This window comes from Rathayibacter sp. AY1C4 (assembly GCF_002932195.1).
Lineage (GTDB): Bacteria > Actinomycetota > Actinomycetes > Actinomycetales > Microbacteriaceae > Rathayibacter.
Window position 1 is genome coordinate 1 of record NZ_PSWE01000002.1, and the last position, 55776, is coordinate 55776.

A 55776-nucleotide genomic window follows, 5' to 3' on the forward strand; every position below is an offset into this window, starting at 1 on the left:
GATGTGCCGACGGCAGGTGCGCACGCTGAGGTCCAGCCGTGCCGCGAGCGCCTCGTCGGTGAGCCCGGCGGCGAGGCCCTGCAGGATCGACCGCTCCACCCGAGATCCGCCCGCTCCTGACGCGCCAGCAACGCGTCGCCAGCCCCCGTGCCGTCACCAGCCGCGCCAAGCAGCAGTCGCCCTCGCTCATCATGATCGTGCTCCTCTCCGGCGCCGGCGCTCTGCTCTACGGCGCCTTCCTGCTCAACCCGCGCAACATCGGCGACCCCCTCCCGTTCGCCATCGTCATCATCTGCGAGCTGGACCTGATCGGCCAGGCCGCGCTCACGATGTGGACCGCCCTGTCGAGCACCTACGACCCGCGCGACTCCGCCTTCCACTCCGCTCGAGCGACGCTCTACGGGAGCCCGGTCGACGGCATCCCGATCGGCGAGGACCTCTACCTCGGCCGCCGCCGCATCACCGTCGACGTCTTCATCACGACCTACAGGGAGGACCCCGCGATCATCGAGGAGACGGCCCGTGCGGCCCGCGACATGCGCGGCACCCACGTGACGTGGCTCCTCGACGACGGGGACGACCCGCAGGTCGCCGCGATCGCCGAGCGCCTGGGCGTCCGCTACGTGGTGCGCGAGGACCGCGCGGGTGCCAAGGCCGGCAACGTGAACCACGCGCTCCGTCTGACCGACTCGGACTTCGCCGTGATGATCGACGCCGACTTCGTGACCGTGCCGGAGTTCCTGGAGGAGACTCTCCCCTTCTTCGCCCACGACGACGTCGCCTTCGTGCAGGCCCCGCAGGTCTACGGGAACGCGCACAACTTCATCTCGCGCGGCTCCGCCTACATGCAGATCGTCTTCTACGCCCTCACCCAGCCGGGCAAGAACAAGTACAACTCCGCCTTCTGCGTGGGCACCAACGCCGTCTTCCGCCGCAAGGCCCTCGACGACATCGGCGGGATGTACGAGGGCTCGCAGTCCGAGGACATCTGGACGTCGATCTTCGTGCACGAGCGCGGCTGGCGCTCGATCTTCGTGCCGATGACCCTCGCGGTCGGGCGCACGCCCGAGACGATCGAGGCCTTCGTCCGCCAGCAGGTCCGCTGGGCCGTCGGCGGGTTCGAGATCCTGCTCAAGCACAACCCGTTCTCGCCGAAGCGCCGGCTCACGACCGACCAGCGCGTGCAGTACTTCATGACCGTCACGTTCTACTTCACCGGGATCGTGCCGCTGGGCCTGATCGTGCTGCCCCCGCTGCAGATCTACCTGAACATCACGCCGGTCAGCCTGGAGGTGCCGCTCGTCGAGTGGATCCTCTTCTACTGCGGGTTCTACGTGCTGCAGATCGGGCTCGCGCTGTTCATCATCGGCTCGTTCCGGTGGGAGACGCTGCTGCTGTCGACCGTCACCTTCCCGATGTACACGAAGGCGTTCTTCCTCGCTCTCGCGGGCCGGAAGCCGGCCTGGACCTCGACGGGCGCGACCGGGCAGGCCGCCTCGCCCTTCAACTTCATCAAGGTGCAGATGGTCTTCCTGGTGTTCCTGGCCGCGACCTCCGTCGTCGGCTTCCTCAAGGCGGAGTGGACCGCGGAGTACTCGGTGGCGCTCGCCTGGAACGTCCTGAACACCCTCACGCTCGGAGCGTTCGCGGTGATCGCGGCGCGCGAGCACGTCCTCCTGAAGCGCGCCGCCCGGGCCGAGGTGGTCGCTCCGAGCGGCCCCGCCGCCGCGGGACGCCACGGACTCGCCGTCGGTGCGGCATGACCGCGCTGCGCTGGCTCGGCTTCCTCGCCTCGTGCGCCCTCGCGCTCGGCGTCGCCGCCGCCGGCCTGGTCTACGCGAACAACTCCTCGCTCACCGTGCGGGCGGCGAGCGCTCAGCTCGTCACCGACGAGTACTCGCTGGGGACGCCCTACGCGGGCACGATCCAGGACCTCACGATCTCCCGCGGCGACGCGGTGGAGAAGGGCGACGTGCTCTTCAGCCTGCAGAGCACCGTCCTCGAGTCCGACATGCAGACGAAGACGTTCACCAGCGCCGATGTCGGCTACCGGATCGAGGAGGGCGGCCTGATGGTCTTCACGGCGGCGCTGGACGGCGTGGTCACATCGGTCGACGCCGAGATCGGCTCCTTCGTCGAGGAGGACCAGATGATCGCGGTCGTCGCGATCTCGGACTCGATCCACCTCGAGAGCGAGTTCGTGCTCGGCGCCCGGGACTACTCGCGGGTCCCGATCGGCGGCACCGTCGCCGTGGCGATGCCGGACGGGACGACCGTCGACGCCGAGATCTACGACGTCGAGGTGGAGCGGTTCCACGAGGGGCGGGCGACGACCGTCATCCGCGCGCGCACCGACGAGATCACGACGCAGGACTACACCGTGGTCGGAGCTCCCGTCGCGGCGGAGGTGCGGCTCCGCGACGACGGCGACGGCTTCGGCGGCTGGCTGGTCGCCCAGCTCGGCAGGCTCTTCACGCCGGGCGGATTCGCGCGGTGAGGCGCGGGGCGGGGGCGGCCCTCGCTCTCGCCCTCGCGATCGCAGGCCTCACCGGATGCACGTCCGACGGCTCCGCGTCCGACTGGGCCGTGGCAGCGTCCGTGCACGCGCGGGAGCTGCCGCAGGTCCCCGGCCCCTACGCGGGGACGGCGCGGCTCGCCGAAGGGGTGCGGCCGCCGACGAACTCGTGGGTGTCCGGACCGGTGTTCGGGGAGGATCTCCCGCTCTACTCAGGGATCCTCACCGTCACGCCGCGCGCCGACGGCTTCACCGTGGGCCTCCCGATCGTGGAGGCGGCTCCGCGGACCGTCTACGCCCTCGCCCGGGACGATCTCACCGTGACGGTCCCCTCGAGCGCGGTGGCGCTCTCCGCGTTCGACGACCTCGTCGCGCACTGGAGCCTCGCGGGTGCCGGTGAGCTCGTCGCAGCCGAGGGCTGGCCCTACGCCTCCTACCGGACCGAGAGCGCCCAGACTGTGCTGATCGGAGGCGCCACCGCTCCCGAGCGCGCGGCCGGCGGCCTGCTCCTGGTCACCGCGGGCGGACAGCGGTACGGGCTGGTGGCGCCCGCCGCCGCCCTCGATACGTTCCCCCGGATGACGCTGGACGGCACGCTGCTCCTCTTCGCGGTGCCTCCGGGAGCGAGCAGGGCGCGGATCGACGAGCTTCGGCGTCGTGCAGTGCCCCTCGAGGGCGCGAGCGTCTCCCACGACGTCACGGCGAGCACCACCACCACGACCTACGCGCTGCGGACCGAGGGCGGCGCCGAGACGTTCTTCGGCCTCGGGGCCGAGGGGGCGATCGGCTACGACACGCTCTACGGCCGGGTGGGGCTCCGTGCGGGAACGTCGTTCTCCCGCGCCGCCCCCACTATCGTCGAGTCGGGGGCGCTCGATCTCGGCTCCCTCACGGCCGAGGAGAAGACGACGCTCCGGACGCAGGTGCCACTCGACGCCGCGGCCACCCGCTTCGCCGCGCCCGACACCTACGGAGCCGGCAAGGAGCTCTACCGCGCCGCTGCTCTGCACCGTCTCGCCGTCGACCTCGGCCTGGAGGAGGTGGCGGCCGACCTGCACGACCGGATCGCCGCCGAGCTCGACCAGTGGCTCGACCCGCGCGGCTGCGCACCGGGTGCCGTGAAGTGCGTCGTCTACGACCCCGTGCTCGGAGGCGTCGTCGGCTCCGCGCCGTCGTTCGGGTCCGACGCGTTCAACGACCACCACTTCCACTACGGCTACCTGCTCTCCGCCGTCGGGATGCTGGCCGCCGAGGACCCGTCCCTCCTCGAGCGGTACCGGACCGTCGCGGACCTGCTCGCCCTGGATCTCGCCTCTCCCGTCGACACCGCCGAGTTCCCGCGGCTGCGCGTGTTCGACGCGTACCGCGGCCACTCCTGGGCCTCGGGGCTCGCGCCGGCCCGGGACGGCAACGACCAGGAGTCGGTGTCCGAGGCGGTCAACGCCTGGAACGGCCTCGCCCTCTGGGCCGCCGCCTCCGGGAACGCGCCGCTGCTCGAGGAGGCGCGCTGGCTGCTCTCCCTCGAGACGCAGGCGGCCGCAGACCTCTGGCTGAGCCCGGAGACGCCGGTCGGCTTCGAAGCGCCGTTCGTCGCGATCAACTGGGGCGGCAAGCGCGACTACGCCACCTTCTTCGACGCGACACCCTCGGCGCTGCTGGGGATCGAGCTGATCCCGATGCCGCCGTCGACCGCGTTCCTCCCCGACCCCTCGCGGGTCGACGAGCTCGTGGCCGGAGCCCCAGGCGCGCCGCTCACCGACTACGTGCTGATGCTGCAGGCGACCAGCGACCCGGCCGCGGCTCTCGCGCGGGCGGAGCGCCTGCCGGACTCCTCGATCGACAGCGCCGACTCGCGCAGCTACCTGGTGGCGTGGATCCTCACCCGCTGATCCCGCACAGCCCGCTCAGCCCGCTCAGCCCGCGTGCGCTCCGAGGAAGGCGAGCGCCCGCGGCCAGGCGTCGGTCGCCGCCTCGGCCTGGTAGGTCTGCTCGTTCGCGTCGTTGAAGAAGGCGTGGCCCGCTCCCGGGTAGACGACGACCTCGACGTCCTTGCCCTCGGTCGCCTCGCGGATGCGCGGCACCTGTTCGACGAGGGGAGCGTCCTGATCGCCCAGGAACGCCAGCACCGGCACCTGCAGCGCCCCGAGCTCCTCGGCGGACGCGGTGACGTGCCCGTAGAACGGCACGGCCGCCGCCAGCCGCGGCTCGGCCAGCGCGAGCGCCCACGAGAAGGTGCCGCCGTAGCAGAACCCGGTGACGGAGACGCTGGTCGCGCCCTCCTGGCGCAGGAGCCGCTCGACGAGGGCGCGGAGGATCGCGACGGTGCGCGTCGCGTGCTCCGGAGTGAAGACGGGGGCGAAGAAGGTGCGCAGCTCGACCTGGCGCGGCAGGCGCCGCACCGGGTGGTCGTAGTCGGCGCGCTGCTCCTCGTCGAGCTGCTCGAGCAGGCCGCTGTCGGCCAGGAGCTCGGGGGCGACGACGCTGTAGCCCTCGGCCGCGTAGCGGTCGGCGACCGAGCGGATGTGCCCGTCGACCCCCCAGACCTCGTGGATCAGGATCAGCGCGCGGCCGCCCTCACCGCTGCGGTACACCGGTACGTCGTGCTCGGCCAGGGTCCAGGTCTCATCGCTCGTGGGCATGCTCGCACCCTAGCCCCGGACCCCGGGAGCACGCGTCGTCAGAAGTCGTACTCGCAGTTGCGGAGGTTCGCCACGTCCTCGGTGAGCGTCGGCTCCCCGCCGAGCAGGAACGCGTAGTTCTTCGAGTTGGAGGCCAGGAAGCGCAGCGTCGAGTCGTGCACGCAGTCGCGCTCGGTCAGCAGCACGGACGAGCCCAGGGCCGCCGCCGTCGTCGCTCCCGAGAGGGCGTCGGCGAAGGAGGACCCCGCGGCGAGGAAGACGCTGTCCTGCAGCAGCGACTGGGGGTAGGCGCTGTTCAGCTCGACGCTGGTCTCGTAGCGGTCGCGGCCGGCGATCCTCGAGACCGAGGGGGCGAGGCCGCGACGCTCGAAGTCCGCCACGTACGCGTCCCGGATCGAGGGGTCGCCGCCGAGGAACTCCACGTGCTCCGGCGCCAGATCGCGCACCGCGGTCGCGGTCGCGGAGTCGGCGCCCGAGGTCGCACCGTCGACCAGCAGCACGGGCTGCGCACGCCAGCCGGCGATCGGCGCGGCCGACAGGGCGTCGGGGAAGTTCGTGCCGGTCGCGACGAACATGTTCGAGTAGGGGCCGCTGCCGAAGGCGTCTGCGACGATCCGGCGGGAGGTGTCGTAGCGGTCCGTCCCGCCGATCCGCTCGGTGCCGCCGACGATCGAGCGGATCTCGGACAGGACCCCGGGGCTCACGCTCAGCTCGCTGCCGACGACCACGACCCGCTCCGGGCGGAGGCGGCGGATCTCGTCGGAGACGACCCGAGGCAGGCGGTCGGGATCGGTGAGCAGGAGCGCGCCTCCGAGGGCGGCGGCGGCCGGGCCGGCGCTCAGCGCATCCGGCCAGTTCGCCCCGCTGGCCACGTAGAGCACCGGGATGCCCGGGGAGAAGTAGCCCGTCGCCTCCACCGAGGTCGCGTAGCGGTCCGATCCGGCGAGGCGGCCGGTGTACTGCTGGTAGTCGCTGCTCAGCGAGAGGTCGATCCCGGCGGCCGATCCGCCCACCGGGACGCGCACGTCGCCCGCGTCGCCCGAGCGGAGGACGTGGTCCCAGTAGCTGTCGTCGATCACGTCGTCGCGGCTCGACGCCCGGACGAGGTAGTCGCCGGGGACGACCTGCTGGAACGAGTACGGGTTGTCGCCGCCCGTGATCAGGTCGAGCTCGCCGGTGCGGAAGTAGCCGTCGGTTCCCGGGTCGCGGTACCAGATGTCGACGCGCTGGTCGCCCGCGACGCCGCTCAGGCGTCCCTCGAGCGACCCCAGCCGTGCGGTGCGCAGCTGCACGCCGGCCGCCGGGGCCTGAAGCGGCTCGGCGCTGCGGGCGACGGCGCTGCCGCCGGACCAGAGGTCGGCGTACAGGTCGGCGTCGTCCTTGATCAGCAGGTAGTAGGTCTGCCCGGCGGTGAGCCCGTCGATGCTGAAGGTGAGGTCGCCGGCGACGGAGTGGTTCCCGAGGAGCCCCGCCTCGCTCGACCAGACCTCGACGTTCAGGAGGGCGCCGCGGGGAGTGGTGGTCGCGATCGAGCCGTCGGCCTCCTCGACCACGACACGGCCGCTGATCGACGCCGCAGCGCTCGCACGGGCGGCGCTCGGCGCCTCGTCCGGCACGGCGGGCAGGGGGGACTCGGCGCTGGGCTGCCAGAGAGGCTGCCCCTCGGGGAGCACGATCGAGCGGGGCGCGTCGGAGGCGGCGCCGAATGCGGCGACGGGGGCGGCCGACGGCGCGGCCGCCGATGCGGCGGAGGCGAGCGGGCTGGAGGTGATCGCCAGGGCGGCGACGAGGACCGCGGAGGCGGCGGACCTCAGAACGAGCGGGGACACGGCGGAGTGCCTGCTTCCAGGAGGAGGTCGCCCTGCGGCCGACCCGGCGGAGGGGATCGCGCTCATGCTAGCGGCGGCCCGCGCCCCGTCGTCCTCCCCGATCAGGGGTCAGGAGACAGGCGGCGCGACGAGGATGTCGTCCCACTCCAGAGCACGCTCGAACAGGAAGCCGTGCCGCTCGTAGAGGCGGCGGGCGTCGCTGCGCTTCAGCACGTCGAGCCGGAAGGGCAGACCCGGCCGCGCCTCCTCCGCCATCACCCGACGCAGGACGGCGCCGCCGACTCCGCGTCCCTGTGCGTGCGGCGCCAGGTAGAAGTGCTCGATCCAGACCGCGTCCGGCTCGACCCGCGCGGCGATGCTCCCGGCGAAGGCGCCGTCGAGCTCGATCACCCGGGTGAGCTCGGGCCGGTAGCCGTCGAGGAAGCGGTGCCGCACGCGGTGCTCGTCGTAGCGGTCGAGCGTCTCGAGCGACGGGCGCATGACGACCGCGCGCAGCTCGGCGATCGCTGCGGCGTCCTCCGCGGTGGCGGGGCGGAGCGACCAGCCGGCGTCGTCGGCCACGGTCAGCGGCCGCGGGGCTTGCGGGTGCGCCGCACCGCCGGCGCGGACGCCTTGGCGCGGGCCGGCTTCTTCTTGCCGCCGCCGGCCCTCTCCGCCTTCTCGCGCGCCTCCCGCGCCTTCGCCTTGGCGGCCTTCGCCCGCGACTCGACCTTCGGCGTCGCGGCGGTTCCGCGCGTGGTGTTCGCGCTGCGGCCGCGGACGACTCCGATGAAGTCCTCGACGTCGTCGCCCTTGTCGTCCGTCACCCAGGCGAGGCGGACGGAGGAGGGAGCGACGCCGGTCACCGGCACCGCGGTGACGTCCTTGCGGCTGTGCACGCGCGCCACCGACTGCGGCACGATCAGCACGCCCACTCCGGCCGCGACCTGCTCGACCGCGTCGTCGAGGCCGGCCATGCGCGGCAGCGGGCGCCGCGAGCCGTCCGCGAGCTCCTCGGCGACCGCGGCCCACTCCGGCACGTCCTCCGGATCCTGGAGGAGATGCTCGCCGGCGAGCTCGGCGACGTCGAGCTCCTCCGCGGCGGCCAGGACGTGCTCGCGGCCGACGACGGCGACGGGCTGCTCGTCGTAGAGGTGGATGGAGCTGAGGGCGGAGGAGGAGACGTCGCCGCGGACGAACGACAGCTGCGCGCGGCCGTCGAGCAGCGCCTGCTCCTGATCGCGCTCGGCGACGACGGTGATGCGCAGCGGGAGATCGGAGCGGCGCTGGCCCCAGACGCGGGTCCACTTGGTGGGGGTGACGCCGGGCACGAGGGCGACGGCGAGCACGGGGCCGGCGGGGACGGCGTCCTCGGCGTCGGAGTCGGCGTCGTCGGAGTCGGCGGCGTCGTCGACATCGCTGTCCCCGGCGTCGCTGTCCTCGGCGTCGAGGTCGGCGGAGTCGAGGTGGTCGGAGTCGAGGTCGTCGGAGTCGCCGTCCTCGGAGGCGCCGTCCGTGTCGTCCGACTCGGCTCCGGCGCCGACTGCACCCGATCCGGCCGACGCGTCGTCCGCCGCCGCGTCCGCCTCGCCCTCCGGACGCCCCTCCGCCTCGGGAGCGGCCTGCGGGTCGACGGTCTCGGGCTGCTCGCTCATCCCCTCAGGGTAGGTGGTCCGCGCCGCGCCGGTAGGGTTGCCGCATGGCCAAGGCGACACAGACGATGAAGGCTGCGACCGCGGCGAAGAAGCTGCAGGTCTACCTGCCCGCGACCCCGGAGGAGTTCCAGGAGTCGGCGATCACGCGCGAGCAGTACGACGAGCTCGCCGCGAACCCGCCCGCCTGGCTCGTGCAGCTCCGTGAGGAGGGGCCGCACCCGCGCTCCGTCATCGCCTCCCGGCTGAACGTCTCCATCTCGGGGCTCGCCCGCGGCGGCGTCACCGAGGCGCTGACCACTCCCGAGATCCAGGCCCTGCTCGACGAGGTCCCCGAGTGGCTGCGCGTCGAGCAGAACCGCTACGCGGAGGTCCGCCGCGAGCAGGCCCGCATCAAGTCCGAGCGCGCCGCCAAGGCCGCCGACTGACCGCTCTCCCGCCTGCGGGACCCCGATCCGGCGCGGGCGACGTGGCCTGCGGACCGGAGCGGGATCCCGCCGAGGGGAGCCGCGCGGCTACTGGTTCGAGAACGCGGCGTCGAACGACGCGGTCGGGGTCCTCCAGAGCAGCGAGCGGATGAAGCCGACGGCCTCCTTCGCGCCGTGGAGGCGGTCCATCCCGGCGTCCTCCCACTCGATGGAGATCGGGCCGGAGTAGCCGATCGACTCCAGCGCGCGGAACGCGTCCTCCCACGGGACGTCGCCGTGCCCCGTCGAGACGAAGTCCCAGCCGCGGCGCGGGTCGCCCCAGGGCAGGTGCGACCCGAGCACGCCGGCGCGGCCGTTCTTCGGGCGCAGGCGGGTGTCCTTGCAGTCGACGTGGTAGATCCGGTCCTTGAAGTCGACGATGAAGCCGACCGGGTCGATGTCCTGCCACATCATGTGCGACGGGTCCCAGTTGAAGCCGAAGGCCGGGCGGTGCCCGATCGCCTCGAGGGTGCGCACGCTCGACCAGTAGTCGTAGGCGATCTCGGACGGGTGCACCTCGTGCGCGTAGACCACGCCGTTCGCGTCGAACTCGTCGAGGATCGGGTTCCAGCGGGTCGCGAAGTCCTCGTACCCTTCGTCGATCACGGAGGCCGGCACCGGCGGGAACTGCGCCACGTAGGGCCAGATCTTCGAGCCGGTGAAGCCGACGACCACGTCCACGCCGAGCTTGCGGGCGACCCGCGCCGAGCGCTTCATGTCCTCGGCGGCGCGCTGACGCACCCCCTCCGCGTCGCCGTCGCCCCAGGTGTAGTCGCGCACGAGTGCCTTGTGGCGGAAGTCGATCGGGTCGTCGCAGACGGCCTGGCCGGTGAGGTGGTTCGAGATGGCGAAGACCTCGAGGCCGTAGCGGTCGAGGATCTCCAGGCGCGAGGCGGCGTAGGCGTCGTCCTCGTCCGCGCGCTTGAGGTCGAGATGGTCGCCCGAGGCCGCGATCTCGAGTCCGTCGTAGCCCCACTCGGCGGCGAGTCGGGCGACCTCCTCGAAGGGCAGATCGGCCCACTGGCCGGTGAACAGCGTCACGGGGTGGGTGGCGGGGTAGGTCTTCTCGTCGCTCATGCGGCGATCTCCGTCCGGTCGTCGGCGGCGGGCACGGTCACCCAGGCGCCTGTCTCGGCCGCGTCGAGCACGGCCTCGGTGATGCGCGCCGCGCGGAGGCCGTCGGCGAAGGTCGGCAGACCCTCCACGTCGGCGCCCGCCACGGCGGCGTAGGTGTCGCGGGCGAACGCCGTGAAGGCGTCCTGGTAGCCCATCGGATGACCGCTCGGCACGATCGAGAGCCGGGCCGCATCGGGCGCGAGGATCGAGGCGTCGCGCGGCACCAGCAGGGCGCTGTCGCGCCGGCCGACCCACAGCGTCTCGGGGAGCTCCTGCTCGAAGCGCAGCGACTCCTCCAGCCCGGACACCTCGAGCACCAGCTCGTTGCGGTGGCCCGCGGTGACCTGCGAGACGAGGAGCGTGCCGACGGCGCCGCCCTCGAGCCGGACGATCAGGCCGGCCACGTCCTCGGTGCTCACCGGGCGGCCGCCGCGCTCGGCGTGGACGGTGCTCGTGATCGCGGCGAGTGAGTCGATCCGGTCGCCGGTGACGAACTCCAGCAGGTCGACCAGGTGCGAGCCGATGTCGCCGAAGGCGCGCGAGCGGCCGCCGGCGGCCGGGTCGACGCGCCAGTTGTCGTCGGAGGCGCCCAGCAGCCAGTCCTGGAGGTAGCTCCCGCGGACGGTGACCAGGCGGCCGGTCTCGCCGGAGGCGACGCGGGCACGGGCCTCGCGCACCATCGGGTGGAAGCGGTAGGCGAACGGGACGGTCGCCACCACGCCGGCGGAGGATGCGGCCGCAGCGAGCGACTCCGCCTCCCGCAGCGTCGCGGCGAGCGGCTTCTCGCACACCACGTGCTTGCCCGCCTCGATCGCCGCGAGCGCGAGTGCGGCGTGCGTGGCGTTCGGGGTGCAGACGTGCACGAGGTCGATGCTCTCGTCCTCGATCAGGGCCCGGGCGTCCGGGTAGGCACGCTCGACGCCGAGCTCGGCCGCCGCCCGCTCGCCCTTCTCCGGGGTGGAGGAGGCGACTCCGGCGAGCACCGCTCCGGCGCTGCGGGCCGCGCGGCTGTGCACGGCCGCCATGAAGCCGCCGCCGAGCACGCCGACGCGCAGGGGCGCGGGCATCAGGAGAGGGTCGCTTCGGTCGGGTCCCAGCTCTCGGGCAGTGCGGGGCGGGGCGTCACGGAGCTCGTGACGAGGACCTTCTCGCCGGTCTCGGCGGCCTCGAGGAGCGAGAGCATCACGTCGGTGACGTGGTACGCGAGGTCTCCGGAGGCGGCCTCGGGGCGGTCGGCCCGGATCGCACGGGCGAGCTCGAGCACGCCGGTGCCGCGGGAGGCGGTCGAGCCGGTCGCCGCGATGACCTCCGGCTCGGCGGACCCGCGGCGGTGCAGGGTGATCTCTCCGTCGTGCTGGTTCGGGTCGGGGAGGACGAGGGTGCCCTCGGAGCCGTTGATCTCGACGAAGCCGGTGCGCGGCAGGCTCGACTCGAAGCTCCACACGCCCTGGGCCGAGGCCCCGGACTCGAAGCGGAGCAGCCCACCGATGTGCGTCGGGATGGTCACCGGGAACTCGGTGCCCTCCTTCGGGCCGGAGCCCACGACGCGGGTGGCGCGGGCCTGGGACGAGACGGCGGTGACGCTCTCGACGGGGCCGAGGTTCTGCACGAGCGTGGTGATGTAGTACGGGCCCATGTCCAGCAGCGGTCCGCCGCCCTCGGCGAAGAAGAACTCCGGGTTCGGGTGCCACGACTCGGGGCCGGGGCCCTGGAAGAGGGTGAGGGCGGAGAGCGGCGTGCCGATGGCTCCGCTCTCGATCACGCGCTGCGCCGTCTGGAGGCCCGCGCCCAGGAAGGTGTCGGGAGCGGTCGCGACGCGCAGCCCCTTGTCCTTCGCCAGCGCGAGCAGCTCGATCCCGCTGTCGCGGTCGAGCGAGAAGGGCTTCTCGGTCCACACGTGCTTGCCCGCCTCGACCGCGCGGCGCGCGACCTCGACGTGCGCGGCCGGGATCGTGAGGTTCACGACGATCTCGATGCCCTCGTGCGCGAGGAGCTCCTCGACGGTGCCGGAGGCGGGGACGCCGAAGGCCTCGGCCTGGGTCCTCGCCCGCTCGAGGTCGATGTCGGCGACGAAGAGCACCTCGAGGTCGGGGAAGACGGTGAGGTTGGTCAGGTACTGGGTGCTGATGTTGCCGGCGCCGATGACGCCGACGCCCACGCGGCCGGTGCCGCTCATGCGCCGAGCCCCGAGACGTAGCGGTGGGCCGACTCCAGGCCCTCGAAGATGTCGCCGGCGTAGGCGTCGAACTCCAGCACGGGCAGGGCCTGCGGAGCGGCGGCGAGGATCGCCGGGACGTCCATCGCGCCCTCGCCCGCGGGCAGCTGCTCCTGGGTGTCGGCCGAGATCGGGCCGTCCTTCACGTGCAGGAAGCGCACCTGGTCGCCGAGGCGTCCGAGCACCTCGACCGGGTCGTCGCCGCCGACGGCCGCCCAGTAGGTGTCGAGCTCGAGGACCATGCGCGGGTCGAGCAGGCCCGCGAGGTGCTCGAAGGCGCTGCGGCCGTCGACGCGGTTCTCGAACTCGAAGGCGTGGTTGTGGTAGCCGAGCACCAGGCCGCGGGCGGCGGCGGAGTCGACCAGCGCGTTCAGCTCGTCGGCGATGCGGGCGACGTCGTCCGCGGTGGTCCAGCGGGTCGGGTCGACGTAGGGGTCGATCACGGTCTCGACGCCGAGCGAGGCGGCCGTGTCGAGGATCTCGTCGACGGTGGCGTCGCCCTGAGGGCCGAGGAGGCGCGCGTGGGCGCTGGGAGCGCGCAGTCCGCTGGCCGGGAGCGCTACGCGGTAGGCGTCGGCCAGGTCGACGAACCCGAAGAGCTCGACCGTGGTGAAGCCGATCGCCGCGAGGCGGTCGAGGGTGGCGGGAAGATCGGCCGCGAGCGGCTCGCGCACCGAGTACAGCTGGACAGAGAGGTCTGGGGGTGTGGCCACCGGTGGGGCTCCTGATCGCATCGGAAGGTGTGCCTCGAACCCTACGCGGACTTTTGCTCACGGACAAGCAAAACTAGCCCTGCGCGCCCGCCAAGTCGGGCGCCCGCCGCACAGAAGCACGGGCGCTGTGGTTGACTCTGGCCATGTCCCCGCGCCGCCGCATCACCGTCAGCGCGGTCGGCGAGCTGCTGCTCCTGCTGGCCGACGGGGCTCCCCGGACTCGGGCCGACGTGGTCGCCGAGACGGGCCTGCCGCGCGCGGCCGTCTCCGCCCAGCTCGACGTCCTCACCGCCTCCGGCCTGGTCGCCCGACAGGACGACGCCCCCTCCTCCGGCGGCCGTCCCGCCGCCCGCGTGGCCTTCGACCCCCGGGCGCGCAGCCTCCTCGCCGTCGACCTGGGCGCCGCGCACGCCGTCGTCGCCCTGACCGACCTCGACGGCACGGTCCTCGCCCGCCGCCGCGAGAGCATCGCCATCGCCGACGGCCCCCTCGCCGTCCTCGGCCACGCCCTCGACGTCGCCGCGGCCCTGCTCGGCCGGACTCCGGCGGCCGGCCCGCTCGCGGGAGTCGGCGTCGGCGTCCCCGGACCCGTCGAGCACGCGACGGGCCGCCCGGTGAAGCCGCCGATCATGCCCGGCTGGGACCGCTTCGACATCCCGGAGTTCGTCGGCCGCCGCCTCCCCGTACCCGTCCTCGTCGACAACGACGTGAACCTGCTGGCGCTCGGCGAGCACGCCGACCACTACGCCGACGTGGACGACCTCCTCTACGTGAAGGTCTCCACCGGCATCGGAGCCGGGATCGTCAGCGGCGGCGCCCTGCAGCGCGGAGCCCTCGGAGCCGCGGGCGACCTGGGCCACGTGCAGGTCCCCGGCGACCGCGGCGAGGCCGACCTCGAGGCGATCGCGAGCGGCTCGGCGATCGCCCGCCGGCTGACCGAGTCCGGGATCGACGCCGCCAGCACCTCCGACGTCGTCACCCTGCTGACCGGCGGGGACCCCACCACCGTCGAGCTCACGCGCGCCGCCGGCCGCGACATCGGCGAGGTGCTCGCCACCTGCGTGAACCTCCTGAATCCGTCCGTCATCGTCGTCGGCGGCAGCATCGCCCAGGCCAGCCACGAGGTCCTCGCCGGGGTCCGCGAGGTCGTCTACCGCCGCTCCCTCCCCCTGGCGACCCGCGCGCTCGACATCGTGCAGGCCGCGGCCCAGGGCGGAGGCGTCCGCGGCGCCGCCCTGATGGTCCGGCGCCACCTCCTCTCCCCCGCGCACGTCGACGCCTTCCTCGACGCCTGAGCCGCCGGCGCGAGCCGTCGCGCCCCGGTGAGACGCCGCGGGTCGGCGTGCCGATTCGACCGGGCGCCGCAGGGGGCAGAGAATGAATCGGTGCCCGACCTGCAGCTCTCCTTCCCCTGGGAGACGCAGCCCGTCTTCACGGACGCCGAGCCCCCGCACCTCCGGAGGGTCGTCGCCGACTCCTCGGACCGCGTCGCCTGGCTCCGCGCCCGCTCGCGCGGCATCACGGCGACCGACGTCGCCCGCCTCTCCTCCCCCGCCGCGATCGGCAAGGCAGCGCTCGACAAGCTCTACGGCACCGGCTTCGGCGGCAACGCCTTCACCGACCACGGCCGCGCCCGCGAGCCCGAGATCGCCGCCTGGGTGAGGAGCGAGCACGCGATCGAGCCCAGCAGCACCCTCTTCCACGCGAGCCAGGAGCGGCGCCACCTCGCCACGCCCGACGGCATCGGCCTCCGCGAGGACGGCCGGCTCGAGCTCTGCGAGATCAAGACCACGACGAAGCCGTGGCGGAGCATCCCGCGCCACTACCTGCGGCAGGTCTTCTGGCAGCAGTACGTCCTCGGCGCCGAGCGCACGCTCGTCGTCTGGGAGCAGCACCGCGACTTCGTGCCGATCGAGGGCGAGCCGAACTCCCGCTGGGTCGACCGCGACGAGGACGAGATCCACATCCTCGTGCGGCTGGCGGGGATGCTGATGGCCGAGCTGCACGAGCGGACGCGCGCCCGGTGACGGTCCTCCTCCTGCACGGCCTGGGCGGCGACCGCTCCCAGCCGCTGGGGCTGCTGCGCTCCGCCCTCCCCGCCGGCAGCGAGGTCATCGCTCCGGACGTCCGCGCCCACGGCGCCTCCGAGCTGCTCGGCGCGCCCGGCGACTTCGCCCTCGAGGCGCTCGCCGACGAGGTGACGGAGGAGATCGTGCGCTCCGGAGCCGCGCACAAGCCGCTCACGGTGCTCGGCATCTCGATGGGCGCGGCGATCGCCCTGCGCCTCGCCGTCCGACGCGTGCTGCCGATCGACCGCGCCGTCTTCGTGCGTCCCGCCTTCACCGCCGAGCCGCTGCCCGAGAACCTCACCGTGTTCCCCGTCATCGCGCAGCTGCTGCACGACCACGGCGCGAAGCGCGGCGAGCGGATGTTCCGCGCCTCGGGCCTGTTCGCGCGCGCCGCCGAGGTGTCCCCCGCGTCGGCGGAGGCGCTGACGCTGCAGTTCCGCTCCCCGCGCGCGGCCGAGCGCGCCGTCCGGCTCGCCCAGATCCCGCGGAACGCCGCCTACCGCGACTCCGGAGAGCTGGGCGAGGTCATCGCGCGCACCCTGGTGATCGCGGCCGAGCGCGACCCCGTGCACCCGGTCGAGGTCGCGGAGGCGTGGGCTAGGGCTCTTCCGGATGCGGACTGCGAGCGGGTGCCGTCGCGGGACGAGGGCTTCGCCGCTCAGCAGGACCGGATCCGCGGGCACGTCCGCGGCTGGCTCGCTCGGCGCTGAGGTCCTCGAGCGCGAGCACCAGGCCGACGAACGCGAGCCAGAGCACTGCGATCGCCGTCGCCACGAACTCGAGCGTGCCGCCGAGCCGCAGCCACACGCGCAGGAGCGACAGGATCCCACCCGTCCCGGCGACGACCGCCACCGAGATCCCGGCGGCGAGCGAGAGCCGCGCGACCGCAGGGCGCCCCCGCACGGTCGCCAGCTGGAGCATCGCGGCGCAGGCGGCCCCGAAGCCGAGCACGGCGGCCGAGGTGTGGATGAGGTCCTGCCAGCGGAAGGCCGGCCCGACCGGCAGCGGGCAGCCCGCCGTGCAGGTCACCTGCGAGGCGAGCGCGAAGCAGGCGGCCGCCAGGAGGATGGCGCCCGCCGGGCGGAGGGCGGGCAGCAGGCGGGCGCGCACGGGCCAGGCGCCCGCGGCGATCAGCGCACCGCCGGCCGCCACGAGCAGAAGGGCGGCCTCGAAGGCGCCCGCCGTCGGCAGGTCCGGCGCGCCCATCTCGCTGACGTAGACCCAGCGGCTGGTGCCGATGCTGATCCGGGCGGCCAGGAGGACCACGAGCCCGGCCAGGACAAGGAGGGCACCGCCGACCAGCAGGGTACGTCGGCGTCGCATCCCCTCATCGTGCCAGACCGGGCGCCCGCGGCTCCGCGCGCCAATCTTCTCCCGAGGGTGACACCCCCGTAACAGCGCCGACTCATTGCCTCGATTGACTGGTCGCGGCGTCGGATGCGGGGATCGGGGGCGACGTCCTCGGCACGCTCCACCCGCACGCCTCAGCGACAGGAAAGGCGACGATGCACACCAGCGCGCTCGGGCACGGCCTCGCGATCGGCGAGATCCCGGAGGAGGTCGTCCTCCCCGACACGATGACGGCGGCGGTGATCGACGCGCCGGGCGACGCCTCCGCCCTGCACCTGGCGACCGTGCCGACACCCTCCGCCATCAACGCCGAGTTCACCGTGAAGGTGGTCGCGGCCGGCGTGAATCCGCTCGACGCGAAGACGCGGGCGGGCCAGGGGGTCGCCTCGCAGATCGCCTCCTACCCGGCGGTCCTCGGCCACGACTTCTCGGGCGTCGTCGTCTCGAGCCCCTACCCGGCGCATCCGCTGCGGCCGGGCGACGAGGTCTACGGCTTCGTCATGGTGCCGCGCTACTCGGGCTCCTACGCGGAGTACGTCAGCGTGCCGAGCGTCTCCATCGCGCGGAAGCCGTCGACGCTCTCGCACGTCGAAGCGGCCGGCGTCCCGCTCGCGGCGCTCACCGCCTGGGGCATGGTCGTCGAGCTCGCCAAGGCGCACGAGGGCCAGCGGATCCTCATCCACGCCGGGTCGGGCGGAGTCGGCCACTTCGCGGTGCAGTTCGCCGCCTACTTCGGCGCCTCGGTGATCGCGACCGGCTCGACCCGCAACCTGCAGTGGCTGCACGAGCTCGGCGCCGCGCAGGTGATCGACCACACCGCCGAGCGCTTCGACGAGCTGCTGTCCGGCGTCGACGTGGTCATCGATCTGGTCGGCAACGTCCACGACGACACGGGCTCGCGCTCGCTGAGGGTCCTCCGCCCCGGGGGCCTGATCGTGAACGCGCCCACCGGGAGCTGGCCCGGGTTCTTCGAGGAGGCGGCCGCTGCGGGCGTGCGCGCCTCCACCTACCGCGTCGCTCCCGACGGGGCGACCCTCGGCGTGGTCTCGCGCCTTCTCGAGTCGGGCGACGTCCGCGTCTTCATCGACGGCATCTTCCCCCTCGCCCGCGCCTGCGAGGCGCACGAGCAGCTCGAGACGGGCCACACCCGCGGCAAGATCGTCCTCACCGTCTCCGAGGGCTGACCTCGGCGAGATGCCGCTCCGGTACGCCACGCGGAGCGTGTCGCGTACCCGGGCGGCGTCTCGCGGGGAGGGTCAGGAGAGAGAGCGCTCGAGGACGAAGTCGTCCTCCCAGCGGTCGCCGACGAGGAAGCGCTTGCGGCCGACGACCGCGAAGCCGTGCTTGGAGTAGAAGCGCTGAGCGCGCGCGTTCTCCTCGTTGACGCCGAGCCAGACGCCCGCGGCACCGTGTGCCCGCGCCTCCTCGAGGGTCGCGGCCATCAGCGCGGCCGCCGCTCCGGAGCCGTGCCGGCCGGGCAGGAGGTAGAACTTGCTGAGCTCGACGGTCGGACGCAGCCGGATCGCCGCGACGACGTCGGCGTCGGCGGGCTCCCCGCGCACGAGCATCGCGTAGCCGGTCAGCGCGCCGGAGTCGTCGTCGACCAGGAGCGAGCGGAGCGGATCGGCGAGGTGGTCGCGGAAGCGCTCGACCGAGAGCACGGTGCGCACGAACTCGGCCTTCGCCTCCGCGGTGGTGTGCGGCGGGCAGGCCAGCGGGAAGGTCGCGGCGGCCAGCTCGGCCAGGGCCTCGGCGTCGGCGGCAGACGCCCGGCGGACGGTCACGGGAGGCGCGGCGAAGCGGAGCGGCGGATCACCGGTCCAGTATGCCGGGACGACGAAGGAGGGGGCCCGCCGAAGCGGACCCCCTCCTCACGTCAGTGCGTGCTCGGCTCAGGCCAGGACGTTGACGTCCAGCGGGATGCCGGGGCCGAAGGTCGTCGAGACGGCGGCCTTCTGGATGTAGCGGCCCTTCGAGGAGGACGGCTTGAGGCGGAGGATCTCGTCGAGCGCGGTCTTGAAGTTCTCCTGGAGCTGCTCCTCGGTGAACGCGGCCTTGCCCACGACGAGGTGCACGTTGGCGTGCTTGTCGACGCGGAACTCGATCTTGCCGCCCTTGATCTCGGTCACGGCCTTCGCCACGTCCGGGGTCACGGTGCCGGTCTTCGGGTTGGGCATGAGGCCGCGGGGGCCGAGCACCTTTCCGAGACGGCCGACCTGGCCCATGAGCTCCGGGGTCGAGACGGCGGAGTCGAACGAGGTGTACCCGCCCGCGACCTTCTCGATGAGCTCGGCGCCGCCGACCTCGTCGGCACCGGCGGCCAGCGCGGCCTCGGCGGCCGGACCGGTCGCGAACACGATGACGCGGGCGGTCTTGCCCGTGCCGTGGGGCAGGATGACCGTGCCGCGGACCATCTGGTCGGCCTTGCGGGGGTCGACACCGAGCTTGAGGGCGACCTCGACGGTGCTGTTGAACTTGGCGGAACCGGTCTCGCGGGCGAGCGCGACGGCCTCGTCGGCCGTGTAGAACTTGCCCTCTTCGAGCTTGGCCGCGGCGGCCCGGTAGGCCTTCGACTTCTGTGCCATGTTGTTTCTCCTTGAAACGAGAATGTGGTTCTAGAGCCTGGCGGGCTCTCCCACGGGGGTGATGGAGTTCTGGTGGTGCCGCGATCGCGGCCGTGACTGCTGCTCGCGGGAGGCGGAGAGGTCCTGCGGAGGCGCTTCCGGCCCGGGCGTGCGGCCAGCTGAGGGGCCGCCGTCGGGTTCTCGAGGCTTCCGCGGTGGGTCCGCGCCGGTGGGCGCGTCGCTCCCGCCGTCGAGCAGCGCGTCGCGCTACTCGACCGTGATGCCCATCGAGCGGGCGGTGCCGGCGATGATCTTCGCGGCGGCGTCGATGTCGTTGGCGTTCAGGTCGACCTGCTTCGCCTCGGCGATCTCGCGGACCTGCGCCTGGGTGAGCTTCGCGACCTTCACGGTGTGCGGGGTCGAGGAGCCCTTGGCGACGCCGGCGGCCTTCTTGATGAGCTCCGCCGCGGGCGGGGTCTTCAGCACGAAGGTGAACGAGCGGTCCTCGTAGACGGTGATCTCGACGGGGATGACGTTGCCGCGCTGCGACTCGGTCTGCGCGTTGTACGCCTTGCAGAACTCCATGATGTTGACGCCGTGCTGACCGAGCGCCGGACCGATCGGGGGCGCGGGGTTGGCCGCGCCGGCCTTGATCTGGAGCTTGATCAGGCCGGTGACCTTCTTCTTGGGGGCCATTCTGATTCCTTTTCTCAGGGTTCGAGCGGTCGGGGGCTCCCGGCCGCTCTCCCGCGCATCCGACGGTGCCGGATCGCGGTGGAGGAGGGTCGTCCGGCGCGCACAGAGGCGGGCGCCGACACGAAAACCCGTACGAGCTTACACGAGCGGGGCCACCCCCGACAGGGCGGAGGAGGGGCCGACGCCCGGGGGCGCGTGGGGCGGTGCCGGAGGGGGCGCCGCCCGGAACGGCGAACGCCCCCTCCGACGTGCGGAGGGGGCGTTCACGCGGCGCGGAGGCGACGCGTCAGAGCTTGGTGACCTGGTCGAACGACAGCTCGACCGGGGTCTCGCGCTCGAAGAGCGAGACGAGCACGGTGAGCTTGCCGCTCTCGGGCTTGATCTCGCTGATCGAGCCGGGAAGACCCGCGAACGAGCCCTCCTTGATGGTGATAGTCTCGCCGATCTCGAAGTCGACCTCGGCGGGCAGCACGCGCTGGGCCTGCTTCTGGCCCTTGGCGCCGGAGGTCTTCGAGGGGGCGACGTCCTTGATCTCGACGAGGCTCTTCAGCATCGTGAAGGCCTCCTCGAAGCGCAGCGGGGTCGGGTTGTGGGCGTTGCCCACGAAGCCGGTGACGCCCGGCGTGTGGCGGACGACCGACCACGAGTCCTCGTTGAGGTCCATGCGCACCAGCACGTAGCCGGGGATGCGCACGCGGGTGACCATCTTGCGCTGGCCGTTCTTGATCTCGACCACGTCCTCCATCGGGACCTGGACCTCGAAGATGTAGTCCTCGGCCTCGAGCGAGACCTTGCGGTTCTCGATGTTGGACTTCACGCGCTTCTCGAAGCCGGCGTAGGAGTGGATGACGTACCACTTGCCCGGCTTGCCGCGCAGCTCGGTGCGGAAGGCCTCGTACGGGTCGATGTCGGCGAGGTCCTCACCGGCGGCCTCGGCGTCCTCGGCGGCGACCTCGGCCTCGTCCTCGACGGCCTCGAGGGCCGCTTCGGCCTCCTCGACGGTGTCGATGTGCGCGGCCTCGTCGACCGCGGAGTCGGCCTCGGGGTCGTCGACGGAGCCGATGGCGTCCAGCGCTGCCTCGAGGTCGGAGGCGAGGTCGTCCTCGGACTCGTTCTCGTCGATGATGCTCAGCGCACCCTGCTCGGCGGGCTCGACGGCGTCCTCAGCCTGCGACTGGACGTCGCCCTCCTGCTCCTCCTCGACCTCCGACGACTGCTCGGCAGCCGTCGCCCAGTCGACGTCGTCGCGGTTTCTGTCAGACACTCGTCACAACTCTCTCTCGATCGATCGGTCGCGCCCCTCGGGGCGCGTCCCGCTGTCGCCGGCACCCTCCGCTCGCGCGGCCCGGATGCTCTCGGGTCAGGCGGCGGGTGTGCCGAACACGTACGTCACGGCCAGGGCGAACACCCAGTCGAGGAAGGACACCAGCGCCATCATGATGACGACGAAGATCAGCACGACCACGACGTAGTTGCCCAGCTCCTTGCGGGTGGGCGTCACGACCTTCTTCAGCTCGGCGATGACCTGCCGGATGAAGAGGGCGATGCGCGCGAACGGGTTGCGCCGCGCGGCTCGCTGCTGATTGGCGATCGCGACGACGTCCTCGCTCGGCTCGTCGACTGCTTTCCCGGCCACCTGCACGCACCTTTCCCGCACCGGAACCTCCGGTGTGGCCGACCGCCCGTCATGGGCGGCCCTGGACCGATGACCGCAGCGTCGCGGGGACCGCGTGCGACGGGCATCGATGTGCAGGGCGGACAGGGCTCGAACCTGCAACCTGCGGTTTTGGAGACCGCTGCTCTACCAATTGAGCCACCGCCCTATGGATGCCGTTGCGAGCATCCGAGGAGGAGACCGACCCGCCGCCCCACCGCCGCGACCCTCGCGGGCGCTGCGGATGAGGGCAGAGATCGACTACCTCGGACGAGTGTACGTGGACCCGAAGGGCGTGTCCAGCCGAGCGGCGGGGGGCCTCGGAGCCCCGTGTGCGCGCAGGATACGCTGGCCGTCGTGTCCTCCACCACGCGCATCTCCGCCCGCATCGCCGCCATCGCCGAGTCCGCCACTCTGAAGGTCGACGCCAAGGCGAAGGCCCTCCAGGCCCAGGGCCGCCCGGTCGTCTCCTACGCCGCCGGCGAGCCCGACTTCCTCACTCCCGAGCACATCGTCGAGGCCGCCTCGGCCGCCGTGCTCGACCCGGGGAACTACCGCTACACCCCCGCGGCGGGCCTCCCCGACCTCCGCGCTGCCATCGCGGAGAAGACGGCGCGCGACTCCGGATGGGCCGTCGACCCCTCGCAGGTCGTGGTCACCAACGGCGGCAAGCAGGCCGTCTACCAGGCCTTCCAGACCCTCCTCGACGACGGCGACGAGGTGCTGGTGCCGACCCCGTACTGGACCACCTACCCCGAGGCGATCAAGCTCGCCGGCGGCGTGCAGGTGGACGTGTTCGCGGGCGCCGACCAGGGCTACCTGGTCACGGTCGAGCAGCTGGAGGCCGCGCGCACCGAGCGCACCAAGGTGCTCCTGTTCGTCTCCCCCTCCAACCCCACCGGCGCCGTCTACTCGGCCGAGCAGACCCGCGAGATCGGCGAGTGGGCCGAGGAGCACGGCCTCTGGATCATCGCCGACGAGATCTACCAGAACCTCGTCTACTCCACCGGCGACCAGGACGACGCGAGCCCGCTCGAGCACGCGACCTCGATCGTCGAGGCGGTGCCGGCCCTGCGCGACCGGACGATCCTCGTCAACGGCGTCGCGAAGACCTACGCGATGACCGGCTGGCGCGTCGGATGGATGGTCGGCCCGGCCGACGCGATCAAGGGCGCCTCGAACCTCCAGTCGCACCTCTCGAGCAACGTCTCGAACATCTCGCAGCGCGCCGCGATCGCCGCCCTCACCGGCCCGCAGGAGCCGGCCGAGGAGATGCGCCTGGCCTTCGACCGCCGCCGCCGCACCATCGTCGCCGAGCTGAACGCGATCGACGGGATCGAGTGCCCCACCCCCGGCGGCGCGTTCTACGTCTACCCCGACGTGAACGGGCTGCTGAACCGCGAGTGGAACGGCACCACCCCGACGACCTCCCTCGAGCTCGCCGACCTCATCCTCGAGCAGGCCGAGGTCGCCACCGTCCCCGGGGAGGCCTTCGGACCGAGCGGCTACCTCCGCCTGTCCTACGCCCTCGGCGACGACGCGCTCCTCGAGGGCGTGCGCCGCTTGCAGCGGCTCTTCGGCACCGTCTAGCCGCTCTCCTCCTGCGTCGTCGATAGGCCGCGGCCGGCTCGACGACGAGGTGCGTCGCAGAGAGCGGGATGCGCAGCGCGGACGACGATCCGCCGACACGCGGATCGCCGGTCGCCGCTCGACCGTGCCTCACGGTGACCGGCGGGTACTGCGACGCGCCTGTCCGACAGGTGAGGGGTGCCCGGCATCTCGGGGCGGGGAGGGCAAGAGGGAGGCGGAAATCGGGGATCACTGTCGCCGGAGGGGTGCGACAGGGCACGCTGTGACGATGAGCGAAGACCACGCCGTCCGAGTCCGCGACCTGCGGAAGGACTACGGGGGCGCTCCGGCGGTCGCGGGAGTCTCCTTCGACATCCACCGGGGCGAGACCTTCGCGCTCCTCGGCCCGAACGGCGCCGGGAAGTCGACGACCATCGAGATCCTCGAGGGCTACCGCGACCGCTCCGGCGGCGAGGTGTCGGTGCTCGGGGTCGACCCGCGCCACGGCGACCTGGCGTGGAAGGCGCGTCTGGGGATCGTCCTGCAGTCCAGCGGCGAGTCCGGCAACGCGACGGTCCGCGAGCAGATCGCGCACTTCGCCAGCCTCTATCCGCGACCGCGCGACGTCGACGAGACCATCGAGGCCGTCGGGCTGACGTCCAAGGCCCGCTCGCGCATCGGGCGCCTCTCCGGCGGCCAGCGCCGCCGTGTCGACGTCGCCCTCGGCATCATCGGCCGTCCCGAGCTGGTGTTCCTCGACGAGCCCACCACGGGATTCGACCCCGAGGCCCGCCACTCCTTCTGGGACCTGATCGCTCTGCTCAAGAGCGAGGGCACGACCATCCTGCTCACCACCCACTACCTCGACGAGGCCGCCCGCCTCGGCGACCGCGCCGCCGTGATCTCCGGCGGGCGGCTCCTGGCCATCGGCCCGATGAGCGCGATCGGAGGGGACGAGGCGCGCGTCCCGATCGTGCAGTGGCGCGAGGACGGCGTGCTGCACCGGCTGCGCACCACCGAGCCCGCCCGGACCGTCGCCGAGCTGCACGCCCGGATCGGGGAGCCGACGGCGCTCGAGGTCGTCCGCCCCAGCCTCGAGGACATCTACCTCGACCTCATCCGCGAGGACCGCGACGCGGTCGACCTGATCGGAGAGCCCGCGTGACCGCCGTCGCCACCCGCCCCCGCACCCTCTCCACTGGCCCGGGACGCACCGTCCGCCTCGGACTCGCCCGCGCCCGCTACGAGATCCGCTCGTACTTCCGCGCTCCGGACCAGGTGTTCTTCACCTTCCTCTTCCCGGTGCTGCTCCTGACGATCTTCTCGGTCGCGTTCGGCGACACCGCGGTGATGCAGGCGAACCCGCAGGACCCGGGCATCCCGATGGCCGAGTACTACGTGCCGGGCCTCGCCGCGGCCGGGATCCTGCTCTCGGGCGTCCAGAACCTGGGCGTCGACATCGCGGTCGAGCGCGGCGACGGCACGCTCAAGCGCCTCGCGGGGGCACCGCTGCCGGTCTTCAGCTACTTCATCGGCAAGTTCGGCCAGGTGCTCGTGACGAGCCTCGCGCAGACGGCCCTGCTGCTCCTCGTCGCGGCGACGGTGTTCTCGGTCGAGCTGCCCACCGACAGCGGGCGCTGGGCGACCTTCGCCTGGGTCTACCTGGCAGGAGTCGCGACGTCGGCCATCCTCGGCATCGCCGTCTCCGCGCTGCCTCGCTCGGGCAAGAGCGCGACCGCCGTGATCGTGCCGCCGCTGCTCGTGCTGCAGTTCATCTCGGGGTCGTACCTGTCGTTCACGACGCTGCCGGACTGGCTGCAGAACACGGCGAGCGTCTTCCCGCTCAAGTGGATCGCGCAGGGCATGCGCGCCGTGTTCCTGCCGAGCGGGTTCGAGGAGGCGGAGGTGAACGGGTCGTGGGACCTCGGCGGCGTCGCGCTGGTGCTCGGTATCTGGCTCGTCGTGGGGCTCGTCGCCTGCCGCTTCGGCTTCCGCTGGATCCGCCGCGACAGCTGAGCCGGAGGAGGCCGCGGCCGGAGGGCGCGCGTCCCCGCGAGCGCGGGGCCTGCGCGCGCAGACCGCGCGGACTCAGACCGCGGTGCCGACCACGACGGGCTCGGGGTGCAGCAGCACGCCGAACTCCGCCAGGACGCGGCCCTGGACGTACCGGGCGAGCTCGGCGACCTGTTCGGCCGTCGCTCCTCCGCGGTTGGTCAGGGCGAGGGTGTGCTTGCTCGACACGGCGGCCCGCGAGCCGGGCAGGGCGAAACCGCGCGAGACGCCGGCGTGCTCGATCAGCCACGCGGCGCTGAGCTTCACCAGGCCGTCGGCGCGGGGAGGCACGGGCAGCCCGACGGGCGCTCCTGCCTCGACCGCGGCGAGCGGGGTGATGACGGGCGCCTCCGCCGTCGGCTCGACCGGCCAGCGCGGCGCCTCGGGCGGCAGGGAGTCGGCGAACGCGCTCGTGACGAGGGGGTTGGTGAAGAAGGAGCCGGCGCTCGCGGTGTCCGGGTCCTCCGGATCGAGGACCATGCCCTTGCCCGCACGCAGCGCCAGCACGGTCTCGCGCACCCGCGCGAGCGGTACGCGGTCGCCGAGCGCGACTCCGAGCGCCGACGCCAGCTGACCGTAGGCGACGGGAGTGCCGTCGCCCTCGGCGCCGACCTCCTCGAGCGCGAACTCGACGGCCAGCACCGCGCCCCGGCGGCCCTGCTTGATCACGGAGGTGCGGTAGGCGAACTGCAGCTCCTCCGCCGTCAGCCGGACGGGCTCGCGGGCGCCCTCGTCGAGGAAGTCGACCGCGACCAGTGTGTCCGACAGCTCCTGGCCGTAGGCGCCGATGTTCTGCACCGGCGACGCACCGACCGTGCCGGGGATGCCGCTGAGAGCCTCGAGGCCCGCCCAGCCGCGCTCCACGGTCGTCGCGACGAGGCCGTCCCACGACTCGCCCGCCTGGACCCGCAGGAGCACGCGCCCCGGCTCGTCGGAGGGGAGCCGCTCGACGCCGGTGGTGCGCACGCGCACGACCGTGCCCTCGACCCCGTCGTCGCCCACGAGGAGGTTGGAGCCGCCGCCGAGCAGCAGCCACGGCTCGTCGTCCGACCACAGGCCGACGAGCGTCTCGACCAGCTCCGCCTCGGTGGCGGGCTCGACGAGGCGCTCGGCGGGTCCGCCGACGCGGAGGGTGGTCAGGGCGGAGAGCAGCGGCGCGGAGGTCACGCGAGTCGGACCCGTGCCTGGGCCTTGCCGAGGACGGACTGGCCCTCGACCGAGACGGCGAGGTCGACGCGGACCCAGCCCTCCTCGGCGTTCACAGCACCGATCCTGGCGACCACGTCGATGGCGGCGCCGTCGCGCGGGTCCACCACGACGGGGCGGGTGAAGCGCACCTGGTAGTCGACCACGCGTCCGGGGTCGCCGACCCAGTCGACGACGACCTGCACCGCGGTGCCCATCGTGAGCATGCCGTGCGCGAGCACGCCGGGCAGGCCGACCTCGGCGGCGACGTCGTCGCGGTAGTGGATGGGGTTGAAGTCGCCCGAGGCGCCCGCGTAACGCACCAGGGTGCCGCGGTCGATCGGGAAGCGGCTCTCGGCGACGACCTGGCCGACGCTCAGCTCGGCGAGAGCGGGCAGTGCGGTGCTCATTCGTCTCCCCTGACCACGAGGGTCGAGATCGCGGTGACGACGTGCTCGCCGCTCGCGTCGACCATGCGGGACTCGGTGGTGACCATCGAGTGGGCGCCGAGCTTCTTGATGGCGGCGACCGAGAGGGTCGCGGTCAGCTCGTCGCCGGCGACGACCGGACGGGACAGCACGAAGCGCTGGTCTCCGTGCACGACGCGGCTGAAGTCGATCCCGCCGTCGGGCTCGGCGAGCAGCTGCTGGAGCGTGAACTCCTGCACGACGACGGCGAAGGTGGGCGGAGCGACGAGGTCGGGGTGCCCGGCGGCGCGGGCGGCTTCGACGTCGTGGTGCAGGGGGGAGGTCGCGGAGACGGCGCGGGCGAACTCGCGCACCTTCTCGCGCCCCACCTGATAGGGCTCCGTGGGCGCGAAGACGCGCCCGACGAGTTCGGGGTTCACTGGCACCCGGCCATACTAGGCGCTGCCGTCGCGGGGCCCTCGGGGCTCCGGAGGCGCCGCCTGTGGTCACCCGGGTATGACCACCGAGAATTTCCCATCCGTGTATGGCTGACCCGCGGCCGAACTTCTCCGAAGCTGGCGGGCATGTCGACACCCACTCCCGAGCGCGACTGGGCGACCTACGCCCGCGAGCTCGGCACCAACATGCACCGGGCCCGCATCGCCAAGGGCGCCAGCCAGGAGCGGATCGCCCACGCGGCCGGGCTCGCGGGCTACACCTACCAGAAGTTCGAGAAGGGCGAGTCGAAGCCCGGCTCGCCCGCGAACCCCACGCTGCACACCCTCCTCGCGCTCTGCGAGGCGCTCGAGATCGAGCTGACGGACCTCCTGCCGCCCGACCCGCCGCGCACGTCACGAGGCGCCGAGTAGCCGGAGCACCGCGCCGGCCAGCCGCGACCCCGAGCTGAGATCGAGGTCGACCTCGCCGAGCCCGTCGGCCTCCAGGCGGAGCCTGTCCTCCCCCGACTCCCCCGGGCGGCACAGGGAGACGTGCACCGTCGCGCCCGCGGCCCCGTCTCCACCCGCCCAGAGCACCACCGGGAGCGAGCTCGCCGCGGAGCGGTGCAGCCGCTCCCCCGCCGCGACCAGCTCGTCGTGCTCGCCCGCGCACCAGCGCGGGCACCCCTCGTCGTTCCTGCCGTCCATCCGCTCCTCCACGTTCCGCACCCCTCGGTCGAGGAGACCAGCCCACCAGGCGATACCGACACCGAGGGCCCGCCGCGCCCCGATCCCGACCGGGGTGTGGACAGGAGACGGTCGTCCGCCCGTTGTGGAGGAGCGAGGATCAGGGTCCCATACGCAGGTGGTGCCGCCCGGGGTCCGGCGCGAAGCACCGGCGCGGTGTCAGCGGTGGACGATCAGCCAGGTCGCGATCGCCGTGGTCGAGCCCGAGTTGACCATGCGGTGCGGCCGCTCGCACGGGAACGTGATGGCGTCGCCCGGCCCGAGGACGACCGACTCGTCCTCGAACTCGACCGTCAGCTCCCCGAGCGTCACCGTCCCCATCTCGAACCCGTCGTGGCGGAGCAGCTGCCGGTGCGCCGTCGAGGTCGAGCCCGGCGGGTAGGTCGACTCGAAGAAGTCGACGGCGTCCAGCGGACGCGGCGCCAGACGGCGGAACAGCACTCCGCCCTCGAGCGCCACGGGCGCCGACTCGCGCGCCCGGACGACCGCGGTCTCGACCGGCGCCGACGCGCCCTGGTCGAACACGGCGGACAGCGGGACCCCCAGCGCGTCCACGAGGGCGATCAGCCGGCCGACCGAGGGCTGCATCGCTCCGCGCTCGATCTGCGAGACGGCGCTCACGGAGATGCCGAGTCGCCCGGCGAGGGCCTTCAGCGACAGGCCCGCCGAGAGCCGCAGCTCCCGCAGCCGGGCGCCGAGTCCGGCCCCGTCCGCGATCGCCCGGGCGGCCGCCTCGTCGGGTGCGGTGTCGTCGGAGGGCATGGCCCGTCCCCTCTCGCGGATCGTCACACAGCCGTAACGGAGCCGAAACGAGCGGCGGCCTCCCGACTCGTAGCGTGGCCGGCGTGAAGTGATCACTTCACTCGAGACGCTCTCCGCGACGCCCCGCCTCCTCGGCCGGACGTCCCGACCACCCTGACACATCCGCTCCGTGCCGCTCTGCGCACGACCGCCCGAGAGGTGGATCCACCCATGTCCGACCGCGTCACCGCACCCCGAGTCACCGCTCCCCCCGTCGATCCGGATCCCGCCGCGGCGGCGAGCGCCGGCTACGACGACCGCCTCTCCAACGAGGACCTCGCCCCGCTCCGGAAGCAGCGCTGGTCGAGCTACAACATCTTCGCGTTCTGGATGTCGGACGTGCACAGCGTCGGCGGGTACGTGACCGCGGGCTCGCTCTTCGCGCTGGGCCTGGCCGGCTGGCAGGTGCTCGTCGCCCTGGTGGTGGGCATCGTGATCGTGCAGGTCTTCTGCAACCTCGTCGCCAAGCCCAGCCAGGTCACCGGCGTGCCCTACCCCGTCATCAACCGGGCGATCTTCGGCATCCGCGGCGCGAACATCCCGGCGATCATCCGCGGACTGATCGCGATCGCCTGGTACGGCGTGCAGACCTACCTGGCGGCGCAGTCGCTGAACATCGTCTTCCTCAAGTTCTTCCCGGGCATGGCCGCCCTGAACACGCCCGAGGCGTCGTTCCTCGGCCTCTCGGCCCTGGGCTACCTCTCCTACGCGATCCTCTGGGTCGCGCAGGCCGCGCTGTTCTGGCGGGGCATGGAGTCGATCCGCCGCTTCATCGACTGGGCGGGACCGGCGGTCTACGTGGTGATGCTCGTGCTGGCCGTCTACCTGGTGTCGCAGGCGGGCTGGGAGAACATCTCGCTCACCCTCGGCTCCGGCGAGCCGCTCGACCTCGCCGCCGCGGTGCCGGTGATGATCTCGGCCGTCGCCCTGGTCGTCTCCTACTTCTCGGGCCCGATGCTCAACTTCGGCGACTTCTCCCGGTACGCCCGCAGCTACGGCGCCGTGAAGCGCGGCAACCTGCTCGGCCTCCCGATCAACTTCCTCTTCTTCTCCCTCCTCACCGTGATCACCGCCTCGGCGACCGTGCCGGTCTTCGGCGAGCTGATCACCGACCCGATCGAGACCGTCGAGCGGATCGACACCTGGTTCGCCGTGCTCCTCGGCGGGCTCACCTTCGTCATCGCGACGATCGGCATCAACATCGTCGCCAACTTCATCTCCCCCGCGTTCGACTTCTCGAACGTCAACCCGAAGAAGATCAGCTGGCGGATGGGCGGCATGATCGCCGCCGTCGGCTCGGTGCTGCTCACCCCGTGGAACTGGTACTCGAACGACACCGCCATCCACTACACGCTCGGCATCCTCGGCGCGCTGATCGGACCGCTGTTCGGCGTCCTCATCGCGGGCTACTACCTGATCAGCCGCCAGCGCGTCTGGGTGGACGACCTCTACACGATGAGCGAGAAGGGCCGCTACTGGTTCTCGCGCGGCTTCAACCCCAACGCCGTCTGGGCGACCGTGATCGGCGGAGTCCCCTCCGTCGCCTCGGTGCTCGTGCCGCGCTGGATCGCGGAGGCGGGAGGCGCGGAGTTCACCTGGCTCGGCGACTACAGCTGGTTCCTCGGCTGCGGGCTCGGATTCGTCGCGATGGCCGTGCTCGAGCGGCGCGCGCCGCGGATCGGGCGCCTCGACGAGGACCTCGAGCACGTCAGCGACGGCTCGACCGTCTGATCCGGCCGGCACGGAGGAGGGATCCGCTCCGGCCGCTCCGCATCCCGCGGACCGGCGGCCGGGCGGGTCCCTCCCCCTCCCGGCACCCGAACCGAGGAACCACCATGCGCATCACCGTCGTCAACCCGAACACCAGCACCGCGATGACCGCGGCGATCGGCCGGGCCGCCCGCTCCGTCGCCTCGCTCGGCACCGAGATCACGGCCGTCACCCCGCCGATGGGTCCGGCGTCGATCGAGAGCCACTACGACGAGGCGCTCGCCGTGCCCGGCGTCCTGCACGAGATCGCCCGGGCGGAGGCGGCCGGCAGCGACGGCGCGGTCGTCGCGTGCTTCGGCGACCCGGGCGTCGACGCCGCGCGCGAGATCGCGAGCGGCCCGGTCGTGGGGATCGCCGAGGCCGCCATGCACATGGCCGCGCTCGTCGGCCGGGGCTTCAGCGTGGTCACCACGCTCTCGCGCACGAGCGGCCGCGCCTGGGACATCGCCCGCCGCGCCGGGTTCGGCGACGCCTGCCGTCAGGTGCGCGCCTGCGACATCCCGGTGCTCGAACTCGACGACCCCCGCTCCGACGCCCGCCGCGCGATCCTGGCGGAGTGCGCCGAAGCGCTGGCCGTCGACGGGTCCGACTCGATCGTGCTGGGCTGCGCGGGCATGGCCGACCTGTGCCGCGACCTCTCACGGGAGCTGGGCGTGCCCGTGATCGACGGCGTCGCCTCGGCGGTGCGCCTGGTGGAGGGGCTCGTCGCGATGGGCGTCAGCACCTCGCGGCGCGACGAGTACGCCGCGCCGCGGACGAAGGCGATGGCGGGGCTGCTCGCTCCGTTCGAGCGGGTCTGAGGCTCCGCACCCCGCACGGTCGGGTGTTCTACCGGACCGCCGGGCCGGACCCACCTGCGAGGATCGGGGGATGAGCGTCCTCCGCGATCTCGGCCTCGGTGCCCGGCTCTTCCTCCGCGGCTTCCGCACCTGGGTCCGCTCGCCGCGGGCGATGCTCCTCGGCGCGATCCCGCCCCTGATCGTCGGTCTGGTCTTCGTCGGCGTGCTGGTCCTGGTGCTCACGCGGGTGCAGGACGCGGTGACCGCGCTCACCCCGTTCGCAGGCGGCTGGGACGAGGGCACGGCCGCCACCGTCCGCCTGGTGCTCTCGATCGCGGTGGTCGGCGCCGCGCTCGCCCTCGGCGTGGTCCTCTTCGCCGCGGTGACCCTGCTGGTCGGCGACCCCTTCTACGAGCGGATCTGGCGGCGGGTCGAGGACGACCTCGGCGGCGTGCCCGACGAGCGCGAGAGCACCTTCTGGCAGGGGGTCGGCCGCGGCCTCCGCGACTCCGCCGTGCTGGTCGCCACCTCCCTCGGGATCGGCGTGGTCCTGGTGCTGCTGGGCCTGGTGCCGCTGGTCGGCTCGATCGTCGGCCTCGTCGCGGGCGCCCTGGTCGGCGGGAGGGCCCTCGCGCTCGAGCTGACCGGGTTCGCGGGCGACGCCCGGGGGCTCTCCCTCCGCGACCGCCGCCGCCTCCTCGGCGAGCACCGCGCGGTCTCGCTCGGCTTCGGCATCGCCGTCTACCTGGCGTTCCTCGTCCCCGGGGGCGCGGTCGTCGCCACCCCCGCCGCCACGGCCGGCGCGACCCTCCTGCTCCGGACCCTGCGGGGCGAGCCGACCGAGCGGCCGGCCGCCTGACACCGCTTGGCCGCCGCCCGGCTCTCCCCTAGACTCGCCGCGTGCGCACGTCGATCCGAAGCCCCTGGTGGCCCGCCTCCTAGGCGGACCGACGCGCAGACCCCTCGCACGCGACCGCCTCCTCCGGGCGGTCGTTCTGCATGTCAGGGCCCGGGTGGGGCACGACCCGATACAAGGACCACGATGACCTCGCTCCTCTCCCGCATCCTCGCCTCCGACGGGACGCTGCCGTTCGCGGTGGTCCTCCGCCAGGGCCGCGACGCCGTCGACGTGTTCACGGGCGACGTGCTCGACGTCGAGGGCCTGGCCGACATCCCGCTCGACGGCGACGACGTGCTGACCCTCGTGCCCTACCGGCAGGTGCGCGAGCGCGGCTTCGCGGCGAAGGACGACGGAGCCCCGCTGCGCAACCTCGTGGTGCGCGAGCGCGAGAGCGTCCCCCTAGCCGAGGTGCTGCGGCTCCTGCCCGAGCGGGAGATCCCGGTCGAGGAGCGCGGCTTCGACGTGCCGGACGACGAGTACGCCGACATCGTCCGCCGGGTGATCGAGGACGAGATCGGCCGCGGCGAGGGCGCCAACTTCGTCATCAACCGCGCCTTCGTCGCGCAGACCGACGCGCCGCCCGTCGAGGCGGTCCTGGCCTGGTTCCGCCGCCTGCTCACCGACGAGTCCGGCGCGTACTGGACCTTCGCGATCCACACCCCCGGCGTCGACGGCGCGCAGACGGTCACCGCCGTCGGCGCGACCCCCGAGCGCCACGTCTCGGTGCGGGACGGCGTCGCGATGATGAACCCGATCAGCGGCACCTTCCGCCACCCCGCGGCCGGACCCACCGGGGAGGAGGTGCTCGCGTTCCTCGCCGACGTCAAGGAGAGCGAGGAGCTCTTCATGGTCGTGGACGAGGAGATGAAGATGATGAGCGCGGTCTGCCCGGACGGCGGCCGCATCCTCGGGCCGTTCCTCAAGCAGATGTCGCGGCTCAGCCACACCGAGTACCTGCTCGAGGGCCGCACCGGACTCGACGTGCGCGAGGTCCTGCGGCTGACGATGTTCGCGCCCACGGTCACCGGCTCGCCGATGGAGAACGCGTGCGCCGTGATCGCCGAGTACGAGAAGGAGCCGCGCGGCTACTACTCCGGCGTGCTCGCCCTCTTCGAGCCGGAGGAGCACGGCTACACGGTCGACGCCCCCATCCTCATCCGCACCGCCTACCTCCGCGCGGACGGCCGCCTCACCGTGCCGGCCGGCGCGACGCTCGTGCGCCACTCCACCCCCGAGGGCGAGGTCGCCGAGACGCGGGCGAAGGCGTCGGGCGTCCTCTCCGCCCTCGGCCTGCTGCCGCACCGCGAGGTGCCGCCGGCCATCGACCTGAACGCGCAGCCGGGCGTGCAGGAGGCGCTCGAGGCGCGCAACGAGCGGCTCGCCTCGTTCTGGCTCCGGCCCCAGGCGCCCGAGCACATCGCCGGCCTCGCCGGGCACACCGCGCTGATCGTCGACAACGAGGACCAGTTCACGACGATGCTCGCCCACCAGCTGCGCCACCTCGGGATGGACGCCCGGGTCGAGCGCTGGTCGGAGGTCGCCGACGTGCTGAGCGACGACCTCGTCGTCTTCGGCCCCGGCCCGGGCGACCCCCGCGACGACTCCGACCCGCGGATCGCGCACCTGCGCTCGCTGATGACCACGCGCCTCGAGGCGGAGCGGCCGATGCTCGCCGTCTGCCTCAGCCACCAGATGCTGTCGCTGCTGGCGGGCCTCCCTGTCGAGCCGCTGCCCGCGCCCCGCCAGGGCGTGCGCCTGGCGGTGGACGTGTTCGGCGAGGACGCCGCGATCGGCTTCTACAACACCTTCTCCTCCGTCGCCCCCGGCGTCGCGCGCACGCCCCGGCTGGGGCTCGAGGTCTCGGTCGACCCGGAGACGGGAGTGGTCAACGCCCTCCGCAGCGAGCACGTCGCGTCGGTGCAGGGGCACCTGGAGTCGGTGCTCTCCTCCGACGGCCTGCGCACCCTGGAGCGGCTGGTCCGCACCGCGACCGCTCAGCCCGCGCGCGCATGAGCAGCCTGCGGCTGATCGCGTCGCCCGCCTACCCGGCCGAGCTGCAGGAGGCGGTGGCCGCCGCCGTGCGCGCGGCGGCCGAGGCGGCGCGCGGCTGGTACGGGCGCGGCGACAAGATCGCGGCGGACGAGGCGTCGGTCGCGGCGATGCGCGCCGTGCTGGCCGACGCTCCGTTCGACGGCGTCGTCGTGATCGGCGAGGGCGAGAAGGACGAGGCCCCGATGCTCGCGAACGGCGAGCGCCTCGGCCGCGCCTCCGCTCCCTCCTGCGACGTGGCGGTCGATCCGCTCGACGGCACCCGGCTCACGGCGGAGGGGCTCCCCGGCTCGGTGAGCGTGATCGCGCTGGCCCCGCGAGGCACGCTGTTCGACCCGCGTGACGTGTTCTACATGGACAAGCTGGTCTGCTCCGGAGCGGGCCGGGGCGCCGTCTCGCTCGACCTCCCTCCCGCCGAGAACGCCGCACGGCTGGCGGCGGCGCTCGGGAAGCCCGTCGCGGAGCTGGTCGTCGTCGTGCTCGACAAGCCGCGTCACTCCGGGCTGATCGCGGCCCTGCGCGCGGTCGGGGTCGCGCTCGAGCTGCGCGGCGAGGGCGACGTGTCGGTCGCGATCGAGGCGGCCGATCCCGCGGGCCGCGTCGACCTCGTCCTCGGCATCGGCGGAACCCCGGAGGGAGTGGTCGCCGCGTGCGCCGTCCGCGCCCTCGGCGGGGTGATGGAGGGGCGCCTCGCCCCCCAGACCGCACCGGAGCGCGCCAACGCCCTGGCCGCCGGCCACGACCTCGACCGCCTGCTGACCCTGGAGGACCTGGTCTCCTCGGACGACGTGCTCTTCGCGGGCTGCGCGGTCTGAGACGTCTCCCGGCAGAGGGCGCGGCCCGCCCCGCTCCGGAGCCGGGGCGGGGGTGACGGATGTCACGGCACCTCGGTGACAGAGGAGCGAGGCACTGCGGCGACCCTCTCGACAGGCTGATGGCATGACCTCGACCGACCTCGCCGTGCAGGCGACCGCCCTCACCAAGAGCTTCGGCTCCGTCGCCGCCGTCGCCGGAGTGGACCTCACCGTCCGGCCCGGCGAGATCGTCGCCTTCCTCGGTCCCAACGGCGCGGGCAAGACCACGACCCTCGACATGCTCCTGGGCCTCTCGGCCCCTGACGCCGGCGAGGTCACGGTGTTCGGACGCTCGCCGCGCACGGCGATCGCGCACGGGCTCGTCTCGGCCGTCCTGCAGACCGGCGGCCTGCTGAAGGACCTCAGCGTCCACGAGACACTGGAGCTGACCGCGAGCCTCTTCGCGGACACCCGGCCGATCGACGAGGTGCTGGACCGCGCGGGGATCGCCGACCTCGCCTCCCGCCGCGTGGGACTGTGCTCCGGCGGTCAGCAGCAGCGGCTCCGGTTCGCGATGGCGCTGCTGTCGGACCCCGGCCTGCTCCTGCTCGACGAGCCGACCACCGGCATGGACGTCGAGGGGCGCCGCGCGTTCTGGCAGGCCATCCGCACCGACGCGGCGCGCGGGCGCACCGTCCTCTTCGCGACGCACTACCTCGAGGAGGCGGACGAGTACGCCGACCGCATCGTCCTGATGAGCCGAGGCCGGATCGTCGCCGACGGGACCACGAGCAGCATCAAGAACCTCGTCTCCGGCCGGATCGTCCACGCGACCCTGCCCGGCGCCGACCTCGCCGCCCTCGCCGCGCTCCCCCGGGTCTCCAGCGTCGAGGCCCAGGGCGACCGGATCACGGTGCACACCGACGACTCCGACGCCCTCGCCCGCCACCTGCTCACCCGCACCGGTGCCCGCGACGTCGAGATCACCGCCCAGAACCTCGAGAGCGTCTTCCTCGCCCTCACCTCCGAAGGAGCCTCCGCATGACCGCCACGACCCCCGCCGCCGACCGCGTCCGCCTCGACCGCCGCTCGCCGGCGCTCGGCGGCTTCACCACGACCTACCTGCGCATCGAGATCCTGCGGCGGCTGCGGAACCGGCGGACACTCTTCTTCACCCTCCTCTTCCCGGTCCTGATGTTCTTCATCGTCGGGTACCCGCTCCGCGACGAGCCGCTGACCGCGACTCCGATCGCGGCGGGCGGCGTCTCGATCGCGGCCTTCATCATGGTGTCGATGGCGATGTACGGAGCGATGATGTCGGCCACGCAGACCGGGGCGGCCGTCGCCGTGGAGCGCGCGCAGGGCTGGAGCCGGCAGCTGCGGCTCACCCCGCTGAACCCCGTGGTCAACGTTCTGATCAAGATGATCGCCGGGATGGCGCTGGGCCTGCTCGCCGTCGTCGCCACCTATGCGGTCGGCGCCGCCAGCGGCATCGAGCTCTCGGCGGTGCAGTGGGTCGCGACCGGACTGACGGGCTGGCTGCTCGCGAGCGCCGTCTTCACGACGCTCGGCCTCATGGTGGGCTACATGGTGCCGGGCGAGAACGCGGCACAGATCACGAGCCTGGTCATCGTGGTCCTCGCGTTCCTGGGCGGCCTCTTCTACCCGGTGAGCAGCATGCCCGGATTCCTGCAGAGCATCGCCGCCCTGACGCCGGTCTACGGGATCAGCGAGCTCGCGCGAGCGCCGCTGACCGGCGAGGGGTTCGACCTCGGCGCTCTGGTCGACGCACTCGTGTGGCTCGGTCTGCTCCTCGGCGGGACGGTGTTCTTCTTCCGCCGCGACACGAAGCGGGTGTGACGGATGCGCCACCGAGGTCGGCTCCGTCCTAGGGTGAGCGCGTGAGCAGCACCACCGCCTCCGGGCACGGCGAGACAGGGTGGCCGATCCGCCCGGCCGCGGCGGGCGCCGACCCGGGAGCGACCCTGCGCACGGCTCTCTGGACCCCGCGTGCGCTGCGCTGGTACGCGGGAGCGGTCTTCTCGCTCTTCTGGGTGTACTCGACCGTGCCGTCGGTCCTCGACGATCCGGAGTGGCCCCGCCGCGTCGTCGGCGTCGCCCTCATCGCCGCTTTCAGCGCCGGATTCCTCGTCGCACCGCCGCTCGCCTGGACCCTCGCGACGCGGGGCCGGCTGCTGATCTGCCTCGGACTGCTCGCCTTCTCCTTCACCCTCCTCCCCTGGCTCGGGCGGGACGTGACGGGGCTCTGGACCTACGTCGGAGTCCTGGTCGGCATGTGCGTGTTCACCTGGCGCCTCACGGCCACCCTGATCGGAGCCCTCGCCTCCGTGACGCTCGCCGTCCGCCTCGAGAGCGACGGCGTCACCGAGACCGCCTTCGTGGTGCCGGTGATCATCCTCTCCATCTCCCTGATGATGGCCACCTTCGCGCGCACGATCGCCACCGTCAACCAGCTCCGCGACACCCGCGCCGAGCTGGAGGTCCTGACGGCCGAGCGCGAGCGGAGCCGGGTCGCCCGCGACATCCACGACATCCTGGGCCATTCGCTGACGGTGATCACCGTGAAGTCGGAGCTGGCCGGGCGCCTCCTCGACGCCGACCCGGAGCGGGCGCGGGCCGAGATCGCGGACGTGGAGTCGCTCGCGCGGGGCGCTCTCGCCGACGTCCGCGCGACCGTGTCCGGCTTCCGGGCCACGACCGCGAGCGGAGCGCTGGCCGCCGCGCGCGGCGCTCTCGCCGCGGCGGGGATCTCCGCCGACCTGCCCTCCTCCACCGACACCGTGCTCCCGCAGCATCGCGAGCTGGTGGGGTGGGTGATCCGCGAGGGAGCGACGAACGTCGTCCGCCATTCGAGCGCCTCGCGCTGCCGGATCCGCCTCACCGCCTGCGAGGTCGAGATCGCGGACGACGGAGTGGGTCCGCAGCCGGGAGCAGCGGGCTCGACCGGACTGGCCGGGCTCCGCGAGCGGGTCGAGGCAGCGGGCGGCCGGCTCTCCGTCGGGACGAGCGAGCTCGGGGGCTTCCGCCTGGCGGCTACCCTCCCCGGAGGCGGACGGTGAGCGCTCTGCGCCTCCTGATCGCCGACGACCAGGCGCTGGTGCGGGGCGCACTCGCCGCCCTGCTCTCGCTGGAGTCCGACATCGACGTGGTGGCGGAGGTCGGCCGCGGGGACGAGGTGGTCGCCGCGGCGCTCGCCTCGACGCCGGACGTCGCGCTGCTGGACATCGAGATGCCGGGGCTGGACGGGATCGCCGCCGCCGCGCTCCTCCGCGAGGCGCTGCCGGCCTGCCGCGTGCTGATCGTGACGACCTTCGGCCGTCCCGGCTACCTCAGCCGCGCGATGCAGGCGGGGGCGTCGGGCTTCGTGGTCAAGGACACGCCCTCGGCTCAGCTGGCGGACGCCGTGCGGAGGGTCGGGCAGGGGCTGCGCGTGGTCGATCCCGCGCTCGCTGCGGAGTCGCTGGCGCAGGGAGGCACGCCCCTGACCGAGCGGGAGGCCGACGTGCTCGCCGCCGCGCGCACCGGAGGCTCGATCGCCGATCTCGCCCGGATGCTGCACCTCTCGCCGGGGACCGTGCGGAACCACCTCTCGGCGGTGATCGGCAAGACCGGCGCCCGCAACCGGGCCGACGCCCTCCGGATCGCGGAGCGCAACGGCTGGCTCTGAGAGTCCGGCCCGGCGGCACGATCACGGCGCTCCGCTCCGGAGCCGACCGCAGCGGAGCGCGACGGGAACGCCGAAGGCCCCGGCTCGACGCGCGAACCGGGGCCTTCTCGCTGTAGCGGGAGCGGGACTTGAACTCCTGCATGCCTACTCGCATCCACCTACATCCTGTAGCCCGACTGGCGCGTGTTTTCGCGGATTGAGCACATTAGTGGAGGTGCGAACCGACGTCCCAAGGCATTGGGATGCAACGCCGGTGTTGCATCACTCGTTGCATCGTGCACGGCTCGATGAGCTGTCGAGACGAGCGCTCGCTGCTCCGGTCGGTCACGAGCGCGCAACCGTGAGTAGTTCGGGTATCAAGCCGTCACAGTGTCACAGCTGCCGAGATGCGTCCCCTGATCGGGCCTTTCCCTCCGTGACGACGGGTGACGACAGCGGCCGGTTCCGGCGTTCGTATCGTCACGCTCGTGAATTGGCCGGCGTTGTCAAATATCTGAAGCGGAAGGTGTCACGGTGTCACGGCGCAGAGGAATCAACCTCGGACCGGGTGATTTTCCGCGTGACACGTGGTGACAAATGGGCATGCGCCGCGCGGGCGGTGCTGTCACCGATCGGGGATGCGGGCGCGAACGCCGGCCGAGTGGTGCGGGCGCGAGGAGGGTCGGCCGGCAGCACGCGCGCTCGGCACCAGGCAGCGGGCAGCGGGCAACTCCCGCTGTTAGGGCCGGCACCAGCCGGCACTTGCGCAGCGAGGACGCTGCCCGCCCTCAATGCACGGGCTGCGTGCTGAGAGTCGCGAGGGTCACCCGGCATTGGGCACCGGGACCGTGCGGCTCGCGCGGTGACGGCCAACACCGGGCAGCAGGCAGCGCACGACCACGAGCACCGGGGGCGAGCGCGAGCAGCGGGCACCGGGCGGGCGAGCACTGAGCAACGGGCGCACGCACCCGAGCAGTGAGCAGCGAGCCGGCGGGCACCTGATTGGCGGGTGGCGACGGGACCGATCAGCGGGCACCGAGCACTACGGGCGCGACGACGAGCAAGAGCGAGATCGTGGGGCACCGGACACGAGCACGACCACCGGGGGGGGGCGAGCCGGCGTAATCCGGGCACCGGGCACGAGCAGCGAGCCGGCGGGCACCGAGCACGAAGGACGCGACGGGCGCGACGGGCGCGACGGGCGCGACGGGCGCGACGACGATAGGGGCGACGACGACGGGCTCGAGCACGACCACCGGGCACCGAGCCAGCCGGTACCGGTCACGACGGGCGCGAGCGGGAGCAGTGGGCGGCGGGAAATGACGGCCAGCACCCGGCAGTAGACACCGCCCGACCACGACCACGAGTAGCGGGCACCGGAACCGAGCAGCGGGCGCCGAGCAAACGCAGCGACCTCACGCCGCGCGAGAGGTCCCTTGCCTCTTGGATGCGTGAGGTAGACGAAGAAGCGGACGAGCTAGGGAGGGCCTAGCTGCCCCCGCTGGTCCTCCGCATGAACGGCAACTCAGCGACGGGGCGGCGTTGACTGGCCTTGTGAGCCAGCACGTCATCCGCGACCACGATCTTGATGAGCTGGCGCAACAACCAGACCAGTCGCGCCGTCCCGTGGAGGAGCACGAGAAGCGAAATCTCGAAGAGCCACGGGCCGAGCCACGCGGCGCCAGCGAGGCTCACAACTGTTGCAGCGATGCAGAGGGCGACAGCTTCAAATCCGGACAGGGTGGTCGACATCCACGCCTTCCCGAGAGTCGCTCCAGCCGTTGCCCTGAACGTTTGAAACCTAGGCGTCTGAGCCGAGAGCCCGAAGATCACGACCACGCCAGCAAAGCCGGCGACGACAGCGGCAGCCGCAAGCACGCCGATGTAGAGGGCCTGGACGTCGCTCTGCGGATCGGCCGACGCGAGCCCGAGCCAGACGTTGGGCAGCCAGAGCTGCGTAGCCGCCCAGTGCAGGACTCCGAGCAGGACGAGGCCGCCGTCGACCTTGAAAGGCTCGTCGCGAAGGAACACTCCGATTTGGCGGAGACGCGTCTTCAGACCATCCATCGCGGCGCCTCCTCGTCTAGTTGGTCGCAATCAGTGCCTTGAACTGGCTGATCGCCTGATACATCGCGTTCAGGACGACAGTGGGGGTGGGCTCCTCGTCCTCGTTGACGCCCACTTGCTGACGAACGGTGATCCGGTCTGCGGCGAAGTCGATCTTGTCCCGCTGCAACCCGGCAGCCTCTTCGTCCACGATAACCGTCGCCTTGGCTCTGGCGTAGGGCACGTTCTCGATCAGCTCACGAACTCCCTCGATGAGCTGCGCGCCAGCGATGTCGTCAGGTTTCGCGTTACCGAAGCTGACGATCATCTCCACTGAGGCTCCACCGGCACCGATGCTCTGAGCCGTCTTCAGCGCCTGGCCCATCTCCGATGCCGGCTCGAACTCGTCCATCGCTCCCGCGTCGACCTTGATGTGGAGCTTCGCCGCGCTCTGTGCCCGCCCCAGACGCTCCAGCTGATCCCTTCTCACGTAGGGTCGCAGTTCCAGTCGCTCCTCAGCGGTGGTGTAGCCGGCAACCATGCTGAGCCATTGTGCAAGAACGGTGATCGATGGACCGGCGGAAGACCGCATCACTGCAACGTACGGGGTGCCGCTGACATTGAGGAGGTAGGCGGGCTCGTGCAGGGAGCGGACCGCGCCCGTCGAGGCCAACGATCCGAACTGGCCGTCGGCCGTTGTGGCATCAGGCCAGTCCGAGCCCGGCCGTAGACGCCCAACGTAGAAGTAGTCCGCCTCCGGGGAGGCTTCGTCCTTGGCTTCACCCTCTACCTTGCGGCCGAAGAATTCTCCTCGGCGCTTCGCCTCGGGCAGACCCGCTACGTGCGTGTGTAGAAGTGACCAAAACTCATCAGGTAGCTCGACTACCTGATCGTGCTGGTCGAGAACGATCGGCTCGAAGAAGTACACAGTCTTCTCTTTGGTGTTCGGCACTAGCCCTCCAGAGTTCCCCCCGGCCAGTCGTCTGCGACCCGCCGCTTGACGACATCTTGACATGGTGGAGATTGGCACGATGGCGGGCGCGAGCACCGGGCACGAGCGCGAGCGGAGCACCGGGCACGAGCGCGAGCGGAGCGGGAGATCGGCCGCTGACGCGAGCGGGAGCACCGAGCCGACAGGCAGCCAGCCAGCCAGCCAGCCAGCCAGCCGAGCATCTCGCGCGGTGACGGCCAGCACCAGGCAGCGCACGACCACGACCACCGGGCCGGCGGGCACCGCACGCGACGTGCACAAGCACGAGCACGGGGCACGAGCGGGAGCGCGGGCAGCAGCTCAAGCACCGAGGGGCGAGCAGCGAGCGGCTCGCGGTGACGGCCAGCATCAGGCAGCAGGCACCGCACGACCACGACCACCGAGCACCGGGCCGGCGGGGGCGGCAGCGGGCAGCGGGAGTGCCAAGCACGGGGCACGACGGGCACGAGCGAGAGCGGAGGGCGGCAGCGGGAGCACCGAGCAGCTAGCTCGGTGACGGCCAGCAGCGAGCAGCGGGCACCGGGCACGACGAGCGCGCGCACCGGGCAGCGAGCAGCGCGCGCGGTGGCGGCCAGCACTAGGCAGCAGGCACCGATCCGGCGGGCACCGGGCGAGAGCGGGAGCCGGAGCACCGGGCACGACGGGTGGCAGCGGGAGCACCGAGCAGCGAGCACCTAGCGCGGTGACGGCCAGCACCAGGGAACAGGCACCGCACGACCACGATGTGGCACCGGGCAGCGGGCACGAGCAGCCGCGGGAGCACCGCACGCGAGCGGCAGGCGCCGAGAGGCTCGCGCGGTGACGGCCAGCACCAGACAGCAGGCACCGAGCCGGCAGGTACCGAGAACGACGAGCGCGAGCGGCAGCGGCGTACTCGAGCAGCAGCGGGAGCACCGGGCACCGGTGGCGAGCGGGAGCGGCACGCGCCGAGCGGCTCGCGCGGAGACGGGCCAGCGGCAGCGGGAGCGGCGGCGGCGGCAGCACCGTGCTCGAGCGGCAGCGGCAGCACCGGGCACCGGTGGCGGACGCGAGCGGCACGCGCCGAGCGGCTCGCGCGGTGACGGGCGAGCGGGAGCGGCAGCGGGAGCGGCAGCGGGAGCGGGAGCGGGAGCGGCAGCGGGAGCGGGAGCGGGAGCGGGAGCGGGAGCACCGTGCTCGATCGGCAGCGGCAGTACCGGGTCCCGGGCGCGAGCGGCACGCGCCGCGCGGCTCGCGCGGAGACGGGCCAGCGGCAGCGGGAGCGGCGGCAGCGGCGGCAGCAGCGTGCTCGAGCGGCAGCGGCAGTACCTGGCACCGGGAGCGGGTGCGAGCGGCAGGCGCCGAGCGGCTCGCGCGGTGACGGCCAGCACCGGACAGCAGGTACCGAGCCGGCAGGTATCGAGCCCGGCAGGTACCGAGAACGCCGAGCGCGAGCGGCAGCGGCAGCGGCGTACTCGAGCAGCAGTGGCAGCACCGGGCACCGGTGGCGAGCGCGAGCGGCACGCGCCGAGCGGCTCCCGCTGAGACGGGCCAGCGGCAGCAGGAGCGGCAGCGGGAGCGGCAGCGGCGGCGGCGGCGGCGGCGGCGGCGGCAGCACCGTGCTCGAGCAGCAGTGGCAGCACCGGGCACCGGTGGCGAGCGCGAGCGGCACGCGCCGAGCGGCTCCCGCTGAGACGGGCCAGCGGCGGCGGGAGCGGGAGCGGCGGCGGGAGCGGGAGCGGCGGCGGGAGCGGGAGCACCGTGCTCGAGCGGCAGCGGCAGCGGCAGCGGCAGCGGCAGTACCTGGCACCGGGGGCCGGCGCGAGCGGCACGCGCCGAGCGGCTCGCGCGGTGACGGCCAGCACCGGACAGCAGGCACCGAGCCGGCAGGTACCGAGAACGCCGAGCGCGAGCGGCAGCGGCAGCGGCAGCGGCAGCGGCAGTACCGGGTACCGGGCGCGAGCGGTAGGCGCCGAGCGGCTCGCGCGGAGACGGCCAGCACCAGGCAGCAAACACCGCACCACCACGACCAGGGAGCAGCAGGCATCGAGCACGATGAGCGCGAGCGCGAGCGTCGGCACCGGAGCAGCAGGCTCCGAGTCGACAGGCAGCGAGCAGCTGGGCAGTTACGGCCAGCACCAGATAGCAGGAGCACGAGCGGGAGCACCGGGCGCCGGGCGCCGGGCGGGAGCGGGAGCGGGAGCGGGAGCACCGGCCTCGAGCGGCAGCGGGAGCACCGGGCACCCCACGAGCACGAGCACTACGAGCGCGGGCACCGGGCACGACGAACGAGAGCGGGAGCACCAGGGAGCGGGCACTGAGCGGCTGACACCGGGCACGACGGGCGCGAGCGCGAGCGTAGGCACAGGAGGTGGCAGCTACCGGGCACGACGAGCGCGAGCGTGGGCGCGGAGACCGAACAGCGGGACCAAGCGCCGGGTAGCGAGCTGGCAGGCAGCGAGCAGCTCGTGCGGCGACTGCCAGCACCGCGCGGCCACGGCCACGGCCAGCGATCACGGAGCCGGCGGGCATCGAGCACGAGACCATGGGCAGCGAGCCACCCTGAGCCGCATGACTCCGGGCAGCGCTGCACTGGGCACGGGCAGCGGACGACCGCTAGGAGCAGCACGTGCAGGCCCGGGCGCGACCAGTCTCGAGCACCGTCGAGCGCGGCCTGCCCGGCACGCCATCCGATTTGCCAGGACGAAGGATCTGGGGCTGATGCTGAACGCTCCCGCTTACGAGTGGCGCACCTGTAGATGAAACTTGCACTGACGAACCAGCGTCGGCTACTGTCACGAGTCGTAAGCGGAACGAAGTTCCGCTGCATTGTGCTGCTCAAAAAAGGGAAGTAGAGCGCCGTCACTGATCTTGCTCCTCGTTCTGGATGGGGCAGTGCGGAGAAACCGCGAGGGCCTTCACGTCAGTGTCCGATCCCGGTCATTCCAAGGGAAACCCGAACCCGTTTTTTCGGAAAAACCCTGGTAGAGAGAGAATTCCGTGCTGCCCGCAGGCGGAGGTACGGACGACCTCTCAAAAAACGACCCATCCTCACGCACCGAGCTGACGATGCGAGCTGAGCTTCGAGCCCGAACGATTGCTCGAACCGAGCAGCTCGCTCTTGTATGGATCGCCAACGGCCGGGAGTCGGTAGCCCGACCACCAAGGCCGGACGCAGGTCCTCGATCGGGCCGAGTTGTCTCGAACCGCTGGCTGTCGCGTCGAGTGCCCGCTGCTGCTCCCACGCGACACGCGACACCCGGTGCTCGTCGTGCCCGTCGCTCGTCGTGCCCGTCGCTCGTGGCTCGTGCTCGCTGGTCGTGCGGTTCCTTCTGCCTGGTGCCGGCCCTCGCCGTGCGAGCTGCCCACGCTCGGTGCTCGACGCACGTTGCTCGTGCCCGTCGTTCGTGCCCGGCGTTCGGTGCTCGCTGTCTGCTGCCCGCCGGCCGCTGCTCGTGGTGCCCGGTGCCCGGGTTCGTGGTGCACGGTGCCCGGGTTCGTGGTGCACGGTGCCCGGTGCCCGGGTTCGTGGTGCACGGTGCACGGTGGTCGCGGTGCCCGGGTTCGTGGTGCACGGTGCACGGTGGTCGCGGTGCCCGGGTTCGTGGTGCACGGTGCACGGTGGTCGCGGTGCCCGGTGCCCGTCGCTCGCCGCTCGTGGTGCCCGTCGCTCGCCGCTCGTGGTGCCCGTCGCTCGCCGCTCGTGGTGCCCGTCGCTCGCCGCTCGTGGTGCCCGTGGCTCGCCGCTCGCGGTGCCCGGCGCCCGTCGCTCGCCGCTCGTGGTGCCCGGTGCCCGTCGCTCGTGGTGCCCGGTGCCCGTCGCTCGCCGCTCGTGGTGCCCGGCGCTCGCCGCTCGCGGTGCCCGGCGCCCGTCGCTCGCCGCTCGTGGTGCCCGGCGCCCGTCGCTCGCGGTGCCCGGCGCCCGTCGCTCGCGGTGCCCGGCGCCCGGCGCCCGTCGCTCGTGGTGCCCGGCGCCCGTCGCTCGCGGTGCCCGGCGCCCGTCGCTCGCGGTGCCCGGCGCCCGTCGCTCGCGGTGCCCGGTGCCCGTCGCTCGCGGTGCACGGTGCCCGTCGCTCGTGGTGCCCGCCGGCCGCTGCTGCCTGCTATCCGCCGGCTGCCGCTCGTGCTGCCCGGTGCTCGCCGCTCGTGCTGCCCGCTGCTCGCCGCTCGTGCTGCCCGGTGCTCGCCGCTCGTGCTGCCCGCCGGCTGCCGCTCGTGCTGCCCGGTGCCCGGTGCTCGTGGCGCCCGGTGCACGGTGCTCGCCGCTCGTCGCTCGTGGTGCACCGTGCTCGCCGCTCGCGGTGCACGATGCTCGCCGCTCGTGGTGCACGCTCGGGACGTGCCCGCGCTGCTCGCGCTCGTGGACGCGGCCAGCGCTCGGTGCGCACGCTCGGGACGGGACCGCGCTGCCCGCACTCGTGGATGCTGCTGCTCGGCGCCAGAGATCGCCGCGCGTGTCATTCGAACGAAGCCCAGGTGCAACCGAACTCGCGGCGCACGCCATCGAGGACAACGGACTTAGGTGCACTAAGTCGATAGCTTGCTACTCCGCAACATCAACACTTACCGGCGGTAAGTGGACAGCTTGCTACGCGGTGAGGCCCTCACACGCAGTGGGCTCCGCCGACAGCGAAGCGGACTCCTCCGGCGCCAATCCGTCGTGCTCTCCGCGCAGCCACTCCTCCCAGTAGGTGCGCGATCCCTCGTCCATCTGATTGCGCAGAATCTCTTCCACCTCCGCAGGGGAGTTGTTCAACTGGAGCCACAAGCGATCCGCCTCGCGGTTACTCCTATCAAGCTCCTTCTGACATGACGTGCGGCCAGCGGCGTGGCCCTGGTCGTACGCGTGCAGGACGATGAGTCGCAGGACGGGCGAGACCGTCATGAGGTCGAGGTCACCCCTCACTAGCCGGTCCAGCACCTCCTCGAGAGTCTTAGGTGCTGGCGCTCTCTCAGGCAGATCGCTCGTCATCGGGCGCGGGGTCAGGTTGTGGCGGGTCGTAGAAATCGATCGCTGTCCGCACGAGTGCAGCTGCTGCCCGATCCATCCGGGTAGGCGAAGCGGGCAGCCACTGCGTCCAGTAGGCAGCGACCGAATCGAGCAACTCGGCTACGGCCAAGGGCACTGGATGCGAGCCAGATGCGCGGAGCAGCTCAGCAGCACGCTCCGCGTCGCGCGCCTGCTGCGGCTTGTCCACCTGCGCGTGAGTGTCAGTCACGAGCCGACCGCCTCTACCAGCCGGCGAAGGCTGGAATCAGACACTCGGACGTAACGCTGGGTGGTCTGTGGGGATGAGTGCCCAAGGAGCTGCTGCACGGCGAACACGTCCCGGTCTACGCCGTAGGCACGAGTAGCGAATCGGTGCCGAAGTGCGTGCATGCTCACGCCAACTGGAAGGAGCTGGGATACGAGGTGACCCATCCAGGCGGCAGAGAGGTGCCCTCGATCGCCGCCCGGGAAAGCCCAACCCTGGGGCGCCTCACGGAGGATGGTCGCGAGCGAGGGCGTCAGAGGTAGCTGGCGCACCTTTCGACCCTTCCCGTGCACGGTCAACGCCCACCCCTCGTGCGTCTGCACCAGGTCCCGCGAGTGGACCTGCACCGCCTCGCCGCGCCGCAGCCCCAGCTCGGCGCCGAGACGGAGAGCCAGCCTCTCCCGACTGTCTGCCTTGACGAGCGCAAGAGCATAGGCATCATCAAGCACGATCGCCGGCTGGGAAGCACCGCCGCGAACGACAGGAAGCCGCGAGGCGGGATCGGAGATTGTGCGCTCGGTGTCGACCGCCCAGCGATAGAAGGCCTTGAACGCATCCCGGTGCAGCTTTCGCGTTTCAGGTGCCCAGCGGTGCGCGCCCATCCAGTCCACCAAGTCATCGAGCGTGACAGCCCAGGGAGTCAGGCTCGGGTTCTCGCGAGCGAACCTGCGAACTGCGTTGGTGCGCGTCCGGATCGTCTCCTCAGTGCGACCGATCCCCCGCAAGTAGCTGCGGAAAGCGGCCAGCTCGGGGATCCATGCAGGGGGCGGCGGGAGTTCGGAATGTCTACTCGACGGTTCCGCGGACGGATCGACAGCAGTCCGGCCTGTCTTGTAGGACCAGTGAAAGAACGCGCGGAGGCTCGACCGTTTCGTGCGGATCGAGTTGTCCGCGTAACCGTCGATGCGCATCCGATCTAAGAAGGCGCGTATCTGTTCCCACTCCACCAGCTGCGGCGGAGTCGAGCAGGCCCGCGCGAACTCGCGAACATGCCGCTCTCGCTTCTCGATCGAGCCGGGGCTCATCTCCTTCGCGCGCTGCGCAAACGCGAACAGTTCCAGGGCGTCATTCCAACGCCGGTCGAGCTGCTCACTGGGGATCGTTTCGGTCATCTCGGGTTCTCCTGTCAAGGTCAAAAGTCGCAACTCACATGAGTGCGATAGCCGGCTAGAACGTCAGATTCGGTCAGGGGTAGGCGGCATGAGTCACAGACGTTCGCTGCGATCGTCGAGAGCAGGTAGGGAGTGCCCCTCCGCGAGTGCGCGAGTTTCTCGACCATCACGCCCGACGCTTTGAGAGCTGGAGTCAGCCGCGAGAGCTTGCCCGCGACTGCCTGCGCCGTCTTGGGCCAGTCCGCGGGTTGGCGCCCCTCTCCCGTGAGCTCTGCCAACAATTCGGCTGGCGTGCCCTCCCAGCGCCCACGGGCGTCAATTAGGTCTCGCACGGCCGTGGCGAAGGAATCCGCTTCGGTGACGTTCTGCGCAGCAGTGCGGGCCGCATCGAGATAGTCCGCCAGGGTCGTCCAACCAGTCACGACATCGAGCGCGGCGAGGACGCGGGCGAAGTCGGCCATTCGAGGCGTGTCGTCCAGAGTCACGGTCGGAAGAGCGTCAAGCACTTTCGCAAGCATCGACAGCAGCGCGCCGAGAGCACCGGGCCGAGCAGCGTCAACCTCGGCCATGATTTCCGATTCGGGGCGATACTTGCCGGCCAGCGGGTCCAGCGTGATCGGCAGCAAGCGATCGGCAACGTCGCCCTGCAGAGCACCGGGATCGATCGAGGTAATGACGATCGGGCTGCGGAACGTCAGGTAGGTGATCGTGTCATCGGAGTAGCGGGCACGACGGGCAAAGGATTCACCGGTGACAGCGCGGCACAGGGCATCCTGAAACCACGGCGCCAGACGTGACACGTTGTCGAGGCCGACCGCGTGACTGTTGTAGGCCTTCACTGCCCACCCTTCCGCGTCGGTGGGCGGCGAATCGACCCCGCCCGGCGACGGATCGATCATCGAGAGCACGATTCGGGCGGCGGTGGTCTTGGCCGTTCCTTGCTGCCCCGTGAGCGCGAGAATTGGGTGACCAATGTCCGGGATGAGTGCCGCTAGGAGCCAACCGACCACCAGCCGGAAGCCACTTTCGGAGACGTTGAGCAACGAACGGAGTCCGTCAAGCGAGCCGCTCGCGGCGGGCGCGGGAAGCGGGGACACCGATTCTGTTCGCCGGAAGAGCGCCGGCGATGAAGAGACCAGTCGCCAGCCGGTGCGGTCCACTTCCACTGCTCGTGCATCCGCGGTCCCTAGGTCCAGGTACACGCGGCCCTCATATCGGGCCACCCTGATCGCGACTGGCTCGGGAGCCGTTTCAAGGGCCTCCCCTGCGAGCACTGTCAGCATGTCCGATAGCGCACTGCCGCTCGCTGCGCGACGGTGAGTGCGGAAGTAGACAGCGGCCATCTGCTCTTTCACGCCGTCCCGCCGAAGCGGCAGTGCAATGCCGGGCCGGTCGTGTTCCACCGCGTAGGTCTTGCCGTCCTCTCCCCTGAACACTCGGTACCGCTCCTTCGCCAGCTCGACCAGCTCGGTCGCTTGGGACGGTCCCTTGCCGGAGCCATCGGGGCTCTTGCCCTTGCCGGAGCCATCAGCGCTCTTGGTCTTCACCGAACGCTCGGCCGCGGACGGCTCGACCGGAGGAACGTCGGGATAGCCGGCCGGGTCGAACACGTCGGGCACGTCGCTCGGATCGTTGGACGGGTAGCCCTCTGCTGCCCAGCCGTCGCTCACCACGGCGCACCGCCCGCCCATCCCGACCTAATCACGGCGGCAACCGGTACGGACCGCCGCGCTCCTCGCGCGGTGACCGCCCGACGGCGGCGGCCGCTCAGGATTATCGGCAGATGACGCATTCAGGTGACTCCTGTCGGGATGAGTGGCGATCAAGGTCGATCGCAGAAAAGTGCAGCTGGAAGTGATTGCATCTGGCGCTAGTACGAGGAGCCAGAGCAGCGCGGCAAGGATCAGAGCCGGGCCGGCGGGAACCTCATCCGGCGGCATCGTCATCACCTACTGATGCGATGCCGGCTAGCCCGATCAACGGAAGTCCCGGCGCGCTCGGTCGCGGTCGTCTCGTTCGGCGATGCGCCGGCGCGTCGCGTCGGGGTTGCTCGGGTCAGCGGCTCGCACCTCAGGTGGAAGGTTTCGCTGTCGCTCCTCGTTGATGCGGCGAACCTCAGCAGGATCGCGCCCCACGCGGCCGGCGTAGAGCGCGTCCGGCGCTCCCTTCCGCTGATCAATGCGCTCTGAGCTAGCGAAAGACGGTGGCTCACTCATGCTTCGCCACCCTCCGCGAGTCGCATCACACCGACCGCTTCGGACAGCGCAGAGACGAACTGGACCGCGACATCTCGCGGCATGCTGTCGCAACCGATATCGACCCAGAGGTCGGGCACTCCGATCGTCCACACGCCGTCACGAACGAAATCAGTTCGCTCTACCGCTACCTCGAACTGGTTTCCCTCGCAGGAAGCGCCAGAGTGCACGAGCGTCCGCGCGAACGTAACCGGGACCCCGCGCTTGTCTAGCCCGTCGAGGTCCACGAGCTGGCGTCGAAGCGCCAGCGGGTCGGCCGGGTCGGCCCAGTGCGGCGGCACATTCCGGCGGCGAGTGACCACCATGCCGAAGCCCCCGTCATGCGGATGCCACGCAGTCGGGGCGAAGCCAGCTGCTGCTATGACATCGGTCAGGATCGGCAGGACAGCTGCGCTCGACGGATCAAGGTTGTCCCCTGCGATCGTCATATCGGCAATCGTCAGAGGGTCACCATCACGAGCGCGGCGGGCTGCGATGTAGAGCTTCCACATGTCCTCGTTGTATTCGGTGCCAGTCATGCCGGCGCCGACGAAGAGCGCGAAAGCGGAGTAGAGCAGCCCGCTCATCGTCGGCCGCCCGTGCCCGCGCCCTGGTGCCCCGCTGCCACGCGCTGGTCCGGCCTGCGCCGACTATTCCCGGCTTGCCCCCGCTCACTACGGACGCTTTCAGCCGGGTGCTCGCGCTCGTGATCGACGCTGGATTCCTGCGCGGTCGCGTCGAGGAGCGCGAGCAGCGGCGCCCTCGGGATCAGGATGCGTCGACCGACACGCACACTCGGAATGTCACCAGCGCTGGCCGCTGCGCTGGCCGTTCGAGGATCGACGCCCAGGAGGCTCGCCACCTCCGCCAGAGTCAACGTCGCTCGGGTCAGCGAGCGGGCCTCTTCCATCGTCAGTCCCGTGATTGCCATGCTCTCTCTCTTTGTCGAATATTCGACACTACAACCGCATTGTGCGGATCTGTCGACATCGAGGAACCTACACGGGTGTCAGATATTCAGCAACCCGTGTACGTTGTGTCGTGTGACAGAGCCTGAGAGAACCCCGACAAGCTGGCCCCATCGCGTAGCCGGCCTCGTGGGGCGCCAAGTGAGGACCTACCGGGGGCAGCGCGGGCTGTCAGCACTCGCGCTTTCGCGTCGAACGGAGGCGCTGGGGCACGCCATCAAGCGCTCGGTGATCGCTGAGATGGAGACAGGCAAACGGACCACTGTTACGCTCGCCGACATCCTCGTGCTGGCAGCAGCGCTCGAAGTACCGCCGATGGCCCTCATCTTGCCGATCGGCCACACGAACGTGATCGAGATTCTGCCCAACGAGCACATCGGCCTAACCCGCGCGTTGGACTGGCTGGACGGCACCGACATGCTGGGCCGCTCATTTCAGCGCCCGTGGATTCAGGGTGATCAAGATGTGCGCTCGTCTGAGGAGAACTGGAGGAGCGCTGTCGCCCCGCTTGAGGCGCGCAACAATTTCAAGGAAGCCTTTAGCGACTGGGCGGCGTCCATGCACGAGAAAACGCGCACACCGCCCGAAAGCCCCGCATTCGCCTACGTCGTAGAGCTGGAGCGCCAGGCGCGAGGGCGAGCAAGAGAGTGGTTCAACGAATCGAAGAGGCTCGGGCTACCCGGTTCAGATGTTGTGATCGGTCTGTTCGATGACGACAGCGCGGAAAAGATGAACCGCATCGCAAGGGGTGACCAGAGTTGAAGCGCTCCTCCAGGCGTCGCGGAGTCGGCTCGATCACGAGCTACGAGACGAAGGCCGGCAAGCGGTATCGGTGGCAACTGAGGGTCCCCGTCGATGCCGAGCAGCCAGACGGGCCGACCAGGCTCGCCGGCGGAGCGGGCTTCGCCACCGTCGACGCCGCAGATGACGCGCTCCAGCTCGCGAGGCAGAAGCTGCGCGAGCACCGCACGATCATTCGAGGAGGGGCACCCACCGTCGAGCAGTACGCATCGGAATGGCTAGCCGGCCTGCGCCTGGCGAACTCGACCGTGGACGGATATCGGCGCATCATGCGCATCCACGTCGTGCCTGACCTCGGGAGCATACGACTCGACCAGCTCACCGCGACCAGGCTCGCAAGACACTACCGCGAGCTGCTCCAGTCGGGCCGGCGCGACAAGACCGGACGAGGAGAACCCCTCTCCGCGAACAGCGTGAACAAGATTCACGTAGCCCTCGGCGCAATGCTCGACGCCGCTCGCGACGACGGGCACCTCTCGGTCAATCCCGCACGAAAGACCCGCGTCGTCAAAGCTCCCACCGGCAAGCAGATTCGGGCCGAAAAGCCTGAGGTGAGCGCGTGGACTGCCGTCGAGCTGGCGGCCTTCCTGCGATGGAACAGACACGTCATGAACGATGAGTTCCACGCACTGTGGGTCTGCATCGCCAATACCGGGATGCGGCGGGGTGAAGCGATCGCCCTGCGCTGGGGAGACATCGACCTCGACGCTGGACGGATCAGCATCCGTCGCGCCTCAGATGTCACCTTGCGGAACGCTGCCAAGACAACGAAGACAGGTCAGGCGCGCGTCGTAGACATCGATGCCGCCACAGTCGACGTGCTGAAAAGCTGGAAGGCCACTCGCGGCCGGCTCGCCCTCGACCTCGCCCGCGCGAGCGCCTATGCCTTCGGCACTGTCGACAACGAGATTCCGAACGCCAACGCGATCGGGAAGCGCTGGTCGAACCGTGTCCGCGACGCTCGCTCCGCGCTCGGCCACGAGCAGCTCAAGCCGCTCACGCTAAAGGGCCTTCGGCACACACATGCAACGTTGCTGCTCGAACTCGGCGTGCACCCGAAGGTGGTCCAAGAGCGCCTCGGCCACAGCAACATCAGCACGACCATGAACATCTACAGCCACGTGACCCCGACGATGCAGCGGGATGCCGTAGAACGCCTCGCGATGCTGTTCTCGTAGCTACCACATACGCGCTTGTTGCACGGGCTGTTGCAGAGCCCCCGGAAAGCGAGAACGGCGCTTGATCAAATCCCTGATCAGGCGCCGTTTTCGTCTGTAGCGGGAGCGGGACTTGAACCCGCGACACCACGATTATGAGCCGTGTGCTCTAACCACCTGAGCTACCCCGCCGCGCGTTCTTCGCAGGCCTGGCCTGCGGGGAACGGAGCCCCCTGTGGGAATCGGACCCACTACCTCTTCCTTACCAAGGAAGTGCTCTACCAATGAGCTAAGGGGGCGCACCTGCGGGTCTGACAGCCCCTCTCGGGGCGTGCCCGCGATTTGGCACCGTTAGACGATAGCACCTCCGCGGAGCGTCGACGACCGCGGGGGACGCGCCCCCGCGGCTGCCCGTCTGCGGCTACGCCCGGCTCGCCTCGTCGAGCGCGGAGAGCTCCTCGGCGCTCAGCTCGAGGGAGGCCGAGGCGATCAGCGCCGGCAGCTGCTCCATCACTCGGGCGCTGGCGATCGGCGCGACCACTCCGGGCTGCGAGCGGAGCCACGCGAGCGCCACCGTCGCCACCTCGGCGCCGTGCGCCTCCGCCGCCGCGTCGAGCGCCGCCAGCACCCGGCGGCCGCGGCCGTCGAGGTAGCGGGAGGCGCCGTCGGCGCGCGGACCCTCGGGCGTCGATCCGTCGCGGTACTTGCCGGTCAGGAATCCCGACGCCAGGGCGGAGTAGGGGACGACGGCCAGCCCCGCCTCGCGGGCGAGGGGTAGCAGGTCGGCCTCGATCCCGCGCTCCACGAGGTTGTAGTGCGGCTGCAGCGCGACGGGCGCGTGCAGGCCCTCCTCGCCCGCGATGCGCAGCCACTCCGCGACGCGCTCGGCGCTGAAGTTCGACACTCCGATCGCGCGAACGAGGCCCTGGTCCACGAGCTCGGAGAACACGGCGGCGATGTCGGCCATCGGCACGGCCTCGTCGTCGAAGTGAGCGTAGTAGAGGTCGATCCGGTCGGTCGCGAGCCGCTCGAGGGAGGCGCGGGCGGCCGCGCGCACGGTGTCGGGCGCGAGGCCGGTGAACTGCGGGTGGCGGCCCGCCTTCGTCGCGATCACCACGTCGTCCCGGTCCCCCGAGCGCTGCGCGAGCCACTCGCCGATGATCGTCTCGGACTCGCCGCCCGTGTTGCCCGGGACCCAGGCGGAGTAGGCGTCGGCGGTGTCGATGAAGTCGCCGCCCGCGGCCGTGTAGCCGTCGAGGACGTCGAAGGAGGTCTGCCGCCCCGCGGTCCAGCCGAAGACGTTGCCGCCGAGCGAGAGCGGGAAGACGTCGATGCCGGAGTCGCCGAGCGGCGAGCGGGTGACGGAGGAGGATGCTGCGCTGTCGATGGTCATCCCCCGATTCAAGACCCGCTCCCCGCCGTGATCGATCCCCCTCCCGCGCATGCGCGGCAAGGACTCAGGCTCTCAGCGCCGCGGGTAGTCGGCGTAGGCGAAGCGCGTCGCGTCCGGCGCCCAGCCGGAGACGTTGATCGTCCCCTGCCCGCCGTGGAGGCGCTCCAGCACGCGGCCGGGCTCGAGCGTCGAGCGCCCGGGGAGGTCGAGCAGCCGCAGCTCGACGTCGACGTTCTCGGGGTGCCCGGCCGTCCCCTCCGGATAGGCGAGGTAGAGCAGGTGCGCGCCGTCGGGCGACTCGTGCGGGAACCAGTCGACCGTGTCCGACTCGACCAGGCGGGAGAGCGCGGAGCCGTCGAGGCCGATGCGGAACAGCTGCGCGCCTCCTCCGGCCCGCTCGGAGTTGAAGACGAGGGTGCGGCCGTCGGCCGAGACGTCGACGCCGTCGTCGGCCGCCTCGTCGTCGGTCAGGGCGGTGAGCGGGCCTCCCCCGGCCGGCATCGTGTAGACGTCGGTCCGCCACCGCCCGGAGGCGTCGCCGCCGCCGATCAGCGCGAGGGTCGCGCCGTCGGGCGAGACGCCGTGCAGGTAGTGCTTGAAGCGCGCGCCCTCGCGCTCGGCGGTCAGGCGGCGGGCGGGGGCGGAGCCGTCGAGCTCGACCGCGTAGAGGTGCCCGTCGCGCGCCGAGACGTAGGCGAGCCCGCCGGACGGGGCGAGCACGTGGTCGTTGTTGAGCTCGGCCGGCACCCCGTCGAGCGGGATCGGCTCGAGCACGGCCGCCCCCTCGAGCGGCAGCCGGAAGAGGCCGCCGTCGCCGTTCACGATCAGGGCGGAGCCGTCCGGAGTCCAGTTCGGCGCCTCCACGAGGACGGAGTCGGACTCGAAGACGGTCGTCGACTCCCCCGTCGCGAGGTCGTGGACGCGGAGTCGGCAGAGCTGGTCGGGGAGGAGCGAGCGGGCCATGCTCCCCACGGTAGGGCCCTGGCGGATCACGACGGGGCCGTCAAGCCTTCGCGCACTCAGGTTCCGCGGGAGGGCGCTCCGATATTCTTGACCGACTTATGCGCTGGGTACACCTTGGGAGGAACATGTGATGCTCCTCATCCTCGTGATCTCGTTCGCGATCGCCGTGGTGACCCCCTGGCTGGTGGACCGTTTCGGGCCGAAGACGTTCTACGCGCTCGCGCTGATCCCGGCCGCGAGCTTCGTCGCCACCGCGACCGCCCTGCCGACGATCCTCGACGG

Annotated in this window: 52 protein-coding genes and 3 tRNA genes (1 of these 55 only partly in view); 24 read left to right on the top strand and 31 right to left on the bottom strand. The window is 71.8% G+C overall.

Going from position 1 to position 55776, the window contains the following annotated elements:
• The first annotated feature begins 191 nt into the window (after positions 1 to 191).
• From C5C99_RS01170 to C5C99_RS01180, 3 genes are read left to right on the top strand one after another with little or no spacing between them, the layout of a single operon-like run.
• Entirely contained in the window at positions 192 to 1763 is a 1572-nt protein-coding gene (locus C5C99_RS01170; protein WP_104339465.1) for a glycosyltransferase family 2 protein, read from the top strand.
• Positions 1760 to 2497: a biotin/lipoyl-binding protein gene (locus tag C5C99_RS16965; RefSeq protein WP_104247768.1), complete on the top strand. Its 738-nt coding sequence runs from the start codon at positions 1760 to 1762 to the stop codon at positions 2495 to 2497. The genes C5C99_RS01170 and C5C99_RS16965 overlap by 4 nt, the downstream gene beginning before the upstream one ends.
• On the top strand, positions 2494 to 4404 hold the full coding sequence (locus tag C5C99_RS01180; RefSeq protein WP_104339466.1) for a glycosyl hydrolase: 1911 nt from the start codon (positions 2494 to 2496) through the stop codon (positions 4402 to 4404). The genes C5C99_RS16965 and C5C99_RS01180 overlap by 4 nt, the downstream gene beginning before the upstream one ends.
• A gap of 24 nt (positions 4405 to 4428) precedes the next feature.
• Here the strand turns inward: C5C99_RS01180 and C5C99_RS01185 are convergent, their stop codons facing one another.
• The 4 genes from C5C99_RS01185 to C5C99_RS01200 form a co-directional block, all read right to left on the bottom strand.
• Complete coding sequence (locus tag C5C99_RS01185) at positions 4429 to 5154, bottom strand: dienelactone hydrolase family protein (RefSeq protein WP_104223644.1); 726 nt, start codon at positions 5152 to 5154, stop codon at positions 4429 to 4431.
• Between the two features lie 38 nt (positions 5155 to 5192).
• Positions 5193 to 6983, bottom strand: coding sequence for a cell wall-binding repeat-containing protein (locus tag C5C99_RS01190; RefSeq protein ID WP_104339467.1), 1791 nt, complete (start codon positions 6981 to 6983; stop codon positions 5193 to 5195).
• 108 nt (positions 6984 to 7091) lie between these two features.
• A complete protein-coding gene (locus tag C5C99_RS01195; RefSeq protein ID WP_258063585.1) occupies positions 7092 to 7544 on the bottom strand; it encodes a GNAT family N-acetyltransferase in 453 nt (150 codons plus the stop codon).
• A 2-nt stretch (positions 7545 to 7546) separates the two neighbouring features.
• Positions 7547 to 8617: a LysR substrate-binding domain-containing protein gene (locus C5C99_RS01200; RefSeq protein WP_104339468.1), complete on the bottom strand. Its 1071-nt coding sequence runs from the start codon at positions 8615 to 8617 to the stop codon at positions 7547 to 7549.
• 44 nt (positions 8618 to 8661) lie between these two features.
• Here C5C99_RS01200 and C5C99_RS01205 point away from each other — a divergent pair, with 44 nt between their 5' ends.
• Positions 8662 to 9042, top strand: a complete 381-nt coding sequence (locus C5C99_RS01205; RefSeq protein WP_104223641.1) for a DUF5997 family protein — start codon at positions 8662 to 8664, stop codon at positions 9040 to 9042.
• Positions 9043 to 9129: 87 nt separating this feature from the next.
• On the opposite strand, the gene C5C99_RS01210 is transcribed toward C5C99_RS01205, so the two are convergent.
• From C5C99_RS01210 to C5C99_RS01225, 4 genes are read right to left on the bottom strand one after another with little or no spacing between them, the layout of a single operon-like run.
• A complete protein-coding gene (locus C5C99_RS01210) occupies positions 9130 to 10158 on the bottom strand; it encodes a sugar phosphate isomerase/epimerase (protein ID WP_167299019.1) in 1029 nt (342 codons plus the stop codon).
• Positions 10155 to 11264, bottom strand: coding sequence for a Gfo/Idh/MocA family protein (locus C5C99_RS01215; RefSeq protein ID WP_104223640.1), 1110 nt, complete (start codon positions 11262 to 11264; stop codon positions 10155 to 10157). Before C5C99_RS01215 ends, C5C99_RS01210 begins: the two co-directional genes overlap by 4 nt.
• Entirely contained in the window at positions 11264 to 12373 is a 1110-nt protein-coding gene (locus C5C99_RS01220) for a Gfo/Idh/MocA family protein (RefSeq protein WP_104223639.1), read from the bottom strand. The genes C5C99_RS01215 and C5C99_RS01220 overlap by 1 nt, the downstream gene beginning before the upstream one ends.
• Positions 12370 to 13125 carry a sugar phosphate isomerase/epimerase gene (locus C5C99_RS01225; protein WP_258063586.1) on the bottom strand — a complete coding sequence of 252 codons (756 nt, stop codon included), beginning with the start codon at positions 13123 to 13125 and terminating at the stop codon, positions 12370 to 12372. Before C5C99_RS01225 ends, C5C99_RS01220 begins: the two co-directional genes overlap by 4 nt.
• A 143-nt stretch (positions 13126 to 13268) precedes the next feature.
• Here C5C99_RS01225 and C5C99_RS01230 point away from each other — a divergent pair, with 143 nt between their 5' ends.
• From C5C99_RS01230 to C5C99_RS01240, 3 genes are all read left to right on the top strand, one after another.
• Positions 13269 to 14420: an ROK family transcriptional regulator gene (locus C5C99_RS01230; protein WP_104223637.1), complete on the top strand. Its 1152-nt coding sequence runs from the start codon at positions 13269 to 13271 to the stop codon at positions 14418 to 14420.
• Between the two features lie 99 nt (positions 14421 to 14519).
• Positions 14520 to 15152: a YqaJ viral recombinase family protein gene (locus C5C99_RS01235; RefSeq protein ID WP_104223661.1), complete on the top strand. Its 633-nt coding sequence runs from the start codon at positions 14520 to 14522 to the stop codon at positions 15150 to 15152.
• On the top strand, positions 15149 to 15904 hold the full coding sequence (locus C5C99_RS01240) for an alpha/beta fold hydrolase (RefSeq protein WP_181074521.1): 756 nt from the start codon (positions 15149 to 15151) through the stop codon (positions 15902 to 15904). Before C5C99_RS01235 ends, C5C99_RS01240 begins: the two co-directional genes overlap by 4 nt.
• Here C5C99_RS01240 and C5C99_RS01245 read toward each other — a convergent pair.
• Positions 15792 to 16517, bottom strand: a complete 726-nt coding sequence (locus C5C99_RS01245) for a DUF998 domain-containing protein (RefSeq protein WP_104223635.1) — start codon at positions 16515 to 16517, stop codon at positions 15792 to 15794. The genes C5C99_RS01240 and C5C99_RS01245 overlap by 113 nt on opposite strands.
• 182 nt (positions 16518 to 16699) lie before the next feature.
• Here C5C99_RS01245 and C5C99_RS01250 point away from each other — a divergent pair, with 182 nt between their 5' ends.
• Complete coding sequence (locus C5C99_RS01250) at positions 16700 to 17728, top strand: NADP-dependent oxidoreductase (RefSeq protein ID WP_374952914.1); 1029 nt, start codon at positions 16700 to 16702, stop codon at positions 17726 to 17728.
• Positions 17729 to 17800: 72 nt separating this feature from the next.
• On the opposite strand, the gene C5C99_RS01255 is transcribed toward C5C99_RS01250, so the two are convergent.
• From C5C99_RS01255 to C5C99_RS01280, 6 genes are all read right to left on the bottom strand, one after another.
• A complete protein-coding gene (locus tag C5C99_RS01255) occupies positions 17801 to 18328 on the bottom strand; it encodes a GNAT family N-acetyltransferase (RefSeq protein WP_104292415.1) in 528 nt (175 codons plus the stop codon).
• Between the two features lie 108 nt (positions 18329 to 18436).
• Positions 18437 to 19129 carry a 50S ribosomal protein L1 gene (rplA, locus tag C5C99_RS01260; RefSeq protein ID WP_104223633.1) on the bottom strand — a complete coding sequence of 231 codons (693 nt, stop codon included), beginning with the start codon at positions 19127 to 19129 and terminating at the stop codon, positions 18437 to 18439.
• Positions 19130 to 19375: 246 nt separating this feature from the next.
• Positions 19376 to 19804 carry a 50S ribosomal protein L11 gene (rplK, locus tag C5C99_RS01265; protein ID WP_104223632.1) on the bottom strand — a complete coding sequence of 143 codons (429 nt, stop codon included), beginning with the start codon at positions 19802 to 19804 and terminating at the stop codon, positions 19376 to 19378.
• 286 nt (positions 19805 to 20090) lie between these two features.
• Positions 20091 to 21068 (bottom strand): transcription termination/antitermination protein NusG, encoded by a 978-nt coding sequence (gene nusG, locus C5C99_RS01270; protein ID WP_104234235.1) that lies wholly within the window; start codon positions 21066 to 21068, stop codon positions 20091 to 20093.
• A 96-nt stretch (positions 21069 to 21164) separates the two neighbouring features.
• Positions 21165 to 21440 (bottom strand): preprotein translocase subunit SecE, encoded by a 276-nt coding sequence (gene secE, locus C5C99_RS01275; RefSeq protein WP_068208793.1) that lies wholly within the window; start codon positions 21438 to 21440, stop codon positions 21165 to 21167.
• A gap of 114 nt (positions 21441 to 21554) precedes the next feature.
• Positions 21555 to 21627: transfer RNA gene (locus C5C99_RS01280), tRNA-Trp, on the bottom strand.
• A 179-nt stretch (positions 21628 to 21806) separates the two neighbouring features.
• Here C5C99_RS01280 and C5C99_RS01285 point away from each other — a divergent pair.
• The 3 genes from C5C99_RS01285 to C5C99_RS01295 all read left to right on the top strand — a co-directional run bounded on the left by C5C99_RS01285 (position 21807) and on the right by C5C99_RS01295 (position 25043).
• Positions 21807 to 23048 carry a pyridoxal phosphate-dependent aminotransferase gene (locus C5C99_RS01285; RefSeq protein WP_374953262.1) on the top strand — a complete coding sequence of 414 codons (1242 nt, stop codon included), beginning with the start codon at positions 21807 to 21809 and terminating at the stop codon, positions 23046 to 23048.
• Positions 23049 to 23316: 268 nt separating this feature from the next.
• Positions 23317 to 24192: an ABC transporter ATP-binding protein gene (locus C5C99_RS01290; RefSeq protein WP_104223630.1), complete on the top strand. Its 876-nt coding sequence runs from the start codon at positions 23317 to 23319 to the stop codon at positions 24190 to 24192.
• A complete protein-coding gene (locus tag C5C99_RS01295; protein WP_104223629.1) occupies positions 24189 to 25043 on the top strand; it encodes an ABC transporter permease in 855 nt (284 codons plus the stop codon). Before C5C99_RS01290 ends, C5C99_RS01295 begins: the two co-directional genes overlap by 4 nt.
• A 72-nt stretch (positions 25044 to 25115) precedes the next feature.
• Here the strand turns inward: C5C99_RS01295 and C5C99_RS01300 are convergent, their stop codons facing one another.
• From C5C99_RS01300 to C5C99_RS01310, 3 genes are read right to left on the bottom strand one after another with little or no spacing between them, the layout of a single operon-like run.
• Complete coding sequence (locus tag C5C99_RS01300; protein WP_104223628.1) at positions 25116 to 26246, bottom strand: UDP-N-acetylmuramate dehydrogenase; 1131 nt, start codon at positions 26244 to 26246, stop codon at positions 25116 to 25118.
• Positions 26243 to 26674, bottom strand: a complete 432-nt coding sequence (locus C5C99_RS01305) for a MaoC/PaaZ C-terminal domain-containing protein (protein WP_104238284.1) — start codon at positions 26672 to 26674, stop codon at positions 26243 to 26245. The genes C5C99_RS01300 and C5C99_RS01305 overlap by 4 nt, the downstream gene beginning before the upstream one ends.
• Positions 26671 to 27117 carry a MaoC family dehydratase N-terminal domain-containing protein gene (locus C5C99_RS01310; protein WP_104227045.1) on the bottom strand — a complete coding sequence of 149 codons (447 nt, stop codon included), beginning with the start codon at positions 27115 to 27117 and terminating at the stop codon, positions 26671 to 26673. Before C5C99_RS01310 ends, C5C99_RS01305 begins: the two co-directional genes overlap by 4 nt.
• Before the next feature lie 138 nt (positions 27118 to 27255).
• Here C5C99_RS01310 and C5C99_RS01315 point away from each other — a divergent pair, with 138 nt between their 5' ends.
• A complete protein-coding gene (locus tag C5C99_RS01315; protein WP_104223625.1) occupies positions 27256 to 27540 on the top strand; it encodes a helix-turn-helix domain-containing protein in 285 nt (94 codons plus the stop codon).
• On the opposite strand, the gene C5C99_RS01320 is transcribed toward C5C99_RS01315, so the two are convergent.
• On the bottom strand, positions 27523 to 27816 hold the full coding sequence (locus tag C5C99_RS01320) for a DUF6907 domain-containing protein (protein ID WP_104277363.1): 294 nt from the start codon (positions 27814 to 27816) through the stop codon (positions 27523 to 27525). The genes C5C99_RS01315 and C5C99_RS01320 overlap by 18 nt on opposite strands.
• Positions 27817 to 28014: 198 nt before the next feature.
• On the bottom strand, positions 28015 to 28617 hold the full coding sequence (locus C5C99_RS01325; RefSeq protein WP_104339469.1) for a helix-turn-helix domain-containing protein: 603 nt from the start codon (positions 28615 to 28617) through the stop codon (positions 28015 to 28017).
• A gap of 210 nt (positions 28618 to 28827) precedes the next feature.
• Between C5C99_RS01325 and C5C99_RS01330 the strand changes: the two genes are divergently transcribed.
• From C5C99_RS01330 to C5C99_RS01370, 9 genes are all read left to right on the top strand, one after another.
• Positions 28828 to 30387, top strand: a complete 1560-nt coding sequence (locus C5C99_RS01330) for an NCS1 family nucleobase:cation symporter-1 (protein ID WP_104227042.1) — start codon at positions 28828 to 28830, stop codon at positions 30385 to 30387.
• Positions 30388 to 30491: 104 nt separating this feature from the next.
• Entirely contained in the window at positions 30492 to 31226 is a 735-nt protein-coding gene (locus tag C5C99_RS01335) for an aspartate/glutamate racemase family protein (protein ID WP_104249798.1), read from the top strand.
• A gap of 70 nt (positions 31227 to 31296) precedes the next feature.
• Positions 31297 to 32064, top strand: a complete 768-nt coding sequence (locus C5C99_RS01340) for an EI24 domain-containing protein (RefSeq protein ID WP_104260448.1) — start codon at positions 31297 to 31299, stop codon at positions 32062 to 32064.
• 183 nt (positions 32065 to 32247) lie between these two features.
• Positions 32248 to 34119: an anthranilate synthase family protein gene (locus C5C99_RS01345; RefSeq protein ID WP_104339470.1), complete on the top strand. Its 1872-nt coding sequence runs from the start codon at positions 32248 to 32250 to the stop codon at positions 34117 to 34119.
• Positions 34116 to 34970, top strand: a complete 855-nt coding sequence (locus tag C5C99_RS01350; RefSeq protein WP_104339471.1) for a fructose-bisphosphatase class II family protein — start codon at positions 34116 to 34118, stop codon at positions 34968 to 34970. Before C5C99_RS01345 ends, C5C99_RS01350 begins: the two co-directional genes overlap by 4 nt.
• A gap of 124 nt (positions 34971 to 35094) precedes the next feature.
• On the top strand, positions 35095 to 35994 hold the full coding sequence (locus C5C99_RS01355; RefSeq protein WP_104339472.1) for an ABC transporter ATP-binding protein: 900 nt from the start codon (positions 35095 to 35097) through the stop codon (positions 35992 to 35994).
• Positions 35991 to 36809 carry an ABC transporter permease gene (locus tag C5C99_RS01360; protein ID WP_104238293.1) on the top strand — a complete coding sequence of 273 codons (819 nt, stop codon included), beginning with the start codon at positions 35991 to 35993 and terminating at the stop codon, positions 36807 to 36809. The genes C5C99_RS01355 and C5C99_RS01360 overlap by 4 nt, the downstream gene beginning before the upstream one ends.
• A 41-nt stretch (positions 36810 to 36850) precedes the next feature.
• Positions 36851 to 38029 carry a sensor histidine kinase gene (locus tag C5C99_RS01365; RefSeq protein ID WP_258059741.1) on the top strand — a complete coding sequence of 393 codons (1179 nt, stop codon included), beginning with the start codon at positions 36851 to 36853 and terminating at the stop codon, positions 38027 to 38029.
• Entirely contained in the window at positions 38026 to 38637 is a 612-nt protein-coding gene (locus C5C99_RS01370) for a response regulator (protein ID WP_181074522.1), read from the top strand. Before C5C99_RS01365 ends, C5C99_RS01370 begins: the two co-directional genes overlap by 4 nt.
• Before the next feature lie 1467 nt (positions 38638 to 40104).
• Here the strand turns inward: C5C99_RS01370 and C5C99_RS01375 are convergent.
• The 7 genes from C5C99_RS01375 to C5C99_RS01415 all read right to left on the bottom strand — a co-directional run bounded on the left by C5C99_RS01375 (position 40105) and on the right by C5C99_RS01415 (position 51143).
• Positions 40105 to 40683: a hypothetical protein gene (locus C5C99_RS01375; protein ID WP_104339473.1), complete on the bottom strand. Its 579-nt coding sequence runs from the start codon at positions 40681 to 40683 to the stop codon at positions 40105 to 40107.
• A gap of 16 nt (positions 40684 to 40699) precedes the next feature.
• Positions 40700 to 41614, bottom strand: coding sequence for a hypothetical protein (locus tag C5C99_RS01380; RefSeq protein ID WP_104339474.1), 915 nt, complete (start codon positions 41612 to 41614; stop codon positions 40700 to 40702).
• Positions 41615 to 46199: 4585 nt separating this feature from the next.
• On the bottom strand, positions 46200 to 46583 hold the full coding sequence (locus C5C99_RS01395; RefSeq protein WP_146085451.1) for a hypothetical protein: 384 nt from the start codon (positions 46581 to 46583) through the stop codon (positions 46200 to 46202).
• Between the two features lie 243 nt (positions 46584 to 46826).
• Positions 46827 to 47978 carry a tyrosine-type recombinase/integrase gene (locus C5C99_RS01400; RefSeq protein WP_219813596.1) on the bottom strand — a complete coding sequence of 384 codons (1152 nt, stop codon included), beginning with the start codon at positions 47976 to 47978 and terminating at the stop codon, positions 46827 to 46829.
• Between the two features lie 20 nt (positions 47979 to 47998).
• Positions 47999 to 49648 (bottom strand): ATP-binding protein, encoded by a 1650-nt coding sequence (locus C5C99_RS01405; RefSeq protein ID WP_181074523.1) that lies wholly within the window; start codon positions 49646 to 49648, stop codon positions 47999 to 48001.
• Between the two features lie 542 nt (positions 49649 to 50190).
• On the bottom strand, positions 50191 to 50799 hold the full coding sequence (locus tag C5C99_RS01410; RefSeq protein WP_104339477.1) for a hypothetical protein: 609 nt from the start codon (positions 50797 to 50799) through the stop codon (positions 50191 to 50193).
• On the bottom strand, positions 50796 to 51143 hold the full coding sequence (locus tag C5C99_RS01415) for a helix-turn-helix domain-containing protein (RefSeq protein ID WP_104339478.1): 348 nt from the start codon (positions 51141 to 51143) through the stop codon (positions 50796 to 50798). Before C5C99_RS01415 ends, C5C99_RS01410 begins: the two co-directional genes overlap by 4 nt.
• Positions 51144 to 51321: 178 nt before the next feature.
• On the opposite strand from C5C99_RS01415, the gene C5C99_RS01420 reads away from it, so the two are divergent.
• Positions 51322 to 51942, top strand: coding sequence for a helix-turn-helix domain-containing protein (locus C5C99_RS01420; RefSeq protein ID WP_146085452.1), 621 nt, complete (start codon positions 51322 to 51324; stop codon positions 51940 to 51942).
• Positions 51939 to 53159, top strand: coding sequence for a site-specific integrase (locus C5C99_RS01425; protein WP_104339480.1), 1221 nt, complete (start codon positions 51939 to 51941; stop codon positions 53157 to 53159). The genes C5C99_RS01420 and C5C99_RS01425 overlap by 4 nt, the downstream gene beginning before the upstream one ends.
• Before the next feature lie 97 nt (positions 53160 to 53256).
• On the opposite strand, the gene C5C99_RS01430 is transcribed toward C5C99_RS01425, so the two are convergent.
• From C5C99_RS01430 to C5C99_RS01445, 4 genes are all read right to left on the bottom strand, one after another.
• A tRNA-Met gene (locus tag C5C99_RS01430) sits at positions 53257 to 53330 on the bottom strand.
• 35 nt (positions 53331 to 53365) lie between these two features.
• Positions 53366 to 53437: transfer RNA gene (locus tag C5C99_RS01435), tRNA-Thr, on the bottom strand.
• A gap of 122 nt (positions 53438 to 53559) precedes the next feature.
• Positions 53560 to 54531, bottom strand: coding sequence for an aldo/keto reductase (locus C5C99_RS01440; RefSeq protein WP_104339481.1), 972 nt, complete (start codon positions 54529 to 54531; stop codon positions 53560 to 53562).
• 72 nt (positions 54532 to 54603) lie between these two features.
• The gene (locus C5C99_RS01445) at positions 54604 to 55494 is read right to left on the bottom strand and encodes a PD40 domain-containing protein (protein ID WP_104339482.1); all 891 of its coding nucleotides are present in this window, start codon (positions 55492 to 55494) and stop codon (positions 54604 to 54606) included.
• 130 nt (positions 55495 to 55624) lie between these two features.
• Here C5C99_RS01445 and C5C99_RS01450 point away from each other — a divergent pair, with 130 nt between their 5' ends.
• Positions 55625 to 55776, top strand: the 5' end (the start) of a protein-coding gene (locus tag C5C99_RS01450) for a Na+/H+ antiporter subunit A (protein WP_104335860.1). Its footprint extends 2905 nt past the window's final position; 152 of the gene's 3057 nt are visible here — the first part of the coding sequence; its start codon is at positions 55625 to 55627; its stop codon lies off the right edge, out of view.

Excerpts from the sequence above, each read along its gene's own strand:
- C5C99_RS01170 (WP_104339465.1), top strand. The coding sequence starts at position 192 with ATGATCGTGCTCCTCTCCGGCGCCGGCGCTCTGCTCTACGGCGCCTTC.
- C5C99_RS16965 (WP_104247768.1), top strand. The coding sequence starts at position 1,760 with ATGACCGCGCTGCGCTGGCTCGGCTTCCTCGCCTCGTGCGCCCTCGCG.
- C5C99_RS01185 (WP_104223644.1), bottom strand. The coding sequence starts at position 5,154 with ATGCCCACGAGCGATGAGACCTGGACCCTGGCCGAGCACGACGTACCG.
- C5C99_RS01200 (WP_104339468.1), bottom strand. The coding sequence starts at position 8,617 with ATGAGCGAGCAGCCCGAGACCGTCGACCCGCAGGCCGCTCCCGAGGCG.
- C5C99_RS01205 (WP_104223641.1), top strand. The coding sequence starts at position 8,662 with ATGGCCAAGGCGACACAGACGATGAAGGCTGCGACCGCGGCGAAGAAG.
- C5C99_RS01210 (WP_167299019.1), bottom strand. The coding sequence starts at position 10,158 with ATGAGCGACGAGAAGACCTACCCCGCCACCCACCCCGTGACGCTGTTC.
- C5C99_RS01215 (WP_104223640.1), bottom strand. The coding sequence starts at position 11,264 with ATGCCCGCGCCCCTGCGCGTCGGCGTGCTCGGCGGCGGCTTCATGGCG.
- C5C99_RS01220 (WP_104223639.1), bottom strand. The coding sequence starts at position 12,373 with ATGAGCGGCACCGGCCGCGTGGGCGTCGGCGTCATCGGCGCCGGCAAC.
- C5C99_RS01230 (WP_104223637.1), top strand. The coding sequence starts at position 13,269 with ATGTCCCCGCGCCGCCGCATCACCGTCAGCGCGGTCGGCGAGCTGCTG.
- C5C99_RS01245 (WP_104223635.1), bottom strand. The coding sequence starts at position 16,517 with ATGCGACGCCGACGTACCCTGCTGGTCGGCGGTGCCCTCCTTGTCCTG.
- C5C99_RS01250 (WP_374952914.1), top strand. The coding sequence starts at position 16,700 with ATGCACACCAGCGCGCTCGGGCACGGCCTCGCGATCGGCGAGATCCCG.
- rplA (WP_104223633.1), bottom strand. The coding sequence starts at position 19,129 with ATGGCACAGAAGTCGAAGGCCTACCGGGCCGCCGCGGCCAAGCTCGAA.
- rplK (WP_104223632.1), bottom strand. The coding sequence starts at position 19,804 with ATGGCCCCCAAGAAGAAGGTCACCGGCCTGATCAAGCTCCAGATCAAG.
- C5C99_RS01290 (WP_104223630.1), top strand. The coding sequence starts at position 23,317 with ATGAGCGAAGACCACGCCGTCCGAGTCCGCGACCTGCGGAAGGACTAC.
- C5C99_RS01305 (WP_104238284.1), bottom strand. The coding sequence starts at position 26,674 with ATGAGCACCGCACTGCCCGCTCTCGCCGAGCTGAGCGTCGGCCAGGTC.
- C5C99_RS01315 (WP_104223625.1), top strand. The coding sequence starts at position 27,256 with ATGTCGACACCCACTCCCGAGCGCGACTGGGCGACCTACGCCCGCGAG.
- C5C99_RS01320 (WP_104277363.1), bottom strand. The coding sequence starts at position 27,816 with ATGGACGGCAGGAACGACGAGGGGTGCCCGCGCTGGTGCGCGGGCGAG.
- C5C99_RS01325 (WP_104339469.1), bottom strand. The coding sequence starts at position 28,617 with ATGCCCTCCGACGACACCGCACCCGACGAGGCGGCCGCCCGGGCGATC.
- C5C99_RS01330 (WP_104227042.1), top strand. The coding sequence starts at position 28,828 with ATGTCCGACCGCGTCACCGCACCCCGAGTCACCGCTCCCCCCGTCGAT.
- C5C99_RS01335 (WP_104249798.1), top strand. The coding sequence starts at position 30,492 with ATGCGCATCACCGTCGTCAACCCGAACACCAGCACCGCGATGACCGCG.
- C5C99_RS01340 (WP_104260448.1), top strand. The coding sequence starts at position 31,297 with ATGAGCGTCCTCCGCGATCTCGGCCTCGGTGCCCGGCTCTTCCTCCGC.
- C5C99_RS01345 (WP_104339470.1), top strand. The coding sequence starts at position 32,248 with ATGACCTCGCTCCTCTCCCGCATCCTCGCCTCCGACGGGACGCTGCCG.
- C5C99_RS01350 (WP_104339471.1), top strand. The coding sequence starts at position 34,116 with ATGAGCAGCCTGCGGCTGATCGCGTCGCCCGCCTACCCGGCCGAGCTG.
- C5C99_RS01355 (WP_104339472.1), top strand. The coding sequence starts at position 35,095 with ATGACCTCGACCGACCTCGCCGTGCAGGCGACCGCCCTCACCAAGAGC.
- C5C99_RS01360 (WP_104238293.1), top strand. The coding sequence starts at position 35,991 with ATGACCGCCACGACCCCCGCCGCCGACCGCGTCCGCCTCGACCGCCGC.
- C5C99_RS01375 (WP_104339473.1), bottom strand. The coding sequence starts at position 40,683 with ATGGATGGTCTGAAGACGCGTCTCCGCCAAATCGGAGTGTTCCTTCGC.
- C5C99_RS01395 (WP_146085451.1), bottom strand. The coding sequence starts at position 46,583 with ATGACGAGCGATCTGCCTGAGAGAGCGCCAGCACCTAAGACTCTCGAG.
- C5C99_RS01400 (WP_219813596.1), bottom strand. The coding sequence starts at position 47,978 with ATGACCGAAACGATCCCCAGTGAGCAGCTCGACCGGCGTTGGAATGAC.
- C5C99_RS01410 (WP_104339477.1), bottom strand. The coding sequence starts at position 50,799 with ATGAGCGGGCTGCTCTACTCCGCTTTCGCGCTCTTCGTCGGCGCCGGC.
- C5C99_RS01415 (WP_104339478.1), bottom strand. The coding sequence starts at position 51,143 with ATGGCAATCACGGGACTGACGATGGAAGAGGCCCGCTCGCTGACCCGA.
- C5C99_RS01440 (WP_104339481.1), bottom strand. The coding sequence starts at position 54,531 with ATGACCATCGACAGCGCAGCATCCTCCTCCGTCACCCGCTCGCCGCTC.
- C5C99_RS01445 (WP_104339482.1), bottom strand. The coding sequence starts at position 55,494 with ATGGCCCGCTCGCTCCTCCCCGACCAGCTCTGCCGACTCCGCGTCCAC.